Genomic DNA, 57671 nt, shown 5'->3' on the forward strand with positions numbered 1-57671 from the left:
ACTATTCAGACCACGCATTACAACGCCTAGACAGCGATAACAATATTCACTACCACCATGGCGTTAACAACCCAAGAAAAGAAGCCTATGAAATCCCCTTGCTGATTTGGTACAGTCAAAGCGCCAGTAAACCAAGTATCAGCCCAGAAAATTTACAGTCTCCCTATTCTACTGCGAATAATTATTGGCTAATCAGTGATTGGCTTAATATACAACAAGGTTCACAGCAAGCTTGCTTATCACCTTTACGTGAATGTTATCAACCCAATAAAAATATTCAGGTAATCGATGGCAATCGAAATATTTTATCCATTAGCCAATTACCTTCTGAGACGATAGATCCACAATAAAACTCGATATTTTGCGAATATTTGCCCATAGTTAACAAATATGAATCCTGCTTACCTATCGAGGTTTTAATGTTCGATTTAGTTTTTTTACGTGAATTACTGGTGTCTAGTGTTCACGTACTCCAGTTACTTTTAGAAGCAATTTCAGTCATCTGCGTGGTGATTGGGTTAATCAAGACCCTAATCGTGTGGATGAAAACCCAAAAAGCACGTACCGCTCGCTATTGTTTTGGTGATTGGTTAGCGACTGCATTGGAGTTCCAACTCGCTGCGGATATTTTAGCAACGACCGTCGACCCTGATTTAGATAGCCTCATCAAATTAGGTATTATTGCCGTGATCCGAACATTCTTGAACTACTTCTTGGCAAAAGAGTTAGAACACCAGCCACCGCAGAATGAACCTGATCGTCAGTAATTTAGGTACAAAAAAACCTGCATATTGAATTATGCAGGTTTATCGAATACGACTTATCGCTGTGCCGCGCTTATAATAAAATTCTTAGCATACGGCGAAGAGGCTCGGCGGCTCCCCACAATAATTGGTCACCAACCGTAAAGGCAGATAAGTATTCAGGGCCCATATTCAGTTTACGCAAGCGACCAACAGGGGTGCTAAGCGTACCAGTGACTGCCGCTGGAGTTAACTCACGCATAGTGATTTCGCGGTCATTAGGAACCACTTTCACCCAATCATTATGTGATGCAAGCAATTGCTCAACTTCATTCAACGGAACATCTTTTTTCAGCTTCAATGTGAAAGCTTGGCTATGACAGCGCAGCGCACCAATACGTACACATAAACCATCAACTGGAATAATGTTATTACCTGTTGCAAGAATTTTGTTCGTTTCCGCTTGGCCTTTCCATTCTTCACGGCTTTGACCGTTTTCTAATGCTTTATCAATCCATGGGATCAGGCTGCCCGCTAATGGTACACCGAACGCATCCGTTGGCATTGTGCCACTACGAGTGAAATCTGTGACTTTTTTCTCAATATCTAAAATAGCAGAAGCTGGGTCTTGGAGTTCTTTAGCGACCTGAGTATGTAAAGACCCCATTTGTGCCAGAAGCTCACGCATATTACGAGCCCCTGCCCCTGATGCCGCTTGATAAGTTGCAACAGATGCCCATTCCACTAAATTATTAGTGAACAACCCACCTAAAGACATCAACATCAGGCTTACCGTACAGTTACCACCAACAAAGGTCTTAATGCCTTTATTTAACCCATCTTGGATATGTTGGTTATTCACTGGGTCAAGAATAATGATCGCGTCATCTTTCATACGTAATGAAGACGCCGCATCAATCCAGTAACCATTCCAACCAGACTCACGAAGTTTAGGATAAACTTCATTAGTGTAATCACCACCTTGGCAGCTAATAATAATATCCAGCGCTTTTAATGCATCAATATCAAAGGCATCCTGTAAAACACCACGATGACCACCGTAAACAGGTGCTTCGGCACCATGTTGTGATGTGGTAAAGAAAACAGGATGAATCGCATCAAAATCACGTTCTTCTACCATTCTCTGCATCAATACTGAGCCGACCATTCCTCGCCAGCCAACAAACCCTACATTTTTCATTTTTACTCACCCTGTTCGTTTAAATTTTTACCAAGAAATTTCTAGTTTCGACTCCACAAAGTAAATACCGTCATTGTTATCATTCATTCAGTATTCACAAAAATTGAAGCTAGAAATTTTTCGGATGTATTAAACCTGACAAAATATGCATCTATGTGCAAGTGAATTTCATCACTAATAATAAGAAGATTAGTAATCATGCTAATAATCGAGGGAATCAGTGGACAAAAAAACAAATAAAAAAAGCCACGGCAGAGAGCAATAATCTGCAATGGCTAAGCAAATAGAATATAAAGCGATACAGGAAATTTTATAATTATATTTAAATTCAATAGTTAACGTTTTTTCTTACAGCCTTGAACCGCTTTAAAGCGCGGGTTTGTTTTACAAATGACATACACCCGCCCACGACGGCGAACAATTTGGCAATCTGGATGACGGGTTTTTGCCGTTTTTAATGAACTCAGTACTTTCATCTTTATTTACCCTCTGACTGTAAAAAACGACCAAAGCGTTTCTGGAACTGTGCCGTTTTACCTTCCTGAGAAATCATTTTCTGTTTACCGGTATAAAACGGATGTGACTGAGAAGAGACATCAAGCGTGACATATGGAAATATTTCACCCTCATACTCGATTGTTTTTTCAGTTTTTATTGTTGAACCTACTTTAAAATAGGCGTCTGCACTTGTGTCATGGAAAACCACGGTGCGGTATTGTGGATGGATCCCCTGTTTCATAATAACCACCTAAATGTAATGTTATAATATAACAATACATTTTTTTAAAAAGCGATGCAATAACTTTGTCGACAATAATAATGATTATCAATCAAGTAATTGTTTTATATGCATTAATCTCTTAGTTATTAGTCATGTCATTATAGATAATCTTTATTTGATACTGTGTTTGTCTGTTGATTGATAGTTTTATCGAGAAGTATCCCAATCAATAAGGACTCCTATGACATCGATACCCGATAGAACTCAGTGTGCAATTACACACAGACCGAATTCAACAGTACCCGATACCAACCTAGCCTTGGAAAAAATAATATCGATTAAAAATGCTCCGCTACAGAGCACTCCCAATAATATTGGTAACAACATTTCTGTACTACCTAATGACGGCAGAACCAAAGGGGCGTCTTCATTTCATATAATGACGTCCCCCTCCAGCGATGATGTAGATGGCTCACTTTTGGGCAAACATACAGAAAAAAGAATTCCTGGAGATCAATTCCAATTAGCTACTGCTTATTCAAATAAATTTAATATAGGGAAAAAAGAACCGATAACCTATTTTGATAGTGTCACAGTTATTGGTGACAGCTTATCTGACTCTGAAGGAAGGATGCATAAAAAGTCGTGTGGATTACTCACTAATGCTAACCAATACTATGATGGACGGTTCACTAATGGTTTTACATGGCCTGAGTTTCTCACCATGCCAAATACGATGCTAAGCCATTCCGGTAAAGGTAAAGTTACACTCATGAATAAGTCGGAAGGTGGCTCAACTTGTGCACCTTATTTTAAGTCCACACTTCACCCTCAATTTGCCATACTTTCAAATATCGAAAAACAAACAAGACACCTTAAGTTTGATGACAAAAGTTTAAATATTATTTTTCTTGGTGCCAATGACTATATGACCTTTTCGAAAAAAAATGTCAATGTTGTTATCTCTAGTCAAGAAAAAATAATCAAAAAAATGATCAAAAATGGTGCGAAAAATATTCTAGTGATGGGGCTTCCTGATCTATCCCAAACCCCTGCAATAAAAACCAGATCACCGAAAAAACAACGAAAAATACAAAATCTCAGCATAGAGCATAATAATAAGCTTCAGACTATAATTAACCAATTGAAATTAAACAAAAATATTAATATTAATTACTTTAATATTAATAACGTAATGAAAAAGATAACGAGTGTAGTTGGCGACATAAATAAAAACTCACCGGGAGCATATAATATAGAAAAAGCTTTTACTAATGGTTATATTCGCCGTGATAATACCGCCCCATTAGAAATTGACCCCCATTATGTTTTTATCGATGATGTTCATCCTACTCAGGAAGTCCATAACATTATTGCAATGGAATTGCATAATTTTATCTTAGAAAAGTACAACCCACTAAACAACAAAAAATAATGTTTTATTTATCAATCAAGGCTAGTAGGTATCTGCTAACTTTGATTGATAATGCGAGATAAAAGCGTGATTTTCTCACTTTGTTTTATCATGAGAAAATCAATAACTTATTTGACTTGCCTCCAAGCATTGCATGTTTGTCAGCTGTCTGTGGCTAGCTTCATGTGAATATAAAAATAAATATTAAATCAATAATTCTTTCATCAAATAACTTTTGTATAATCAGGTTAATTAGCACTTTCATTTATTATTTATCATATAGATACATGATACATAAATAACTAAAGGATGATGAAAATGTATTACGGCTTTGACATGGGCGGGACAAAAATTGAGCTTGCCGTCTTTGACAACGAATTAAATCAGGTCTGGCAAAAGCGTGTTCCTACCCCCAAAGATGACTACCAAACGCTCTTAAATACGTTTCTCGAACTCACACTCGAAGCAGATGAAAAATTTAATTGCCAAGGAAAAGTTGGTGTTGGCGTCCCCGGTATCGTAAACCATGCTGAAGGAACCGTATTTACAACCAATGTCCCTACTGCACAATACAAACCTTTAATTCATGATCTTGCTAATATATTACAACGCCCAGTAAAAGTGGAAAATGATGCAAATTGCTTTGCATTATCAGAAGCTTGGGACCCTGATTTCAAACGCTACCCTACCGTCCTTGGTTTAATTTTAGGGACTGGTGTGGGCGGTGGGTTTATTATAAATGGCAAAGTTTTATCCGGTAAAAATGGAATCGCTGGAGAAATTGGCCATATGAACCTCAGCGTTCGTGGAGCCAAGCTGTTAGGGGAAAAAGTTCCTGAAATAACTTGCGGCTGTGGCCAAACTGCTTGTTTTGAAACCTACCTATCAGGCCCAGGCTTTGAGCGTATTTATTCCTCATTCACCAATGAAAAACGTTCCGCTATCGAAATTATCGAACAATATAAACAAGGTGATATTCAAGCAAAAGAACATGTTAACCGCTATATGTCATTACTTGCGATGTTTATGGGGCAAATTGTCACTGTTTTTGACCCCGATTTAGTGGTTATTGGCGGAGGTTTGTCACAGTTTGAAGAAATCTATAAACAACTACCAGAAGTGCTTCCACAATACCTTTATGGCATCGCAACACTACCTGCAATTGAAAAAGCACGTTATGGTGACTCTGGAGGTGCACGAGGTGCGGCATTCCTGAACTTGATAGACTAATCTTACTTTTTTGCGCTTCATAGATGCTTTAAACAGTGAAGCGCAAATTTATCACCTTAATCAACTCTATTCTCCCCATTTTGTACTTTAAACCCCCATTCTTTGTTTGAGAATGATTATCATCAACTTAACGATTAATGGTAAAATTCTCTCCTATCAATGCCCTGTTATTATCAATAAGACTTTAGGAATAACTTCACCAAATAAAACTGGATAAACAACCAGTATTATAAGAAACTCCCAAAAAATAAAAGTGCTTATAGACTAGTCTGATACTGCTATTAATTAAAAAATATATTATTAAGTTAAATTATTTTATGGTGATAAATTAAACAAACGTTACTTTTCACGTAAACTCAATAATGTATTAATAATAAAGAGAAAACCCTATGAGTTTGTTTTTCCATAACAGTTTGATGTTCCCAACAATTATCTTTAGTGGTTTGCTAATCATTGTTTTATTTTATTGGTTATGTGCCGCTTTTGGTTTATTGGATATCGACGTATTTAATATTGATACCGAATTTGATGCCGGTATTGATGCAACCGGTTTTGCTGGCTGGTTAACTAAGCTTGGCTTAGCAGGGATCCCTGTCACCATTATTGTCACGTTATTTACTCTTTTTGGCTGGATAATCAGTTATTTCAGCGTACATATCTTTATTCGCTTCATTGATACTGACTTATTACGCTATCTCGTCAGCTTCGCCGTTTTTGCGATCACCCTATTTATCTCTCTTCATTTAACTGCTTTGTGCTTAAAACCTGTGCGCAAAAAACTAATAAGCCTCAATAAACCAAAAACAGTACAACAGCTTATTGGTAAATACGCCACCGTGCGGTCAGGAGCGGTAACTGAACAAAATGGCGAGGCACTATTAGAAGATGGTGGAGCGGGGTTAATTCTACAAATACGCGCCCCATCCTCAGAACAGTTAAAACGCGGTGATCGTGTTGTCATCATTAGCTATGACGCAGCATCGCACAGTTATCAAGTTGTCAGTGAAAATGAATTTCGCCACGGATAACTTCTCTTTTTAAAAATAAATATCTTGCTTGCATAATCGAAATGACGTCATCGTCAGAACCAATGGAGAATCAATATGGACTTGGCTGCACTAATGCCCTTTTTAACAATTATCGGAGGGATCATCCTAGTTATTTTAGGGTTCTTTGGGTTATTCAAAGCCTTCTATATCAAAGTCCCACAAGGTACTGCTTTGATTGTCAATGACATGTCATCACAGCCTAAAGTGCATTTTACAGGGGCATTAGTTTACCCTGTCATCTACAAAAAAGAATTCATGCGTATTTCTTTGCTAACACTTGAAGTTGATCGCCGCGGTAAAGATGGCTTGATTTGTCATGATAACTTACGTGCTGATATCACCGTTGCTTTCTATTTGCGAGTGAATGAAACGACGGAAGACGTGCTGAAAGTTGCAAAAGCTATCGGTGTTGACCGTGCATCAGACCATCAAGCGGTCAGCACGTTATTCAGTGCAAAATTCTCTGAAGCTTTAAAAACAGTAGGTAAGCAACTGGATTTAGCCACTTTATTTGAAAACCGACAAGACTTCCGTGACCGCATTGTTGATGTGATAGGAAAGGACCTTAACGGCTACGCCCTTGAAGATGTGGCGATTGATTATCTAGAACAAACACCTAAATCAGCCTTAGACCCAAATAATATCTTTGACTCCGAAGGTATTCGTAAAATTACTGAAATCACCGCAATTCACAATATTGAGACCAACCAAAAAGAGCGTGACCAAGAGCTCGCAATTCAAAAGAAAAACGTTGAAACCCGCGAAGCAAGTTTAGCTTTAGAGCGCCAACAAGCCGATGCCGAAGCTCGCCAAAAACGTGAAATTGATAATATTCGTGCCCGTGAACAAGCTGAAACTTTACGTGTTCAAGAAGAAGAACGCCTTAAAGCAGAGCAAGCGCGTATTCAAACCCAGCAAGAAATTGAAATCCGTGAAGAAAACCGCATGCGTGAAGTTGAAGTCGCTCAACAAAACCGTACTCGTGCTGTAGCTATCGAAGAAGAGCGAGTGAGCCGCGCACGTGAGCTTGAAATTGTTGCCCGTGAAAGAGAAGTTGAATTACAGCGCATAGAAAAAGAAAAAGCACTCGAAGAAGAACGCAAAAATATCTCCAATGTTATACGTGAACGTGTAGCAGTTGAAAAAACCGTGGCACAGGAAGAGGAACGAATCAAAGAAGTTCGTGAAGTCTCTGAAGCTGAACGTATGCGCCAAGTCACAGTGATTAATGCACAAGCAGAAGCGGAAGAATCGTTAGTTCGCCAAGTGAAAAAAGCCGAAGCCGATGAAGCCAGTGCTAAGCACCGTGCAGAAGAAATAAGCACCATGGCACAAGCAGAATTAGAAGCATCAGCAAAACAAGCTGAAGCCAAAAAACGCTTAGCTGAAGGGGTTGAAGCCGAACATGCGGCATTAGGTTTAGCAGAAGCTCGAGTTCGCCAAGCAACCGCAGAGGCAGAAGAAAAAGAAGGTCTTGTTCTTGCCAACATTACAGCTGAGAAATTGTTAGCGGAAGCACGTGGGCTGAAAGAAAAAGGCTTAACAGAAGCTCAGGTAATGGAAGCCAAAGCCAAAGCAGAACAACAACAAGGATTTGCTGAAGCGAAAATCCTTGAAGAGAAATTAGCCGCTCAAGCTCGTGGTGAAGAACAACAAGCCAATGCCAAAGAAAAACTAGGCTTGGCTGATGCGAAAGTACTGGAAGAAAAACTGGCAGCTCAAGCTCGAGGAGAAGGCCAATTAGGTTCAGCACAAGCAGAAGTTATCCGCCAACGCTTGAAAGCTGAAGCCGATGGTTTAACTGACAAATTTAAATCTATGGATCATCTCAGCGATACCGCTCGCTCTCATGAAGAGTTTCGTATGCGCCTTGAGAAAGAATTTGAACAAGCCATGGCATCTATCGACGCCAATAAAGAAATTGCCCGGGAGCAAGCTGATGTATTGGCTGCAGCGCTTAGCAAAACCAATATTGAAATTGTGGGCGGTGATGGCAGCTTCTTCAACACCTTCTCTAAAGCACTAAGCCTCGGAAAAGCCGTTGATGGTTTTATGGATAAAAGCAGTTTCGCAAAAGAAAATGTTGAAAAACTCATTAATCGTAGCAAAGAAGACAAAAAAGTTGATATTGCCGCATTATTGAAAAACCCCGAAGTTCAAGATCTTATAAACGGTTTTATGGCAGCTAAAGGGGCTAATCAGCCAGCAAAAACGGTTATATCAAAACCGATTCCACCAACGGATGACCAACTGTAAACCTTTAGCACATTGGGGTAGTGAACCTACCCCTATTGTTTTTCATTTTTATTGTCTTAGTTAAGGGAATTCGCTGCGCAATGTCAGATATTCAGGATACGGATCGCGAACAAGAAATACTCGATAGTGCTGTTGCAGAAGGTGGTGCTTATGAAATATTACGCAAACGCCTGACCGACCAAGGGCAACAACTTCATCAAAAAGCCGCTCAACTCAATGAAATGCGGTTGGATGAATTCGGCCAGAGCCAAATGGATATCATTGGCCGCATTCGCATTCGTACTGAAAATAATTGCCAAGCAAGGGACATTGTCCGCGTTGGCGAGTGGCTTTTATTTGGCTATAACGTATTCCTCGGCCTAAAAAAAGAAACGCACCTCGAAGATGTATTTTCACTATATCGGTTAATTGAAAACGACAATGAGTTTGATGTTGAAGCAGTCCCTTATGAAGATACCTTCTTGAGTGATAATCGCTTTGTTCAAGATTTTACTGAACTCTATACCTATTATAAGAACACACAGTTACTGCAACTTGTTGAACGGGACGGCAAACTTCTTGCTAGTTTTCAAATTGGCGATCGCATCACGGACGTGCGAGTTTTTCGCTGGTCAATCTCCAGCGACAAACGCAAAATTGAGTATATTGATAACCGGGGTGAACGCGATATCGCCCTCCCACCAGCCTATGACTTTGAATGGCAAAAAACCACGCGAGAAGACACCGTTAACGGCCGATACCCTCACATCAATATTCTTGACACCGTATTCATTGAAACTATCGGCGGTGATTTAACCATCAAGTGTGAAAATAACACTGAAGATGGTTTGGGGATTTACCGAGAAGCGGTTCTTGATAAAAACCAATCACTAGACGACGCCCAAATTGAATACGCACAAACTGGCAGTTTAATTATCTTAAAAGTTTTACCTTATCGGGAAGAAACTTGGCGTTATTTAGTTTACAACACGCTATCTCAATCTGTACAACGTATTGATGCTATTGGGCAAGCGTGCGTCCAGTTACCAGAAGATCACGGTATTATTTTCCCTGGCGGCTACTACTTACAAAATGGTGATTATAAAACGTTTGAACAGCCTATGGGTGGAATGCGTTTTCGCCGTTTACGTCGTTCCCCAAATGGAGAGGATGTTCTATATGTTTTCTATTCACCAAATCAAGGTCGTATTGCCCTATTCAATTACAATTTAATTGAACGAACACTTTCAATTCCACTCATTGGGCATGGTTATGCCATGCTGGAAGATGGAAAAATGGTGTTATTTGAGGGCGAAGGGGAAGAAGCGACTCGCGTTCACCCAATGCAAGTTTGGCAGACCCCATTTTACTCAGAAGAGTTTGCCGACAAACAGCCTACTCGTAGCGGTTTTTTAGGCCGTATAGGCAATGCAGACTTAGTTCGTGGTATTTCTGAAATATTGCATGTATCCAAAGAAATAGAAGGCAGCCAAATTTCTATTGCTCGCTACGAACAACTCAGCCAACGAGCAAAAAATTTACTGGATATTTATTACTGGTTTGGTGATGAGCAATGCCTTGGTATTGGTAAATTGCTTAAAGAAATCACTCAAACAAGTGAACTCGTCCTTGATGAATATGAAAAGGTCGAAAGCATACGGCAGCAATCTGCCAAATCAATGAATGAAGCCATCAGCCACCAAAAATCACTGCTTTCATTAACATTGCCTGAAAGTTGGGCTGATATTCAACAATTTGTTGATGGCTTAAATGCCCTGAGTGCTCAACGCGGTCACTTGATTTCACTGCGTGAATTTCGCTATATGGATTTAGAAAGACTTAGCGAAATGGAAAGCGAAATAGAGAAAAATCAACAATATGTATCACAAGAAACCGCTGTTTTTCTTGCTAGTGATAAAGCGTTACAGCCCTTTAAAACACAATTAACTGTTTTCGAAGAACAAATAGAAAAAGCCCAAAACAGTGCCCAGCTAGACATTCCCATGAAAGATATGGAAAAAATGTCTGCTGACTTAGATATGCTTTCAAACCTAATGGCATCACTAAGCTTCAACGATGTTACACAACAAACCCACATTATTGATGCTATTTCGCAAATCTATGCTCAGCTAAACCAATCTCGAGCTCGCTTACAACAAAAACGAAAATCACAAAGCAGTGTGGAAACAGTCGCTCAATTTGGCGCACAATTTCGCCTATTCAGCCAAGGCATAACCAATGCACTGTCTCTTGCCACCGACCCTGAACGTTGTGATGATCAGCTATCAAGATTACTCGTTCAGTTAGAAGAGCTCGAAAGCCAATTTAGCAGCCATGATGAATTTCTTGATGATATCTTAGCTAAGCGTGAAGAATTACTCGAAACCTTTGAGTCTCATAAACAAGTTCTTATTGATGATCGCCAACGCCGCGCACAAAATTTAGTCACTGCTGCAGACCGTCTACTAGACAGCCTGCAACGACGAACAACTCGTTTACAGTCTCAAGATGAACTCAATGCTTTCTTTGCCTCAGACCCTCTGGCGCTTAAAACCCGTGAAATTATTGAAAAATTAAGAGAGATTAACGACAACGTTAAAGCTGATGATATTGACGCACGACTGAAATCTTCTCGGGACCAAGCCATTCGAGTTTTGCGTGATAAAACAGATATTTTTGAAGATGGTGGAAATGTCATTAAGCTCGGTCGTCACCGGTTCAGTGTAAATACCCAAGAGCTCGACCTCACCATTTTACCGAAAAATGAACAACTATGGGTTTATCTCACCGGGACAGATTTCCAAGAACCCATAGAAAATGAACAACTATCACAGCTAAAACCTTATTGGAGCGCCTCATTAGAGTCTGAATCTGATACGGTTTACCGCGCGGAATATCTTGCTTATTCAATTATCTATGCAGCAACAAAACGCCAAGAAGGGCTAAATTTTGATATCCTAAAAAACGCATTAACATCAACGGAAAAACTTGAAAAAATTGTCCGTGATTTTGCGAGCCCACGTTATAAAGAAGGTTATGAAAAAGGTATTCATGACCACGATGCTGTTGCTTTACTGAAAAAACTACTGCCAATCGGTGAAAGTGCTGATCTATTACGGTATAGCCCAACAGCCCGTGCTATCGCAGCTATTTATTGGCAACAAGTTCAAAATGACGATTTTCCTGCACTATGGCCTGAACGTGCAAGAACAGCCATGAATATTCACCAATTATTCCATAATGACAATGCATTACTTGACCTACAAGCCGAAATCGAAGCGGGAATTAGCTTGTTTTTACAAGATAACCCCATTCAATGCCAAGCTTATGAGCAGACTCAAGCCGCCGAATATCTTAGCTTTGCACTTGCAAGAACCCCGATAGAACTCGTCTATAGCAAATATGCAAGAGAATTAGTTTTAGCACTCCAGAGCCGCTTAGAAGAAGCCCATATGTGGGGAGATTTTAATCGCTCACAACAAAATTTAGGGGCTCGCTATGCCCAGCGCTGGTCATTAGTTCAAAACTGGTTACAAGGGCTGTGCTCAACCCCTGAATTTTCTCACCTTGTTCCATACATACCCGGTGCTATTGCCATTATTATCTTAGATAAAGCTGCTTCCGCTCGCTTTAGTGAAGCTGACCTTTACTTTAAAGTTAACGGGTTACTTGGCGAACATGCGACCATTGAAAACCAAACTCTATCACTGAGTTTAGATAACTACTTCAGCCGTATGCGAGGGCAACGGAAACGTTTTATCCCCGAATTTCGTCAGTATCAAGCACTGCGCCAACAGATTGTTACTGAAGAGCGTAGCCGTTTAAAACTGCATGAATATAAAGCAAAACCACTAAGTTCTTTTGTACGTAATAAACTGATAAACGATGTCTATTTGCCTATCATAGGCGATAACATGGCAAAACAAATTGGGGCTTTAGGGGAAGGTAAACGCACTGACCTCATGGGGCTACTCTTAATGATCTCACCACCAGGGTACGGTAAAACTACCTTAATGGAATATGCCGCAGACCGTTTAGGGCTAATTTTTATGAAGGTCAACGGCCCTGCTCTTGGTCATGATGTGCTTTCTCTAGACCCTGAACAAGCGCCTAATGCAACGGCAAGACAAGAGCTAGAAAAACTCAATTTAGCTTTAGAAATGGGTAATAATGTGATGTTATACGTTGATGATATTCAGCACACTCACCCTGAGTTTTTGCAAAAATTTATTTCCTTATGTGATGGAACAAGACGTATTGAAGGCGTTTGGAAAGGCAAAACCAAAACTTATGATATGCGGGGTAAAAAATTCTGTGTCGTTATGGCAGGTAACCCCTATACCGAGTCAGGGGAAGTTTTCCGAATCCCTGATATGCTTGCAAACCGCGCTGATATTTATAACCTTGGTGAGGTATTAGGTGGTATGGATGAAGCATTTGCCCTGAGCTATATCGAAAACAGCCTGACATCAAACCCAGTATTAGCCCCTCTTGCATTACGAGACCTGAACGACCTGTACTTATTTGTTGATAAAGCGATGGGTAAATCTGTCTCTACCAACACTTTAAGTTACCCGTACTCTGATGCAGAAATTAATGAAATCACATCGGTAATCAGTAAATTAATCAAGTTACGAGATGTTGTATTGAAAGTGAATCAACACTATATCGCCAGTGCAGCACAATCCGATAAGTACCGGACAGAACCCGCATTTCGCTTGCAAGGTAGTTACCGTAATATGAATAAGCTCAGCGAAAAAGTCTCTTCCGTTATGAATAATGATGAACTTGAAAGATTACTAGATGACCACTACTTGGGTGAGGCACAGCTGCTCACAACCGGCGCAGAAGAAAACTTACTCAAACTCGCTGAGTTACGAGGAACACTTACCGAAAAAGATGCAGCACGTTGGCAACAAATTAAGAAAGACTTTATGCGTAATAAATCTTTAGGTGGTGATAATACAGATATTGGTGATCGGGTTGTTGGTCAGTTAGCGTCGCTTGTTGAAAGTGTACAAGCGCTGGGTAACCACTAATGAAATATTTACAAGGGCATCCTCGCATTAAGCTATTAGTCTGCATTGTCGCAATTTTTATTGCGGTACAGCTTATTAATAGCTTAATGGCTGGGGGGTTAACTTCATTCGGGATTATACCTCGCACTATGACCGGGCTCATCGGTATATTCTTTGCCCCATTTATCCATGGTAATTGGGGGCACTTATTCAGTAATTTACCGCCATTTATCATACTAAGTGCCCTATTACTGCACCGTACTATTAAGGCATATTTGCTTGCATCACTATTTATTATTGTTGTTGGGGGTTTTGCTGTTTGGTTATTAGGTCGTAATGCTATTCATATCGGTGCCAGTGGTTGGGTTTTTGGTTTATGGGGCTTACTCATCGCCCAAGGTTTTTTCCGCCGAAGCTGGGTTGATATAGCTATCGCGTTATTAGTGCTATTCTATTTTGGCACAATGGCTAGCGGCTTATTACCGACTCACTTGTACATCTCAACTGAATCCCATATAGCAGGGGCTATTGCTGGGGTCATCTATGCATGGCTAAGTCATCGTTTCCATCAAAAAACCCATAATCTCTCACCTTAAATAGTATCCCAACACAGTTGTGACTCATTTTTTGTAATTTATCTAAATTTATGTATCCTTTTTTGTGATCATGATTCATATATTAACAATTAACCATAAATTAACCGCTTATTAACAATATAATAATGCTAGTCTCAAAAAATAATAACAACATGGGACTCAATAAATGAAAAAACATCTCATTTCAATCGCTATTGCTTTTAGTTTAAGCTCGCTATCGCTCTCATCATTTTCTCAGTCAACTCAAATTAAAATTGAACGAGATAACTACGGCGTTCCTCACATCTATGCCAGTGATACTTATAGCCTTTTCTATGGATACGGCTATGCAGTGGCACAAGACCGATTATTCCAAATGGAAATGGCTAAACGCAGTACTCAAGGTACGGTTTCCGAAGTATTAGGTAAAGATTACATTTCTTTTGATAAAGAAATCAGAAATAACTATTGGCCTGATTCCATCCACAAACAAATCACGCAACTACCCTCTAAAGAACAAGATATTTTAAGAGGTTATGCAGATGGCATGAATGCATGGATTAAACAAATCAATGCTAAACCTGATGACTTAATGCCTAAACAGTTTATTGATTATGATTTTTTACCATCCCAATGGACAAGTTTTGATGTTGCGATGATTATGGTCGGTACAATGGCAAACCGCTTTTCTGATATGAATAGTGAAATTGATAATCTGGCATTACTCACTGCGCTTAAAGATAAGTATGGTGAACAAATGGGAGTAGAGTTCTTTAACCAAATTAATTGGCTTAATAATCCCAATGCACCCACAACAATATCATCAGAAGAATTTACCTATTCAGACTCACAAAAAACAAAAAATATAACGCAGTTGAATCAAATTAGTGATTACCGACTTACTGCTCCAATGTTTGAACGCACGGCAAAAGATGCAACGGGAAAATTAATTGCGCTTTCTTCTCAGGAAAATAATGCGCTAATCGCTCAGCAATATGAGCAAGGTGGTGCTAATGGGCTAGCTGGGTACCCAACCACCAGCAATGTTTGGCTTGTTGGAAAAGCAAAAGCTTCTAGCGCAGAAGCTATTTTACTTAATGGTCCACAATTTGGTTGGTTTAACCCAGCATATACATACGGTATAGGTTTACATGGAGCAGGGTTTAATCTTGTTGGAAATACACCGTTTGCTTATCCCGCTATTTTATTCGGTCATAACGGGCAAATTTCTTGGGGCTCTACGGCTGGTTTTGGTGACGGCGTTGATATTTTTGCAGAACAGGTTTCACCTAAAGACCCAAATAGCTACCTCCACCAAGGGCAGTGGAAACAAATGCTATCGCGCCAAGAGACATTGAATATAAAAGGTGAAAAACCCATACTTTTTGAAGTATACCGCACTGTGCATGGTAATGTGGTCAAGCGAGATAATACAACTCACACCGCATACAGCAAAGCTCGCGCATGGGACGGCAAAGAGCTTACATCCTTAATGGCTTGGGTGAAGCAAGGGCAAGCGCAAAACTGGCAGCAATGGCTAGACCAAGCACAAAACCAAGCACTGACAATCAATTGGTATTATGCGGATAAAGGCGGAAACATTGGCTATGTCCATACCGGGCACTACCCCGAGCGCCAAATAAACCATGATCCTCGTTTACCCGTATCAGGCACGGGAGAATGGGACTGGAAAGGGACGCAACCCTTTACAAATAACCCGAAAGTCTATAATCCCAAATCCGGCTACATCGCCAACTGGAATAACTCCCCAGCTAAAAATTATCCCGCTAGCGACTTGTTTGCCTTCTTATGGGGAAGTGCAGACAGGGTGACAGAAATCGATAGCCGCATTGAGGCTTATGATAAGTTAACGGCTGATGATATGTGGACGATTTTGCAGCAAACTAGCCGTGTCGACCTCAATCATCGCTTGTTTACACCTTTTTTAACTCAAGCAACACAAGGTTTGCCGTCAACTGACAATGCGGTCAAATTAGTGTCCATTCTCCAGCAATGGGATGGTATAAACCAGTTATCAAGTGATGGAAAACACTATATTCACCCAGGGTCTGCTATTCTCGATATCTGGCTAAAAGAAATGCTTAAAGCCACCCTAGGCCAAACCGTCCCTGCACCATTTGATAAATGGTATCTAGCGAGTGGTTATGAAACGACACAAGAAGGCCCTACTGGGTCATTAAATATCAGTACAGGTGCAAAATTACTGTATGAATCACTTTTAGAAGATAAATCTCCAATACCTCAGTCTATCGATTTATTTTCAGGACAACCGCGGAATGATGTTATTAAAAAGGCATTGAATACTACTTACCAAAAAATGATAGCAAAATATGGTGATACCCCAGCCAATTGGCAAACACCAGCCACGGCATTAACCTTCCGTGAAAATAATTTTTTTGGTATACCACAAGCCTTACCTCAAGAAAATTTTCATCAAAATGAATATCACAACCGGGGAACTGAGAACGACCTAATCGTATTTACCGAAAAAGGAGTGAATGCATGGGATATTGTTGCTCCAGGGCAAAGTGGCTTTATTTCCCCGCAAGGAAAACCGTCACCTCACTACCAAGACCAACTCTCATTATACCAACAGTTTGGTAAAAAGCCGCTATGGCTTGATAGCGAAGAGCTGGCACCACATGTTGAGTCAACTGAAACACTAATAATTGAGAGATAATACTATTATTAAGCTAAATACCAAGGTGTCTCGGTATTTAGCTTTTAACCTTCACACGATACACACAACGTCCAGCACCATTTAATAAGTACTGTTCGCGCTCAATGCTACCATCATCACCCACAATCTCACTGAACAACGCCAATTCCGAACGACAAAAGTTTTGGCAAGCGGTGGCTGCTGCACAAATTGGACAATGGTTTTCGATAAACAACCAACTGTCATCATCTTGTTCAACCTTCGCCATATACCCTTCTTCGCTACGCACTTCAGCCAGCTCTTCAAGCCGCTCAGCTAATGGTAAATTTTTACAACGGGCAAAATATTTTTCTCGGCTTTCCATTTCCCTTTGGCTAATCAGCTTTTCTAGCCCTTCATCACCAAAAATAGTTTGAACAGAATTAATTAATTGAAGAGCAAGTTGCGCATGAGTATCAGGAAAACGTTGATGCCCTAATTCCGTTAACACCCAATTTTGCCGAGGGCGCCCTGCCCCTGTTTGTGATAAGCACTGCGCACCTTCAACTAGCCCCAACGAAGTGAGTTTTTGAATGTGTTGCCTTGCAGCTTCCCCAGTCATATTTAAGTCATTTGCGATCACTGCGGTAGAAATTGGTCCTTTAGTTTTGATACAAAATAGAACCTTATCCACAGCCTGCGTTAGATTTAAATTATCAAAGTAATTACTTGCATTAATCATTATGCGACTCTATTATCCAAGCGATTACTTGCATAATACATCTTTTTCTACTATTCCGTCTAGCGGGTCTCTCTATGAGCAATGAAACATCAACCGTATCTCAAGCCAAGTGGGCTGATTTACTTAGTGGCACCAATGCATTACTCACTATCGCCTTAACTGGTGGTGTTGCGCTACACGCTATCAATATTTATATCGTAACAACCATATTGCCTAGTGTTGTTAATGATATTGGCGGTCTTGAATATTATGCATGGAATACCACTTTATTTGTGGCAACATCAATTGTCGGTTCAGCCCTTTCCAGTAAAGTATTAGACAGCTTTGGACCTAAATTTTCTTATTTATTCGCACTCATTCTCTTTTCTTTAGGGTCTATTTGGTGTGCAGCTTCCCCATCAATGCTAGTGTTGCTGGGAGGCAGGGCATTACAAGGACTGGGTGGCGGTATTTTATTTGCTCTGAGCTACGCATTAATTCGCATTGTTTTTACTGAAAACTTATGGTCCCGAGCCATGGGTGTCGTTTCGGGTATGTGGGGAATAGCAACACTCTGTGGCCCTGCAATTGGAGGTATTTTTGCTGAAAGTGGCCATTGGCGTTGGGCATTTTGGGCTTTACTACCTGTCGCTATTTTTCTAGCGCTCATTGTCATCAATCAACTCCCCAAAAAACAATCCCAGGCACCAAAAACTAACAAAATCCCATTCTTAGCGATTTCTTTGTTAGTGATATCCGTTCTTGCTATTTCAATTGGAAGTTTGTCTGACAGCTTATTCATGAACCTTATTGGTTTATTAATTGGCCTAGCCATACTGCTGACGATTGCCTTACTCGATGGCAAAAATGAAAAACGTTTATTACCGACGGGAGCCTATTCACTCAAAAGTCCACTTGGCGTCATATTTTTAACCATGTGTTTGTTAGTTGGAGGCATGACAACAGAAATTTATGTCCCTTATTTCTTACAAACCATCCATCTGTTTTCTCCGCTCACAGCAGGTTATTTAACCGCAATAATGGCTGCGGGTTGGACTCTTGGGGCACTCTTTAGTGCCAATAAAACAGGTGCTATTGTTATCCGAATTATTCGAACAGGCCCGGTCATCATATTTATTTCTTTAATTGCGCTTGCTGTTCTAACTCATAATCAACAACTTATCGAATCATGGCCATTATTCGTTATTTATCTCATCGCCATGGCAGGGGTTGGTCTAGGAATTGGTGTGTGTTGGCCACATCTGGTATTACGTGTTTTTAAGAATGCGCCAGAGGGAGAGGAAAACCTTGCGTCATCTTCTATTATTACCATTCAATTGTATGCAACTGCGCTATCTGCGGCCTTAGTAGGAGTCGTCGTCAATAATAGCGGGCTAATTAACCCTGGGGGGATCGCGGGGGCACAGCAAGCTTCAATCTGGTTATTCGCCCTATTTGCAATTAGCCCATTACTAGCAACGGTATTAATCCGCAAAATAAAATAAAGAGCAAAAGGGAGTAAAAGCTCCCTTTTTGCGGGAAAATCAACCTAATTAATTTACTAATGCTTTTTTGGAACGTAACAAATAAGGCAGAACAATAATACTGATCAGCAGAACAAAAATAGTTGCTACCATCACCCCTAAGAAAGCATGGTCAAAGGCAATATTTGCCTGATTTATCAATGCTGATGCAGTATTTACTGGCAGTGATTCAGAAACTAATAAAGCCTCATCAATACTGTCATAAACTTTATCGCTGACAGTCATGTCTTCAGGTAATGAGAGTTTTAACGTATAGATAGCACTCATTAACCCCCCCATAAAGGTGACACCTAAGACACTGCCAATTTCATAAGCAATTTCTTCAATTGATGCTGCCATACCCGCTTTTTCATCAGGGGCGTTTAACATCACTGTCGTTGATGCTGTCGTGAATATCGCACCAAGACCAAAACCAATAAGAAAAAGAAATGAAAGCAGTAAGATACCCGTAGATGTTTGATAAACGACAGCCAATCCCACAACACCAATTAGCGTACAACTAAACCCTAAAATGGTAAGTTTAATCTCACCCAACTTATGTAAGAACATACCAGCTAAAGGTGCTGCAAATACTGACGCTAAGGGTATCGGGATGATGTACAACGCAGCTTGAAATGGGGTATAGCCCAATACCAGTTGTAAACGTTGGCTTAGTAATAATTCGACACCAACAATAACCACAATGGATAAAATCGCCATCATCAACCCTGCATTGAATTTAGGGTGCTTTAATAGCGTAAAATCAATCATTGGTGATGTTGATTTCACTTGTCGATTTCTAAATGCCACCAAAAAGAAAACCCCAATAACACCTGAAACCAATACCGCCGGCCAGTCGGTATAAGGTTTACCGAGCTCTTTCAACGCATAAATAACCCCAATTAAACCAATTAACACTAGAATGGAACCTAAAATATCGATTTTTTTATCGCTGTTACCACCACATTTGGGGATTAAATAACAAGCGAACGGAATAACCAATAAAACGACGGGTACATTAATTAAAAAAACAGAGCCCCACCAAAAGTGGTTAAGTAAGATACCGCCGATCAAAGGGCCTATTGCCGCCCCACCTGAAGCAACTGCCGACCATATTCCAATTGCTAACGCCCTTTCTTTCGGGTCTAAAAAAACATGCCTTACAATCGCAAGGGTGGCAGGCATACTTACTGCGGCACCTACAGCCAAAAAGCCACGAGACAAAATCAAACTTGTTGCTGTTGGTGAAAATGCAGCACACAACGAGGCTAAACCAAATAACGGCAGCCCCAACAAAAACATTTGTTTGTGACCGACTTTATCACTTAGCATCCCCGCTGCAGGTAATAACCCAGCGACAACCAGTGGGTACGCATTCATTATCCACAGTTTTTCAGATGACGTAGCGCCTAAATCATGGGTTAATTTAGGTAATGCGGTATACAGTACAGTGACATCAATAACGATAAGAAACAGTACACTTGAAACTAATAGAAGCACTATCCAGCGCTTATAATCGGTTAACATAAAATTCTCTCAATGAGTTTATTTGATCATGATTTCTGTGCTGATCGTGCTACAATATAAATCCATACGTACGTATTGAAAAGAGGTTTTTCTAAATGGGACGTCAACGAATTATCGATCGTGAGAAAGTATTAGAAGCCGCCGAAGAAATTGTCATTAACCAAGGCGCAACGGCACTCACTATCGATGCTGTCGCCAAAGCGATGGGGATATCTAAAGGTGGGGTTCAATATTGTTTCGGCAATAAAGAAGCGCTTATTGATGCGATGTTCGAACGTTGGGGCCAGTCCTATGATGAAATTTTCAATCAAACAATTGAACAAGATAACTCCCCTGAAGGGAAAATTTTTGCGCATATGCAAGCGACCCACCAGCACGACAAAGTCTCGATGGCAAAAGGCGCTTCCTTAATGGCATCCTTATTACAAACCCCTGAATATCTGGAAAGTACGCGTATTTGGTATCGTGAACGGCTTGCGAGACTAGATACTTCAACAGAAAAAGGCAAACAAGCAAGAATTGTTTTTCTAGCCACTGAAGGCGCTTTTATGTTGCGTTATATGGGATTTATGGAAATTGATGATAATGAGTGGCAATCTATATTTAGTGATTTGGAAAATTTACTAAAAAATCATTCATAGCATCATTTTTTTAAATAAATAATCTCCTAATTCAATATTATTGGATAAAAAATCCAATGGAGATTATCATGAGAAAAATAATTACCACTATAATTCAAAATCATAAATATTATTATCAACCTCAGAAACCGAATAAAAATTTCATAACAGACAACATAAAAAGTATAAAATCAAAAAACAATGATGAATTAAAATTCCATCAATCTAGCCATAAAAAAGAATATAAATTTAATGTTGATGTTCCTTATATTACATCAAAAGAAAAAAAAACCGATCCTATAATTGAAAAACAAAAACCGATAACTCCTGTAAATACAACCAAACTAGAAGATATCAAAAACATCGATTCTTTCGTTAGAAGGATAAGGGAGAAAAATATCTATTTTGAAGCAAAAGATAATAATGATTATGTTTATCAAGGATCTTTAAACTCAGTAGGAAATGAAAAAACCTCAGATTTATATCTAAATATAACTAATTCATTAGGTCATGGAACTTATGGAACAGCCTACCGTGTTGGAAATTTTGTTATTAAAGTCCCTTTTTATGATGTCTATAAAATTAGCCCTTACAGCAAGGTAAAGCGCTGCTCCTCTATACTCAATGAATTAAACGAAAATATTAATTTTTCAAGAGCTATAACTCTGAATAAGGGAAAAGATGTTTTAATCACGAAATATATCGCTGGAAAAAATATTAAAGGTAATAGTGCTTATGATTTTGTTAAACAAAAAGGACGCATCATGTTTGATTATAATTCTAATGGCAATGTTAAAATGGATAATAATAGAAAGAAATATGTTATTGATGCTGACTTCGTAGCACAAGCAACAGAATTAAAAAAATATCCGTCATTAGAAACCTTAATGATCCGTGAAATTTATACAAATATTTATATTGAAAAACCACTTGAAGCTAACGAAATAAAACCCCTGTATTATTCTGAAATAGAAAATCTTTTACCAAAATTGGAAAAAAAGTGAAATAGCATCCTTACTAACGATACCATTTCACAACACAGGGTCATTTTTCTTACAGGGAAAATGACCCTATAACTAAATCATTGTGGGAAGGCATAAATTATGTCTTAATGATTCAAGAAAATCTCCTTATCATCGTCAGTTATAATTTGTTTTAACGATTTATGAATACCACCATCATCTGTTTGCAAGATAAATACAAATAAAACCTGACAAAGTACCGATTGAGGGCAATGACGAGGCCGATATTTTGAATAGATCGACCATCCATTAGCTAAATATCTTTCATGCATTCGCTTCATTGCATCAACAACAGAGTTCGCAGCTTGCCCTTTGTTGATTTTAGTCGATTTTTTTTGGTGATATATAAAAGCATCGGTAACTGTTTTAGATATAATATAGAAAACTTGCCCTACAGATAAGTTTTCTAATAAACAGGTGATGTTTTTCGTGGTTTTTTCACCAATTTGAAAAGATGTGAAATTATATTCATTCATTTCATGGTTTAAATAAAAAAAACACTCAAATAGATTATTTTTTTTACATAGTTCAATTAGTGATTTTTTATTTTCTTGTAAGTAATATAAATCAGATAATTTCCTCTCCAATAAATCAATAATCGATGATAAGTTATCTGTTTCTTTAACAATAACTTCCCAGCACATAAACTCATCATTAAAATAAACATAATCACCACTAACACTTAAATATTTTAAATTAGTAACTGTACTTATTGCTATCACACCAGAAGCATAAAGCTGTTCTATAATTAATAAATCAAAATTATAACTAGGTGTTAATTTCTCATGTTTCAGATTGTTAAGACTATCTAAATAAATTAGGTTTTCATCCGCACAATACCGTATAAGTGAAAGTAAAAAAACACTATTTTCAAAAGAAAGATCATTAATACTTAATGCATTTTCTTTTTTACAAAATAATAAGTCATTAATGTATTCAATTTTTTCCTGCCTTTCTTTTTCATTCTCTATACGAATACAATCAATACAAACATGTTCAAGACCGTTTAAATGTGAAAAGTGGCTTCTATCTCGTAGACATTCTATTTCACCACATGAAACACATTTTAGTTTTAAACTATAGGCTTTACAGCTTTTAGCAACAATAGTTTTTATTTCCTTAGATTTTAATTGTGTTTTTTCTTCTATCTTAATCATTGAATATGAAAATCGACCATTTCCCTCAACCTGCCAATATAATTGACATAAAAATTCATATTCCTTATCAATAACATCGATAAATATATTTTCCATATGTTTATTTCCTTATTTTTTTATTATGTTATATTAAAAAAAACAAAAAATAGAAATTATATTATGACAAAAAAAATAAAAAGGCTTATTATGATTAAATAATGAACATTTTATTAATCAATTGACCAATTCTAAATAAGGTTAACACTTTCCCAATCCACAATTGGAGAATGTTAGAAACTGCTCACTAAAACACAGTCAACACGATTATTCCCTTGCCTTTAAATTTCAGGTTGTTGACCAAGTTGAAAAAAGCAAACAAACCTATAAATAAGCCCAAGGCTACTACAGTATACAAGGATGCTCCGCTACTTTAAGTCAATAGATATTGATGATAACAAATGGCAAGAAGCATTCCGTGACATGTTACATCTTCTAGATTTCACCTTTCTTGTTAATTATTTGAATAACATATTTATTTCTCTCACTTACAATTGAGAATAAAAAAAAGAATAATTATCATTTACTATTCTTTTATGTGATGCTAACGTTATTAAAATCATCTTTCAAATATTCTTATCTATATCCTCCCTTTAGTGAATATAGATTACAGATGCCGTTAATTGATTCATTTTCGTAGCTTAAGAGGCTGATCATGATAAGTAACCCTATAAAGAAAGTAGCTTTTAACATTAATGAAAAACACTCTAATAATAATGCTCTTAGACGTTTAATTCATTGTTTATTTGCTGAGAATCTTATTGATAAAAAGCAAGTTTATTGGGATATAGACCATTGTGGGTATATTTATAAATTTAAGAAAACCCCTTATAAGATTCTTTTTAAGAACATGGAAATATATCCGGTAGATACATTCTTTAATTATGGTGGTATTTATTTAATTAACAACAACAATAAAAAAGAAATTATTCAAACAATATATTATCTTCTAGAAAAATTAGAGGAAGAGTTAAATATAACCTTTAATAATAACAATATTAATAAATTAAAATCAGATATTGAAAACAGTATTAATAATGATATTAACGCTCGCAATTATCGTACCGAATGGTCAGTACTGATTAATACTCAAATGGCAAAATACAATACCAACTATCTGACTGATTGGGTTACCGGACAATATAGTATACGTGATGCGGCTTTATTTCTTGATCAATGGGGCTCATTGGAAGGCCATCCCTATTATCCTACATGGAAAAGTAGGCCAAACATGAGCTTAGAAGATGTTGCAGCTTTATCTCCTGAGTTTAATGCAACGGTAAATTTGACAGTTATGGCGCTACGCCAAGATATGGCCTATGTTGAGTCACTACCTCATGTGGAAAGCATTCATGATTGGTTCCTTCAACGATTCCCTATCGTTGGCCGGCAATGGGTCAAATGGCTTAAACAACAAGGGAAAAATCCATACCAATGGCTGCCTCTTCCCGTTCATGACTGGCATTTAAATCATTGGGTAAAACAACAAGCAACATCACTGATTGACGAAGAAATTTTACTCATTGATGGCCCTCAATTAGAAACAAAACCCACAATGTCATTCAGGACAATGTTACCAACAGATGCAATTAACACCGCATTTATAAAGTTACCTATCGCCGTTTGGATGACCAGTGAAATGCGTAGCTTACAAGCTAAGTCTATCCATATGGGACCTAGAATAAGTCAGCTAATAGATGACATTTTAAACCACGAACATTATTTTAATGGAAAAATGGAGTCTCTGCGTGAAGATGTAGGTATCCATTACCACCATGCAGTAGAACAAGATGATTCAGCAGGACGCTTTATTTCTGTCGTATTTCGTTGCACCAACGCTTATGAAAAAAACGATCACTTACTGCCAATAACTGTGGCAACTCTATTTACTGATTTACCATATCAACCACGACCAATATTTACTGAATTGATTGAAAAATCAGGTTTAACACCTCAACAATGGTTTAACCAATATGCGACTGTAATTCTAACACCTTGTATTTCGATGTTTTTACTTTATGGAGTTGCTCTGGAAGCCCATCAACAAAACACTCAAGTGCTCTTCACTGTTCAAGGTATTCCTGAGAAATTTTTAATACGTGATTATGGTGATGGTCGAATATTTTTACCTTTATTGAATCAGCGGGGTTATCAGCTGCAAGCTTATCGTTGGCCTGGCATCTTACCTACTATTTTTGAAGAAGATATAGAACCCGTTAGAACATTTCTAATCAGTGCCTGTTTAGTCTGCCATTTACACGAACTTGCCGTACACCTAACTCGATTTTATCGATTGACTGATCACCAGCTTTGGTTAGAACTAAAAACAGTTGTTCATGATGTTTTTAAACAGCTCCAACCACGAGTTGATGATAATTTATGGCGACATGAATACCAAATGTTTATGAATGAACCTTGGCAAACTCGTTCGCTACTTAGTATGCATATTCAGCAATATACTAATTATCGAATACAACATGGGTTAACAAATCCTTTTCTATTATTTCAAAAATAACAAATAGAAATCCATTAACCAAGAAGGCGAGTGTAATACTATTCCCTTCATTTTATTAAAAATCAATTGAATGATAATTTAAATATGAAAAATAATTTAATAGAAAATAAAACTAAACACACAGATAAGAATATAAACATATTCTCTACATGGTTATATATTGTTATTGGGATATCTTGCACAATAACAGCACATGCTCAAACTAATGAGCAAAAAAATAAAGATAGTATTCTAGTTACCACAACAAGTAATAATAATCAGCAACCTAATAACTTTTCATCTAGAATAATGCAAGCAGGATTAATAGGTGATAAGGATATTATGGATATTCCATTTAATATCTCAAATTATAATTCGGCTTATATGCAGTCGCAACAAGCACAGCAAATTTCAGATATTTTATCTCACGATACCTCAATACAAATTAGTAGCTCGAAAGGAGGTCTTCTTGATTCCTTATATATTCGAGGATTTCCTATTACTGAAGGCAATATCAGTGAGTTTGCATTAAATGGAATTTATGGTGTATCTCCTAATTTTCAACTTTTAACGGATTATGCCGAGCGTGTTGATATTTTAAAAGGACCCGCTTCACTGCTATATGGTATGTCTCCTGAAGGTGGAGTTGGTGGAGTTATTAATGTCGTAACTAAACGTGCAAGTGCCCAACCGATTACACAATTAACCGCTCAGTACCTTAGCGACTCACTATTAGGTGGCAGACTAGATATGGGCCGCCTATATGATCTAGATAATAACCAATACTTTGGTATTCGTGTTAACGGTAGCTACACCAATGGTGATACAGCCGTCGATCATCAAACACGCAGGCAAAGTGTTGGTGCAATTGCGTTAGATTATTCTAATGAACGCTTTCGCTCATCTTTAGATTTAATAATTCAAAACCAAAATATGAATGCTACGAATCGACCATTTTATTTAGGTCCTGATGGTGTTGTCCCTTCGGCCCCGAGTGGGAAAATCAATTTAGCCAGCCCTTGGACATGGTGGAAATCTAATGATGATTCCGCATTACTACATATGGAATATGACATATTAAGCAATACATCGCTATTTATGGATATAGGAGGAGCACTTACTCGTATAGATCGAGTTAATGAGCAAATCTATACAATCCTTAACAATCAAGGCGATATTTCAACCTATATCATGAATTTCCAAACTAAAACTCAACGTTATTCAGTTGGTACTGGGGTTAAAAGTGAATTCATGACGGGTAGAGTATCACATCAACTTGCATTGCAGTGGAATCAATATTTTGATCGCTACCGTATTGGCACTACAGCAGGAACACCTTATACAACCAATTTATTTAATCCTACTTATATTGATAAACAGATCCCTGCTTACGCTAAAATAACTAAACGTTCTGAAAATACACTATCAGGAGTTTCTTTCGTCGATACTATCGGCTTCTTGAATGATTCTTTTATGGTGACTCCAGGCCTTCGCTATCAAAATGTAAAGTCTGACAATTTTACTTTGGGTAAGCTTTCAACTCGTTATGACGAGTCCGCAATCACCCCTCTCGTTAGTGTATTGTTTAAACCTGTAGATAATATTTCTCTATACGCTAATTATGTCGAAGGGCTAAGTAAAGGAAGCACCGCACCAGTTAATGCAAAAAATAGTGGCGAAATGATGAAACCATTTCGTTCAAAACAGTATGAGTTAGGGGTTAAATATGAACAACCATCTGCAATAACCACTTTAAGCCTATTCCAAATTAGTAAACCAAGTGGATCATTAGATCCTAACAGTTTGATTTACTCAGCAAATGATGAACAAAGAAACCGAGGAGTCGAACTAAGTATATCAGGCAAACCTTTTGAACCACTTCGTTTAACGGGTGGTGTTACCTATATTCAAGCCGAGTTGACTAAAACTGCTTCAGGGAAAAACAAAGGGCATGAACCCATCGGTGTATCTCCTTGGGTGGCTAATATTGGAGCCGAATATGATATTCCTTCAGTCTCTGGTTTAAGTATTAATGGCAATGTTAATTATCATACCCGCCAATATGTGAACAAAGAAAATACCCACTCAATTCCTTCATGGACAACCGTTGATGTCGGTTCTGCTTATAAAACAACTGTTTCCAATACCCCTGTAACATTGAGGCTAAACATCAATAATATTTTAAATGAACACTATTGGTCTGGCGTTGCTTCGTACAGCACCTTCGCTCAAGGCTCACCAAGAACTGTAATGGGATCAATTGCTGTGGACTTTTAAGAGGTGAAAATCATGGTGGATCAATCTAACTTAGTCAATATATCAACTGTTGTTCATTTATCAGCTAAAACAATAGCCCCAACAGAGCTTCCTCCTATTATGGATCCTCAGATTCATCAACTGTGTTTTTCTAATAATGAACAGCTTGTCGGATTGATTAAGCGGTATGGTTCACCATTGAACTTAGTTTTTCCTCATACGATGAAACAGAACATCCAAAAACTGAAGGCTGTTTTTCAAGAAAACAACGTGAATGGATGTATTTTATATGGTGTGAAAGTTAATCAATCAAACGTCCTGCTCAGAACAGCTATCGAAGAAAATATTGGAGTTGATGTTTCAAGCCTTCATGAATGGAGAGATGCCAACCAATATGGCATTTCACCTGAAAAAATTTGCGCTACTGGCCCTGCCAAAACAGATGATTTTCTCTGGCAACTGATATTACATAACTCACTAATTGTCGTAGACTCACTTGAAGAATTACAAGATATTCTACATTTATTAGAATTTCAATCACTTAAAGCAAGAGTACTACTGCGATATCAACCGCATTCAAGCCATTCACGATTCGGCATGAAATACCCGGCTTTTGTTAATGCACTTAAATTAGTGAAACAACATGATAAATTACAATGGCAAGGGATCCACTTCCATTTAGGTGGCTATACACTAGCCTCACGGGTACAAGCTTTTCACGAAATATTACCGCTGATTGAATTATCACAACAATTAGGGCTTAACATCCAAACTATCGATATCGGAGGTGGGCTACCTATTCAATATGTCCCAACAGAACATTATCAAGCTTGGGTTAATAATCAATCCACTGAAACTTATCAAAATCACCGTATTCCAGCAGATTTTTATCCTTATGGTAGTGAACAGTCTGCAGAACAATGGCTTAGCACATTACTCACAAGCAAATGTACCGATAATGAAACAATCGCCCAATATATTAATAAGCTAAATGTCACATTAGCGATAGAACCTGGGCGTAGCCTTGTTGATCAAAGCGCCATCACTCTATTTCGAGTTGTACGTACCTGCCAGCAATCCGAACACCCTATTATATTTGTCGAAGGCAGTAGCTTCAGCGTCTGCGAAACGTGGTTTAACTCTGAATTTTTAATCGACCCTTTTCATATTGTTACCAAACAATCAAAACAGCAACCTATCCGAGCATGGATAGCAGGACATAGCTGTTTAGAAGATGATGTGATTACTCACAGACTTATTTTATTTAACAAACTTCCCCAAGCAGGTGACTTATTAGGATTCGTTAATACCGCGGGATATCAAATGGATTTACTTGAGAGTCAATTTCATCGGCACCCAATACCTTGCCGATTATATGTACAGGAAAACAATGTTGGGCAGTTTATCTTTTTCAAAGACACTAAATAGGTAAGCTTATGATCTACAACAAAATCACTGATTTGATAGGTAATACACCCATTTTACGTATTGCAGTTCCCCATAAAAAAAGTGCCTTATTTTTAAAAATAGAAAAGAACAACCCTGGTGGAAGTATGAAGGACAGAATGGCACGCAATATGGTTATTGCAGGGCTAAAATCGGGGAAAATTAAGCCTAAAAGTACCATTATAGAATCATCATCAGGCAATACTGGGATTGGCCTTGCGCTTGCTGCTATTGAATTTGATTTACATTTTATTGCCGTTGTTGATCATCACGCTGCTCCTGACAAAATAGCGATAATGAAAGCACTAGGTGCTGAAATCCGTTATGTCATTGGTGATTATCAGGAAGACGAAGTAGCGGTTGTCGAACGTCAGCGCCTTGCTAGTGAATTAGCCTCCCAACTTCCCAATGCAACGTTTATGAATCAATCAGACAATGCAGCAAACTCAGGTGGTTATGCTGCATTAGTTTGTGAACTAATAGAACAAATTGGCAGAATTGATGCATATATAGCCTGTGTTGGCACTGGCGGCTCAATGACTGGTGTTTCTCAAGGCCTAAAGTCCCATAATCCACAAACTATCACTGTTGCCGTTGAACCTGAAGGGTCCATTATTTTTGGATATCCAGGAAAACCTTATTATCAATCAGGTACAGGCACTCCTGAAGGGGACGAAGTTGGATTAGTACTGGACTACAGCTGTATTGACCATAATACACAAGTTTCAGATATTCAAGCATTTGAAACTGCGCGATATATTGCTAGCCAATACGGTTTGTTAATAGGAGGCTCTACCGGAGGAATTGTCTATAAAGCCTTAGAGTATATTAATAACGATACTATTCACGGCAATATCGTTGTTATCGTAGCTGATGGCGGTGAAAAATATCTTAATACCGTATTTAATGAGCAGTGGCTTAGCTCTCGTAATTTGACCTCACCTGATATATCTCATCAACTTAATCATTGGCTTACTAATACTGTTTCTTTAGAGAAAGCTAGCTAAGGAGGAAGTCATGTCGGAAGAAAAACATCTTAATGTTGTGATTTGCGGAGGAGGTCAAACGGGTCACCTTGCTGTAGCTTTATTTAGTCAATATCTAAATATAAAAACATCACTACTGACCCAAAATGCAACAACGGTTGAACGCCATCAACAGCAAAACAATATTCTGTCTGTTCATTACAATAATGGTGAGATAATAAACCATTCTGTTGGATTAATAACCAATTCACCACAACTGGTGATACCTGAAGCTGACATAGTCATTCTTACTGTCCCTTCCCATCATCAAGCAAGTTGGTTACGTTTTATTTCTGCTTATCTATCTTCTTCTAAAACTGTTTTTATCGGTGCTATTCCTGGAATTAATGGTTTTGACTGGCTTGCTGAACAGTTCTTTAAAAACAATCCTAATATCGTGATTTGGGGAATGAAAGATGTTCCTCATATAGCATGGGGATTAGAACCTGGGACTAAAGTCTGTTTCGGTGGAGAAAAGTCGGCACTTTTTATTGCTTTTCATCGTCGAGAAAATGAATCCAATAAAAAGCAGCTTCATAAATTGTTATCAAGGCTATATTCCGCACCTATTAGTATTCTCGATAACTATTTGGAAATTACCCTAACACCAGCAAACCCTATAATGCATAGCTCGGTAATCTACGGGCTAATCGGCCCATACGCTCAATGGCATAATGACTATTTTGAGTCACCTATCTGCTGGTGGAATGATTGTACCGAGCTTAGCGCCTATTATTTACAGCGTTGTGATGAAGAACGACTCTCTATTTGCCGACACTTAATAGACAACTTAGGTATTCCTTTAGTCACAGTAAAGTCCTTAATTGATGAATTACGCGAAGTTCATCCTAAACAAATTAGTAATACAAAAACCCTTTGGTCAATACTTCGTACCAATGAGGCTTACCATGGTATCCAATTACCATTAATAAAACATAAGCAAAGTGGCTGGTCTTTTAATAAACAACATCGAGTATTTCAGGAAGATATTGTTTATGGGCTAAGTTTACTCGTTCATTTAGGTGAGCATCTCAATATTCCACTCCCTTATACGAATGAAATATACACTTGGTGCATGGGGTATCTAGGACTAGACCCTAACATTCCGCATCCTGCCTTCAGCGAGCTAAATCTAACTCAATATCAGGTAAGTTAACCGTGAATTTACTGAAAAGCCATCTGATTATTGGTTTCTTATTTTGTATCCAAATTGTTTCAATGGGAGCGATGGAAATGAGTGGGCCATTTTGGCCTATTCATTTACAACATAATAGCTCGGGTTGGCTACAGTCTTTTTCTTTGACAATGGTTTATGTCGCCCCTATGACTGGTGTCATGTTAACCAGTACATTTTGGGGAAGAATGGGTGATCGAATGGGTAATAAAGCAATGATGATCCGTGCATTGCTTGGCTTAGCAATTACCCAAATTTTATTATCATTTTGTAACGACCCTTGGCTAATTTTATTACTGAGAACTGTGCAAGGAGCTTGCGCAGGGTATATTGCTCCAGCTCAAGCTTATGGCGTTTCAGTCACCGATCCTAAAAAGCGAACACAGCTTTTTGCCTTCCTACAAGTATCTACAAATATCGGATCTTTACTGGGGGCACTTTGTGGTGGGTTAATCTTAGATTATCTCAATTTCTTTTGGATCAATATAATTGCGGGGCTACTCTGTGGTGTTTGCGCAGTCACTGTATTTGTTTTCTTACCTTCAGATAAAAAACATCATCTAGTGATACAAGCAAAAAAAACATCTAACAACAAAAAAAAGTATCGCCCTCAACAAGTTGTGAAACACCTTATGTTATTAATGGGGCTTTTATTAATGAGCAGAATGCTCACCCTCCCCAGTTTTTCATTATACCTCAACCATTCCTACTCAATAGATTTCTGGGTTATTGGGTTAATTTATGGTCTACAAGCAATGGGGGTTATTCTATCTGCTCAGTTATGGGCTAAATGGTTTGAACACCAATCAATAACTGTTTCATTGGTTCGCTTAAAATGGATTATCTTCACCTGTGTCATTGTTGTTATCTGTCTTGCATTAACCCCTATAATTTTTTGGTTTGCCTCACTGTACTTGCTTTGGGGAGTTTTACTTGGTGCAACAACGCCAATACTCACGGCATTAATATCTTCAACTACATCCTCTGAACATCAAGGCTATGTACTTGGTTTATCACAAAGTATCAATCAATTCGCTTCTATCGGAGGAATTGCCTTAGGAAGTATATTTATTCTATTTCCTGGAATTGATTGGCTTTTTTATTATGTTTCAGCTGGTTATATCACAAGCCTAATTACAATCATTTTACTGATCAAACATTCATCCAATGAGGAATTATATGAAAGAAAAGCATAAATTATCTATCAAAATAGTATCCCTGTTATTGTTTTCTTTTACTTTGCTATTCTCTACTGCTATTTCAGCAGAGCAGATTGTTGTCACCGACATTCTAGATAGAAAGGTCAAGGTCAACGTTCCAGTGAAAAAAGTCATTTTAGGTGAAGGCCGTATGCTTTACCTAGTCGCCATGCTAGATAAAGAAAACCCTGCAAAACGTATTGTTGCAATGGGGAACGATATGCAAACCTCAGATCCTGCAACATGGCGCCAATATAGTGAGCATTTCCCTGAACTAAAAAAAATTCCAACATTTGGTGGCACAGAAAGACGTTCTTTAAACATAGAGCATGCATTAACTTTACAGCCTGATGTCATCATTATGAATATCGAAGCTAAAACCGCTATTGAAGAGCAAGGTCACGATAAAGCATTACAGAAGGCGGGGATCCCTATTATCTATGTCGATTTTCGCTTTAACCCATCAAAAAATACACCACCAACCATGCGCTTATTCGGTGCTTTATGGGGGAAAGAAAAAACAACTGAGAAATTCATTCAATTTAGAGAAAAACAGCTAAAACGAGTTAGTGATGTACTCACAAAAAATAATCCCCAAAAACCACGCATTTTTATTGAACGCATAGGTGGTTATACCGATGAGTGCTGTCTGACTTTTGGTGATGGTAACTTTGGTCGCTTTGTTTCACTTGCTGGTGGTGACAATATCGGCGCAAACAATGCCCCTAACACCTTCTATATGATGAATCCTGAACAAGTGCTTGCCGCTAACCCTGATAAAGTGATTATTACCAGCGCCAACTTTTCAAAATTCATGCCTGAAGGAGATTGGATAGGCTTAGGCCCAAATGAAAACCTCAATGCGGCTAAAATAAAACTAGAAAAATACTTAAAAAAACCCGCCTATACAGGCAGTAATGCCGTTAAGAACCAACAATTTTATGCTATTTGGCATCAATTCTATAACAGCCCTTATGATTTTATTGCTATACAGCAGCTCGCATATTGGATCCACCCAGAACTATTCGCTGATTTAAATGCAGATAAAACATTTAAAACATTCTATGAAAAATTTTTATCTATTCCTTATGAACCTGGATACTTTGTAAGCTTAGATAATAAGTAATTTTTTGATAAAGGTGATGTTATGACTAACGATACCTACCATATTGAATTGAAACCAATACAATTTTTTTGCTCATCAGAAGAAACAGATGAACAGCATGTTGATTATCTTAGCCACAAAATTGCCTGTGATCGGACTTGGACAACACCAATTACATGTGAAATTCACACTGGTATTATTATGGATGGTAACCACCGCTATCAAGTGGCTAAGCAACTAAAACTATCGCTGTTACCTTGTATCTTGCTGAGTTATCAAGACAATCGAGTCAAAGTTAATTGTCAAAATTCAGACCAACCTTATGATGTGAAAAATATTTTTGAAGTTATTTTATATAAAAATAAGCTATTGCCTTATAAAACTACAAAACATCATTTTTCGCCGTTATTACCAACAATTAATTTTAAATTAAGCCTATTAAAAGGCCTGTAAATAAAAATCCGATTATGCCATTAACAACATAATCGGATTTATTTATATTTCAATCAGCTGAATTACTCAACCGTCACCGACTTCGCCAAGTTACGTGGTTGGTCAACGTCTGTGCCTTTAATCAATGCAACGTGATAAGACAACAGTTGCAGAGGAACAGTGTAGAAAATTGGTGCGATCAGTTCTTCAACATGAGGTAGCGAAACAATTTTCATATTTTCACTGGCTTCAAAGCCTGCATCTTGGTCAGCGAATACATACAGCAAGCCACCACGCGCACGGACTTCCTCAATGTTTGATTTCAGTTTTTCTAACAGCTCATTGTTAGGTGCAACGATGATAACAGGCATATCGGCATCAATTAACGCTAATGGGCCGTGCTTTAACTCACCCGCTGCATATGCTTCTGCGTGAATGTAAGAAATCTCTTTTAATTTCAGAGCCCCTTCAACTGCAATAGGGAATTGATCTCCACGACCTAAGAACAATGCGTGGTGTTTATCTGAGAAATCTTCTGCCAGTGCTTCGATGACTTTATCTTGCGATAACATGCTTTCAATACGAGCCGGTAGCGCATGTAGAGCGTGAGAAATGTTTTCTTCGAGCTCAGGATTAGCACCTTTCAAGCGGCCCATATACGCAACTAACATCAGTAAGACGGTTAACTGTGTGGTAAACGCTTTAGTCGATGCCACACCAATTTCTGCCCCTGCTTTGGTCATTAAAGCAAATTCAGATTCACGTACTAGAGAAGAGCCCGCCACGTTACACACTGCTAAAGAAGTCAGATAACCTAATTCTTTTGATAAACGCAGGGCTGCCAGTGTATCCGCAGTTTCACCTGATTGAGACAACGTAATCATCAGGCTATTTTTACGGTGAGCAGGGTTACGGTAGCGATACTCTGAAGCGATTTCCACATCACAAGGAATACCAGCCAAAGACTCAAACCAATAACGTGCAACCATTCCCGCATTGTAGGATGTCCCGCATGCGACGATTTGGATATGTTCAACTTGAGATAAAATTTCACTTGCACGAGGGCCTAACTCGCTTAAATCGATACCATTGTCTTTGTCAAAACGCCCTTCAAGGGTGTTTTTAATTGCCATTGGTTGTTCGTAAATTTCTTTTTGCATGTAATGGCGATAGACGCCTTTATCGCCTGCATCATATTGAACGTTTGATTCAATTTGCTCGCGATCGACAGCTTCACCACTTTTATCAAAAATACGAACAGTACGACGAGTGACTTCGGCAACATCCCCTTCTTCGAGGTAAATAAAGCGACGAGTCACAGGCAATAATGCTAATTGGTCTGATGCTAAGAAATTTTCACCTACACCTAAACCAATAACCAACGGGCTACCAGAACGTGCAGCAACTAATAATTCAGGAATACGGCTATCCATGATCACGGTACCGTAAGCACCGCGCAATTGTGGGATAACACGTTGAACCACTTCCACCAGCGTGCCACCTTTTTGTTGTTCATGGTGAACAAGGTGAGCAATTACTTCGGTATCAGTTTCTGAACTAAAGATATAACCGAGTTTTTTCAGTTCATCTTTCAGTTCTAAATAGTTTTCAATAATGCCGTTATGAACAACTGCAATATAACCAGAGGTATGCGGATGAGCATTGCGTTCACTTGGAATACCATGAGTCGCCCAACGGGTATGTGCAATCCCCGTTCCACCCGATACTGGGTTTTTCTCCGCTTCTTCAGCTAGCATTTGCACTTTGCCGACTTCACGTAAGCGTTGCAAATGACCTTCGTGATCAACGACAGCCATACCGGCTGAATCATAACCACGATACTCAAGACGACGAAGACCTTCTAACAGAATTTCTGCAATATCACGTTGTGCAACAGCACCTACAATTCCACACATATTTTTTTGATTCCTAGACAAAAGGTTCCTTTCTTGAGAAACCTTCATTTGTCGCAACCTAATTGTTGTACAGCTTTCACTGCTCCCCAGCCTTGTAGAAAATGGGGATATTATTTTTATATTGCTACCTTGAGTAGCTATTTTAATTTTCGCGATTAATTCGCATTTATAATAGGAAAGATATTGCTACCTCTCCTCAATATTTACTTATTTTTTCTTAACTGGGCGTTGCCAGTTTTTAATATGCATTTGTTTTACACGGCTAACGACAAGTTCGTCTTCATTCACATCACGTGTAACCGTCGTGCCAGCGCCTATTGTTGCACCTTTGGCAACAGAAACTGGCGCAACTAACTGAGTATCAGACCCTACAAACACATCATCACCAATAATGGTTTTATGTTTATTGGCACCATCATAATTACAAGTGATGGTACCTGCGCCAATATTCACATTATCACCAATTTGGGCATCCCCGAGGTAACTTAAATGACCCGCTTTAGAACCTAAACCTAAAGAGGCATTTTTCATTTCGACGAAATTACCGACGTGTGCTTTGGCTGCTAATTTAGCACCTGGACGTAAACGCGCAAAAGGGCCAACTGTACATTCGGCTGACAATTCAGAGTTTTCTATCACTGAATATGGGCTGATAACCGAGTTATCACCAATCACACAGTCTTTTAATATACAGCCAGATTGAATATGTACGTTATTCCCTAATGTGACATTACCTTCAATAATCACGTTAGTATCAATAATAATATCGCGCCCATGAGTCAGCGTTCCTCGCAAGTCAAAACGTGCAGGGTCAATTAACATCACACCAGCTAATAACAATTTTTCCGCTTGTTCTTTCTGATAAACCCTTTCTAACGCAGCCAATTGTAGGCGGTTATTCACCCCTTCCATTTCACTTAAATGTTTAGGGTGAACAGTTGCAATTTTATTACCTTCTTTATGTGCTAATGCAATAATATCAGTAATATAATATTCGCCTTGTGCGTTATCGTTGTTCAGTTGTGCCAACCAACGTTTAAAATCTTTGCCACTAGCAACCATAATTCCTGTATTGATTTCTTGGATTTTACGTTGCTCTTCACTGGCATCTTTTTGCTCGATAATACCGACAACTTCATTATTTTCACGAATTATACGGCCATACCCTGTTGGGTTATCTAAGATAACCGTCAGTAAACCAATACCGCCTTGTGGTTTGACTTCAATCAGCCTGTCCAAAGTATCTTTAGCGATTAATGGCACGTCACCATAGAGCATGACAATATCTTCATCATCTTGGAAGCTAGGGGCAGCTTGTTGCATCGCATGGCCCGTACCGAGTTGCTCCGCCTGCAATACCCAATTGAGGTTTTGCTCACCCAGTTTTTCTTTCAGTAAATCACCGCCATGTCCGTATACCAGATGAATATCTGATGCACCAATGGATTTTGCTGTATCTATAACATGCTGAACCATTGGTTTGCCTGCAAGCAAATGCAAAACTTTAGGTAGCTCTGAATACATCCGTGTGCCTTTACCGGCAGCTAAAATCACGACACTTTTTCTTTGCACAGTCATTTTTCCTGAAACTCCAACTTAGGGATGAAAGTAAACCTATTTCCTTTATAAATTACTACATATTTCGCTCAAATAAAAAAGCCAGTTAGACTTAACCAACTGGCTTTTTTTACTATACCGCTATCATTACATTAGCTTTTTAGTTAACTCGATGACTCGAAGTTTCGCTATTGCTTTTGCAAGTTCTGCTGATGCCTGAGCATAATCAACATCGCCGTGAGCTTTACGGACGTGTTCTTCCGCTTTGCGTTTAGATTCCACTGCACGAGCTTCGTCTAAATCTTTACCACGGATCGCTGTATCAGCGAGTACGATAACACCATTTGGTTGTACTTCTAAAATACCGCCGGAGAGGTAAATTAGCTCTTCTTCACCAAACTGTTTGGTAATACGTACCATGCCCGGTTTTATGGCAGTCAGCAGCGGGGTATGCTGTGGGTAAATCCCCAGCTCACCTTCACTACCTGTCACCTGAATTTTCTGTACCATGCCTTCAAACATTTGTTTTTCAGCACTCACTACAGTCAGGTGGTATGTCATTGCAGCTACCATATCAACCTCCTGTCAGCTGGATTAAAGCTTTTTAGCTTTTTCCACAGCTTCTTCAATGGTACCAACCATATAGAACGCTTGTTCTGGCAGGTGGTCGTAATCACCGTTCAGGATCCCACTGAAGCCACGGATAGTGTCTTTCAGAGAAACGAACTTACCTGGTGAACCGGTAAATACTTCAGCAACGAAGAATGGTTGAGACAGGAAGCGCTGGATCTTACGAGCACGAGCAACAACCAGTTTGTCTTCTTCAGACAGTTCATCCATACCCAGGATTGCAATGATATCTTTCAGTTCTTGGTAACGTTGCAGAATAGACTGAACGCCACGAGCAACATCATAGTGCTCTTGACCAACAACCAGTGGGTCAAGTTGACGGCTAGTAGAATCCAGAGGGTCAACCGCAGGGTAAATACCCAGTGATGCGATTTGACGGCTCAGAACTACCGTTGCGTCTAAGTGAGCAAAGGTGGTTGCTGGTGATGGGTCAGTCAAGTCATCCGCAGGAACGTAAACCGCTTGAACGGAAGTGATAGAACCTGTTTGAGTTGAGGTAATACGTTCTTGCAGAACACCCATCTCTTCCGCCAGCGTTGGCTGATAACCTACCGCTGAAGGCATACGGCCTAACAGTGCTGATACTTCAGTACCTGCCAGTGTATAACGATAGATGTTGTCAACGAACAGCAGTACGTCACGACCTTCGTCACGGAATTTTTCAGCCATAGTCAGACCAGTCAACGCAACACGCAGACGGTTTCCTGGTGGCTCGTTCATCTGGCCATAAACCAGTGATACTTTATCCAAAACGTTTGAGTCGGTCATTTCATGATAGAAGTCGTTCCCTTCACGAGTACGCTCACCAACACCTGCGAATACTGAGTAACCTGAGTGCTCAATCGCGATGTTACGGATCAGTTCCATCATGTTTACTGTTTTACCAACACCCGCACCACCGAACAGACCAACTTTACCACCTTTCGCGAATGGACAGATTAAGTCCATTACTTTGATACCGGTTTCCAGCAGTTCTGTTGAGTTAGCTAATTCTTCATAGCTAGGTGCAGCACGGTGAATTGACCAGCGCTCTTCTTCGCCGATATCACCTTTCATATCAATAGGTTGACCCAGAACGTTCATGATACGTCCTAAAGTAGCTTTACCTACTGGTACTTCAATTGGGTGCTCTAAGTTTACAACTTCTAAACCACGGCTCAGGCCATCTGATGTACCCATTGCGATACAACGGACAACACCACCGCCTAACTGTTGCTGAACTTCCAACACCAGTTTTTCTTTACCGTTAACAACCTCAAGAGCGTCGTACACTTTTGGTACGTCATCTTGAGGGAACTCGACGTCCACAACGGCGCCGATTACCTGGATAATCTTTCCAGTAGCCATCTTGAATCCTCTACGTAATTCGTAAACCTAGCTGTTAAACCGCGGAAGCACCCGAAACGATTTCGGTAAGCTCCTGAGTAATGCTGGCCTGACGAGCTTTGTTGTAAACCAACTGTAACTCTTTGATCAGGTTTCCACCATTATCAGTAGCGGCTTTCATCGCTACCATTCGTGCGGCCTGCTCACTAGCCAGGTTTTCAACGACGCCCTGATAAACCTGCGACTCGATATAACGACGTAGCAGGGTATCCAGCAACGCCTTAGGATCGGGTTCGTAAATGTAATCCCAAGACTTCTTCTTCAGTGTTTCATCATCACTTGCAGGCAATGGTAACAATTGAAGAATAGTTGGCTCCTGAGACATTGTATTGATGAACTTATTCGTCACCACATACAGTTTATCCAAACGCCCTTCATCATAGGCTTGTAGCATAGTGTTAACTGGACCAATCAAGTCCGAAAGCGTTGGGTTATCCCCCATTCCGGTAACTTGAGTCACGACATTGCCGCCCACAGACCCGAAGAATGATACCGCTTTAGAACCGATTAAAGCCAAATCAACCTGAACGTTTTTCTCAGACCATGACTTCATATCTGCTAACAGTTTTTTGAACAAGTTAATGTTCAAGCCACCACACAGACCACGGTCTGTTGAAACAACCAGATACCCGACACGCTTAACTTCGCGCTCTTCGAGATATGGGTGTTTATATTCCAGATTACCTAACGCTAGGTGACCAATCACACTGCGCATGGTTTCTGCATAAGGACGGCTGGCCGCCATGCGTTCCTGCGTTTTACGCATTTTGGACGCAGCGACCATTTCCATCGCTTTAGTGATCTTTTGTGTATTTTGTACACTTCCGATCTTGGAACGTATCTCTTTTGCGCCGGCCATTTCTGCTTCTCCTTATTAACCAGACGGCCCTAAGAACTGGGCCGAATAGTATTACCAGGACTGAGTTGCTTTAAATGATTCGAGCAGTTTTTTCAACTTGCCTTCGATATCATCGTTATAGCTACCAGCCGGGCCAATTTCGTTCATAAGGTCAGCATGCTCGCGCTGTGCAAAAGAAACTAAAGCAGCTTCAAACGCACCAATTTTCGCTAACTCAACATCATCCAAGAACCCACGTTCTGCCGCGAACAGAGACAGTGCCTGCTCTGCTACTGACATCGGTGCGTACTGTTTCTGTTTCAGCAGTTCAGTTACTTTCTGACCATGACTTAACTGTTTACGAGTCGCGTCATCGAGGTCGGAAGCAAACTGAGCAAACGCTGCCAGTTCACGATACTGAGCAAGTGCGGTACGGATACCACCAGACAGTTTCTTGATAATTTTAGTCTGAGCAGCACCACCAACACGAGATACTGAAATACCTGGGTTAACCGCTGGACGAATACCAGAGTTAAACAGGTTAGATTCCAGGAAGATCTGACCATCTGTAATCGAAATTACGTTTGTTGGTACGAATGCAGAAACGTCACCAGCTTGGGTTTCAATGATAGGCAGAGCTGTCAATGAACCTGTTTTGCCTTTAACTTCACCTTTAGTAAAGTTTTCTACGTATTCAGCGTTAACGCGAGCAGCACGCTCAAGTAAACGTGAGTGCAGATAGAAAACGTCACCAGGGTAAGCTTCACGTCCTGGTGGACGACGTAGCAACAGTGAAATTTGACGGTATGCCACAGCCTGTTTAGACAGGTCATCGTATACGATCAGTGCATCTTCACCGCGGTCACGGAAATATTCACCCATCGCGCAACCAGCATATGGTGCTAAGTATTGCAGAGCAGCTGATTCAGATGCTGTAGCAACAACAACGATAGTATTTTGCAGCGCGCCGTGCTCTTCCAGTTTACGAACTACGTTAGAAACGGTAGACGCTTTCTGGCCGATAGCCACGTACACACATTTGATGCCTGAGTCGCGTTGGTTGATGATTGCATCGATTGCCAAAGCAGTTTTACCTGTTTGACGGTCACCGATAACAAGCTCACGCTGACCACGACCGATTGGAATCATGGCATCGACTGATTTATAACCAGTTTGAACTGGTTGATCAACAGATTGACGGTCGATAACACCTGGAGCAATAACTTCTACAGGAGAGAAGCCATCGTTATCAACAGGACCTTTACCATCAATTGGTTGACCCAGTGTATTCACAACACGTCCTAGCAGGCCACGGCCTACTGGAACTTCAAGAATACGACCAGTACATTTAACTTTCATGCCTTCTGCCAAGTCGGCATAAGGACCCATGACGACCGCACCAACAGAGTCACGCTCTAAGTTCAGTGCGATAGCGTAACGGTTGCCAGGCAGCGCGATCATTTCACCCTGCATGACTTCGGCTAAACCGTGAATACGAATAATACCGTCATTAACGGATACAATCGTACCTTCATTGTGAGCTTCACTCACAACATCGAACTGAGCAATACGCTGTTTGATCAGTTCGCTGATTTCGGTGGAATTCAGTTGCATATGCTCCAGTCCCCTTAAGACTGCAAGACGTCAGTTAAACGCTCTAAGCGACCGCGGATACTCCCGTCAATAACGAGGTCTCCAGCACGAATGATCACTCCAGCAATAACAGACTTATCAATTTTGCAATTCAGCTTAACTTTGCGTGACAGACGTTTTTCCATCGCTGCAGAAATTTTAGCTGACTGCTGTTCACTCAGTTCGTTGGCAGAAATTACATCAACTTCAATGGTTGATTCCAGAGAATCACGCAATTGGATAAATTGCGTTAACACTTCTGGTAGCGTCGTTAAACGCCCGTTATCCGCCATAACACGAATCAGATTCTGAACATGCTCGTCAATTTCATCTCCACAAACAGAGATAAACGTTTTAGCTAATGTTTCTGGTGCAATAGAACCAGAAAGCAGCTCTCCAACCTGTTCATTGCGCGTCACCTCAGCGGTGAAGGCTAGCATTTCCTGCCATTTAGCAACAGCTTGGTTTTCCACAGCAAAGTCAAAAGCTGCTTTGGCGTAGGGGCGAGCTACAGTAGCAATTTCAGACATGCCCCTCCCTCCTTACAGTTCAGCGACTAGTTTATCAACGATGTCGCTGTTAGCAGCTTCATCCACGGAACGTTCGATGATCTTCTCGGCACCTGCGATAGCAAGCATCGCAACCTGTTTACGTAACTCTTCACGTGCACGTTTGCGCTCAGCATCAATTTCAGCTTGCGCTTGCGCGACGATTTTTGCACGTTCTGCTTCCGCTTCTGCTTTTGCTTCATCAATCATTTGAACGCGCTGTTTATTAGCTTGTTCAATGATGACTTGTGCTTCAGCTTTCGCTTTTTTCAGTCGGTCGGTTGCGTCGGTTTGCGCCAGTTCCAGGTTCTTTTTAGCACGTTCTGCGGAAGATAAACCGTCAGCAATTTCTTTTTGACGTTTTTCAATGGCCGCCATAATCGGTGGCCATACATACTTCATACAGAACCAAACAAACAGGACAAACGCGATAGCCTGGCCGAGGATTGTTGCATTTAGATTCACAGACAATACCTCATATTCATTAGTGAATTAATGTTCTTACAGTGTTCCGTAACGTTAATTAAGCAACAGCGAACATTACATACAAGCCCAGACCAACAGCAATCATCGGAATAGCATCGACCAGACCCATTACGATAAAGAACTGTGTACGCAGCAGAGGAATTAAATCTGGCTGACGAGCAGCACCTTCTAAAAATTTACCACCTAGGATGCCGATACCGATCGCAGCACCGATCGCCGCTAAGCCCATCATCACAGCGGCAGCCATGTACAGCAGATCCATACTCAGGTTTTCCATGACAGTCTCCAGTTTGTTTCAGTTAATACAATTATTGATAAAATTAAATTAGTGTTCTTCAGATGCCATCGACAGATAAACAACCGTCAGAACCATAAAAATAAAGGCTTGTAGCGTAATAATCAGTATGTGGAAGATAGCCCAAGGTAGGCTTAACAACCACTGTGACCACCACGGAAGCAGAGCCGCGATAAGAATAAAGATCAATTCACCTGCATACATGTTACCAAACAGTCGCAGACCGAGTGATACAGGTTTTGACAGCAGGCTTACCCCTTCAAGAATCAAGTTGACTGGAATGAAGACAGGATGGTTAAAAGGCTGCATTGTGAGCTCTTTTGTAAATCCGCCAATTCCTTTCATTTTGATGCTGTAGAAGAGGATTAGGATAAACACACCAATAGCCATCGATAATGTGACACTAACATCTGCGGTTGGTACTGCACGTAATGCAGGTAACCCGAGATAATGCTCAGCAATATACGGAAGGAAATCAATTGGGAGTAAATCCATTAGGTTCATTAAGAATACCCAGACGAACACAGTTAATGCTAAAGGAGCAATAACTTTGCTCTTGCCGTGATACATATCACGGACTGAGTTATCAACGAAACCAATGATCAGTTCTATTGCAGTCTGTAACTTACCGGGTACGCCACTAGTCGCATTGGCTGCAACTCTTCTAAATAGCCACAGGAACAGAGCCCCGAGAACTACCGAGAAAAAAAGCGAGTCAATGTTCAACGTCCAAAATGTTGGACTAGCGTGGGGATCGACCAACTTAAAGGTACTCAGGTCCAACTGAAGGTTTTTCAGATGGTGGCCTATGTAATCCTCTGTAGTCATCACTTCTCCTGATGCAGACATGATGCCTCTTACCCTTTTGTAGTTTAAAAATACTTACCGTTTAAAAACGGCTGGTGCAACAATCTGAACAATTAGCACCGCTAAATAGGTCAAACCCAGTGGTGTTAATGACGCTTTGAACACACCGAAAGCAACAACTAAGACAGCGATAGTTGTAACAACCTTTAGCCCTGCTCCTAATGCTAAGAACCAGGCAATGCGGACAGGTTCATCCTCTCCTTTTGCTTTCTGAAATTGTGCTAGCAGCATAAATACGATATTTGGTAACCAGCATGCTAACCCACCAGCAAGAGCAGAGGCCCCCCATTCTATACTATTTGCACAGAAAGCCCCACTGAGGATCACTAAAGTTATAAACTGAACAGACAACTGCTTTGCAGCGTGTTTGTTGTCATAAAGGGATACAGACATAACTTTTTGTTTACTCCCAGCTCTTCTCAGCCTCAGAAACGCTAAGTGTTGTATAAAACTGCCTTTGCGTAAATGTGTCAAGAGACAAAAACGTGCAAATTATACGGGCAGGCGAAATGAATTCAATCAGTAAGTAGCGAAAAGGTGAATAAATATTTAATTTTTTCGAGTTGGCGCAGAATTGTCGCTGTAATAATTAATAAATAGTTAATGAATTGCTGCATATATTCACATTAATGTGATAAATATCACATTTGACTTTATCCTCTTTATTTATTCTTTCAACTTTACTGACAACAAAAAATAGATTTAATCTGTAAATCAAACAATTAAAGAATTAGTTTTTTAAGTTAAATTTAAACGTGATAAATCAAATATTTCACTGTTAACTATTTACCTAGCTAAATCGATTAAGTAAAAATTGCCAATTAGCCAGCATTTTTTCTATCAACACTTTATTTTTGAAACTTATTCGTTATTTACATGTAAATAACACGTGAAATATAAGTATTTATTCTTTAGCTAAAAATAAAAATAGCCGGTGCTTTTTAACACACCGACTATCGCTCTAAAAGACAAAATATTTTGACAGAAAGCAACTTTATTTTATAGAAACTTTAACTAAATGGCGCTGCTCATCAAGTTCAGGTACTTCAAGCTCTGTAATAGATTCAATCACAAAACCTTCTGGTAGCACCATTTCATCATCACGAATGACACCTTTAAGTGCATAAAAGCGCCCTTCAGATGAAGGTAAATGATGGCACCAACCCAACATATCATTCAGCGAAGCAAATGCGCGGCTAATCACACCATCAAAACCATTTTCAATCCGATATTCTTCAACACGTGATTGAACAGGCTCAATATTAGTTAGCCCTAACTCATGTTGAACCTGTTTTAGAAAGCGTATGCGCTTCCCTAAGCTGTCCAATAAAACAAAATGGGAATCAGGTCGAACAATCGCTAAAGGAACACCAGGCAAACCAGGACCTGTTCCTACATCAATAAATTTTGTTCCGTTGAGTTGACCGTTCACCACTATGCTATCCATGATATGACGGATTAACATCTGCTGTGGGTCACGTACCGATGTCAGGTTATAGGCTTTATTCCATTTCGCTAATAACCCAACATAATCAACTAACTGCTGTTTTTGCTTTTCCGTTAAGTCGATATCGGTTTTTACTAGCAATTGATTAAGTTTCGATAATAAATCCACGTTAAGCGCTCCGGCGTAGCATGCCTTGTTTTTTCAGCCAAACAAGTAAAATAGAGATTGCAGCAGGCGTGATCCCTGAAATTCGTGATGCTTGACCAATAGATGTTGGTTTATGATCGTTTAGTTTCGCCATCACTTCGTTAGACAACCCTTTGACTTGTTTGTAATCAAGGTCAACAGGCAACAAGGTATTTTCATTACGCAGTTGTCTTTCAATTTCTTCTTTTTGACGAGCAATATACCCTTCGTATTTAACTTGGATTTCCACTTGATCCGCAGCTTGAGGATCATCAATACCCGGTGCAAAAAGGTTGAGTGAAGTTAACATTTTATACGTCATTTCTGGGCGACGGAGTAAATCTTCCCCATTTGCTTCTTTAGATAATGGAACGGTTAAAATTCCATCTATTTCTGTGTGGTTATCCGATTTAGGATGAACCCAGATATCTTTTAAGCGCTGACGCTCTTTTTCAATCAATTCGACTTTGTTATTAAAATGCGCCCAGCGAACATCATCAACTAAACCTAACTCTCGGCCTTTTTCTGTCAGACGTAAATCTGCATTGTCTTCACGAAGCATCAAACGGTATTCAGCACGTGAGGTAAACATACGGTAAGGTTCTTTTGTCCCTAAAGTACAAAGGTCGTCAACGAGAACACCAATATAAGCTTGGTCACGACGAGGGAACCAACCTTCTAAACCAAAGGCATGTTGTGCAGCATTAAGGCCGGCTAGTAGTCCTTGAGCCCCTGCTTCTTCATAACCTGTTGTACCGTTAATTTGGCCAGCAAAAAATAAGCCATCAATAAATTTACTTTCAAGCGTTTGTTTTAGATCTCTAGGGTCAAAGAAATCATATTCAATAGCATAACCAGGGCGGATGATCCTTGCATTTTCCATTCCTTTCATGGAATGAACAATTTGCATTTGAACATCAAATGGTAAGCTGGTGGATATCCCGTTAGGGTAAATTTCATTGCTTGTTAAGCCTTCTGGCTCTAAGAAGATCTGATGTGAGTCTTTATCGGCAAAACGCATAACTTTATCTTCGATCGAAGGGCAATAACGTGGGCCGATCCCTTCAATAACCCCTGCATACATAGGGCTACGATCCAAGTTATTTCTGATCACTTCATGGGTTTTTTCATTGGTATAGGTGATATGACAAGGCATCTGCTGTGGATGTTGAACTTGTGAACCTAAAAATGAAAATACCGGCATTGGATCATCACCTAGCTGTTGAGCTAACTGACTGAAATCAATAGTTCTTGCATCAATACGTGGTGGCGTTCCTGTTTTTAAACGATTAACACGTAAAGGCAATTCTCTCAAACGTTGAGAAAGTGAAATTGAAGGGGGATCACCTGCACGACCACCACTGTAATTTTCTAAACCTATATGAATTTTGCCATCAAGGAAAGTACCAACGGTTAATACTACAGCTTTGGCTTTAAATTTTAAGCCCATGCGAGTAATAGCCCCTGTAACTCGATTGTTTTCAACAATTAAGTCTTCTACAGGTTGTTGAAAAATCATCAAATTTGGCTGATTTTCTAAAGCCATTCTAACAGCTTGGCGATAAAGAACACGGTCAGCTTGTGCTCGGGTTGCACGAACTGCAGGCCCTTTGCTGGCATTTAATGTTCTAAATTGAATACCTGCTTTGTCTGTTGCTGTGGCCATTAGACCACCAAGGGCATCAATTTCTCTAACCAGATGCCCCTTACCGATCCCACCGATGGCTGGGTTGCAAGACATCTGGCCCAATGTATCAATATTGTGAGTCAGTAATAGGGTTTGACGCCCCATACGTGCAGCTGCCATTGCTGCTTCAGTACCGGCATGACCACCACCAATTACGATGACGTCAAATTGCTCTGGATAAAACATGTGTGGACCTTAAACGTTAGAAAATGCGGATTGTGCATTTGAGGAGAGAATTCTACTCAAGTTTGAGGAAGAGACCAAGCTTTAGGTTTCTCCCCTATATAATATAAAGATCTTTTTATTTAAAGATCTCTTTATTAGATCTTTTATTAGGATCACTCGTTTCTGTGGATAAGTGGATTTTCACTTTAAAGATCATAAAAGTGTAAAGGATCATATACTGTGAATGATCCGTGATCCATTTGCGTATAAGCTGGGATCAAAAAGGGTACTTATGCACAGGGCATGGGGAACCTAAAACTTATACTCTGGATAACTACGGGTTAATACCGGGATCTTCTCTGAGTTATCCACAGTTGATTGCTGTTATTTTAATCAAATTAGAGTTCGTTTGCCCAAATTTTAACCCATTCCCCTGCGGGATCTTCGGGTATTTCGTGTTGTTGGACATCAATTTCCAAACATTCACCGATCCTTTTAGCCCCTTGCTTGGTTAACAAGTCATCTATTTTATGGATCGCACCACAAAAAGTGTCATATTCAGAGCTACCGATCCCTACCGAGCCAAATTGAACTTGGCTTAGATCAGGAGCACTTTCTTCTATTGAATCAAAAAGAGGTTGAATATTTTCAGGGAGATCACCTGCACCATGTGTTGAGCTCACCACCAGCCATATGCCTTCAAGTGTTAAGTCATCAAGCTCCGGGCCATGCTGAATTTCGGTTTCATGACCGAGTTCTTCTAAAATCTCAGCCATGTGCTCGGCAACATACTCCGCACTGCCCATTGTACTGCCACTTATTAAGGTTACTTTTGTCATGGTGATTCTCTTTCACAATAATAGGGCGCTATTGTACGCTGTGAATGAGCTGGGATCTACCTGTGGATAATGTGGTTATATCATTTTTTTTCTACGGATTGATTGTTCGTAAGATCGGGTTTTGTAAGGAGATCAGTGTTTCTGTGGATTGTATCTCATCAATGGTCTGAATTTTGTTGATAAGTACGTCTTGTAAAGAATCGATAGAACGGCACATTACTTTAATAAAAATGCTGTATTGCCCTGTTGTGTAGTACACCTCGACAACTTCTTCTAAGGCATCTAATTTTTTTAGTGCGGTTGGGTAATCTTTTGCACTTTTTAAAATAATGCCAATAAAGCAACAAACATCGAACCCTAATTGTTTTGGGTTTATATCAATACGTGTGCCTTTAATAATTCCTGCTTGTTTCATTTTTTCGACACGGACATGAATTGTCCCGGGACTAACAGCGAATTTTTTGGCTAATTCAGCATACGGTATGCGTGCATTTGCCATTAATTCGTGAAGTATGTCACGATCGAGATTATCGATTTGATAATTTTCCGGCATTATTCCACCTCTATTTTAACGATTATTCATTTTTATACCTGTTTTTTTATTCAAAATAAACAGTAAAGGCTTTTTTTAATGATGGATATTGAATTTATACCTCATTTTGTTGCTTAATCTATACATCAGCTAATACAGCTAACAAATTATGGGAATAAATTATGGACAAGTCATTTATCGAACATCAGCAACAAATTAGTTTTGTGAAATCATATTTCTCACGTTTACTTGAAAAAGAATTAGGGTTAATTGAAGTTCAAGGGCCAATCCTAAGCCGCTTAGGGGATGGTACTCAAGACAACTTATCTGGCAGCGAAAAAGCCGTTCAAGTGAAAGTGAAATCAATTCCAGGTGCAACCTTTGAAGTGGTTCATTCTTTGGCTAAATGGAAACGTAAAACATTAGGTCGTTTCGGTTTTAGTAAAGGCCAAGGTTTATACACGCATATGAAAGCGTTGCGTCCGGACGAGGATCGCTTAACCCCAATCCACTCCGTCTATGTTGATCAGTGGGATTGGGAAAAAGTGATGGCAGATGAGGAACGTACACTTCCTTATCTGAAGCAGACAGTGGGTAAAATCTATAAGGCAATAAAAGAAACAGAAGCTGCCGTAAGTAAAGAATTTGGGTTGGCACCGTTCCTGCCTGACCAAATCCACTTTATTCACAGTGAAGAGTTGTTACAGCGCTACCCTGATTTAGATGCGAAAGGGCGTGAACGCGCAATCGCAAAAGAATTAGGCGCAGTATTCTTAATTGGTATCGGTGGTAAGCTATCTAGCGGTGAATCACATGATGTTCGTGCGCCAGACTACGATGACTGGACAACAAAAAATGAAGACGGTTTTTGTGGTTTGAACGGCGACATCATTGTGTGGAACCCTGTTTTACAGGACGCATTTGAGCTTTCTTCAATGGGAATTCGCGTAAGTCCTGAGTGTTTAACTCGTCAATTAAGTTTAACTGGCGATGAAAAACGTATGGAATTAGAGTGGCACCAAGCGTTAGTGAAAGGTGAAATGCCACAAACTATCGGTGGTGGTATTGGCCAGTCTCGCTTAGTTATGCTACTTCTTCAACGCCAACACATTGGCCAAGTGCAATGTGGTGTATGGGGTGCTGAAATGCAAGAATCCGTTGAAGGTATGCTGTAATTAGCGGCTAAAGCGGCGTAACAGCCTGCTTTTTAACCCAGTATCAAAACGCCAAATATGGTCAAAGATCTTCATGATACTGGGTTTCCCATAATTTGATACAGATACCGCATGGAAGCGGTATTTACCTTTCTTCTGCATAATCTTTATTTTCTGAATTAACTCATCCGGTAAACGCTGAGCAACAAAATCAGAAATCACCACGGCATCTGCATCAATCCACTGTTTTGATTCCAATTTTATTGCGGTTTCTTGCAAACAAGCCGCAAGGTCAGTCCCACCTTTAAATGTTTGATGTAAAAAACGAATACATTGCTCTAAGCCATCAATAGAAAGTAAATCGTAATGCACAATTTCTGTGGAAAATAACATCACATGGCATGAGCGGTTATCCGCCAGCGCAATTTTCATTAGCGCGAGGCAAAATGCTTTGGCGCAGCGTTCATTTAAACCGCCCATCGAACCCGATGTATCAATACATACAACAAATGGCCCTCTTGGCTGTTCTTCATTATGGTGGTGGGTAATAGGGCGCAGAACTTTTCTTTCTTGCCAGCTATCTCCTTGTAACCGATAAGTTAGAAGCTGTTTTTCGAGTAATTTTCGATAGAACTCAAATTCAATATCTTCAAGGCCTAACATAGCGAGTTCTGCAGGTAATAACCGTAAAATATCATCACTCTGATTTAAGCCATTAACTTGCTCAGGAACCGTTTCTGGCACTTTTTCCATGATAGTCATTGGTTCAAGAAAAACACTATCATCAGGAATGGATTGAGCGGATTGGCTACGGCCTAATAATTGGGCTATTTTTTCTAATTCAGGCTGCTGACGTAAAAATTCACTGTATTGGCTTAATAATTGGTCATTATAAGCGGAAGTCATGTTCACACCTTTGGTTAAATCCCACAGCCGGCCAGCAGCACGATCATTTTCGCCAAGAATATCTTCTAAATTACCACTTAGAGCCAGTCGGCGTTGTAATTCTGCCAATAATTGTTCTTTTTCCTGTTCTAGTAGCTCTTTATGTAGTGTTGTAACTTGTAAAATTAAGCTAATACGCCATCTTTGAACAAATAATGATTGTCTTGCACTGCGGTTCTCTATTTTCCCACTCTGTAGCTGATATGCCTCACGGTAAAAAGGGGAATCCAGTTGGTGAAGTTTTGCGATGACATTAGGTAATTGGATAAAAAAGGCATCTGTCGAAATCCCAAGGGACTGACGATAAAGTTCAAATTCTTCTGAAAGTTGTGCGGGAACAAGCGCATCTTGCATACGCTGTTTGAGATCCTTTTTCCAACCCGATAAATCTTTGAGTAAAGCTTTTTTTAATCGAGGATGTTTTTCAAAAAATACCGCCAATTGAGGAGTTGCTAGCAAAGATATAATTATCTCTTCAATTAATTGGCCTTCATTAACCGAAAGCAGCATTTCTAATGTGGCTAAACTCATCATCGCTATTCGGCCACTTTACCCGTGATTTGGTTACGTAATTGGTTTAGCTTTTCAGTGAGCTTTATAAAACTTTGTTCAATATCCGCAAGCCAGTGTGGTTCAATAAATAAGTTGGGCTGCTGTTTTTCAAACTGATAGCGTGCGGCTTGAATCTCACCTTGAATTTTATCTAGCTTGTCTAGCCACTCTTGGTTATTTGTATTTGGCGCAAGTGACGAGGTTTTATCTTGAATATATAAAGTAGATGATTGATGACTTACATCTAATAACTGTATCTGGTTTAAATTATTTACCTCAGCAGCAATGTCTTGCGCAAAACCAATCCCATTTAGATGAGCGGACAGTGTCGTTCCTTTATTTAAGAAGGTTATTAGTGACTTTTTATCAGTTGTTACAAAGGTAACTTTCATATTATGCAGTTGAAGTGGACGATGTAAAAACAGGGTAATTCGACCGTCACTGATATTTTCGGGCAATACGTAAGACGCTTTACGAGCAAACATCGCATTGTTTTTATTGACTTTAAATGCATCTTGGTTGTTTTGGTCTTGGGTCGATGACATCCATTGCTGATAAATTTGCTCTATTTCGCGAGTTAACTTTCTCTGTTGCCAGCCATCTTCTTGTAATAATGACTGCAATAGTTGCGGTAAAGTATTCATCGATTGCATGTCATGCCAGAGACAATCTTTTAATAACACAAGATCTAGAGGAGATACGCTGTTGCGACCATTAAAGAAAGCACTTGCTTGTAATAGGTAAACTGCTTTTTTCCAGCGCCTATCGGAAACATAAAGTTGTTTATCTGTAGCATCTAACTGCTGGCGTAATTGGTAAATAAGTTCAAAACAGTGATCGGGTAGCGTAATTTTAGGAATTTCTTGTTGCCACTGTTGGTACTCTTCATCACTGATTTTTAAATGCTCTGGCATTTGAGATTCATTCAGCGATGATTTTCCTGTTAACAGTGCGCGAAAATTTTGTTTCTCTTGTACTTTATCCAACCAAATACGTACTAGCATTCTGTCAAATAGCGCCTCGAGGCTATTATCTGCATCGGGTAATTCATTTGATGCAGTTACTAATAACCGCATAGGGATGGATTTTTCTTCATCACCATTACGGAACTTGCGCTCATTTACCGCCGTTAATAAGGTATTTAAAATGGCTGGGCCCGCTTTCCATATTTCATCAAGAAATACGACTTCAGCGTCTGGTAAATAACCTTTGGTTAAACGTTCATATCGTCCTTCATCTTTTAGCGCCTGTATTGAAAGAGGACCAAAGATTTCTTCCGGTGTTGAAAATCGCGTCATTAAGTATTCAAAAGCGTTTGCGTGACGAAAAGCATATTTCATTCTTCGTGCAATTAAGCTTTTGGCAATACCTGGAGGGCCTAATAGAAATACGCTTTCACCGCTTAATGTGGCTAATAAGCACAAACGAATAGCTTGCTGGCGTTCATATAAACCGCTTTCAAGGTAATTGCTTAATTGGGCTATTCGTTCAGCAAGCTGCATATTCATTCCTTTTATTGTAGAAGCGTTGATATTAAAACTATCAATTTCTTTTATTACATACTGCGACCTATTTTTCCATTTTTCTTTGATATGCTCCAAGAAATTAGAAAAAACGATTCAGCTATAAGTGATTCAATAAGTTATTGTTTTTAAACTTTCTCAACACGAACGAAACGTTTCGATATTGATCACAAATATTAATCATCAATATTGAGTTGTGACTTATCTTTACTATTATTACATGAGCGAAACGTTTCGCTTACTGGAATGGCGGTGAAAAATGAAAAAGGGTGTTTTACTTAATGCCAACGTTACCTCTGTAATCGCAAGATTAGGTCATACAGACCAAATAACGCTTGCTGATGCAGGTTTACCCATTTATCAAGGAACGGAACGTATTGATTTAGCCATTACGCAAGGTTTACCAGATTTCATGTCAGTTTTAAGTGTCATCACCCAAGAGATGCAAGTTGAAAAAGCCATTCTAGCAGAGGAAATCAGCACCATTAACCCACAAATGGAAGCCGCTATTTTGGCTCATTTACAACAGTTAGAAGTCACTCAAAACAATACGATTGAAATTATTTATTGCAGTCATGAACGTTTTAAACAACTCACTCATGACAGTAAAGCAGTGATCCGAACAGGGGAATGTTCACCGTTCGCTAACGTTATTCTTTGTTCTGGTGTGACTTTCTGAGGTGACTATGCAACCTTTATTAGAACTTATCGGGATTGATAAATCATTTCCAGGGGTAAAAGCCCTCAGTGGTGCGACATTGAATGTCTATCCAGGGAAAGTCATGGCGCTGGTGGGGGAAAATGGGGCTGGCAAATCAACCATGATGAAAGTGCTGACAGGTATTTATAAAAAAGATGCCGGGCAAATCCGCTATTTAGGCAAAGAAGTGGCGTTTAATGGGCCCAAAAGTTCCCAAGAGGCGGGTATTGGGATTATCCACCAAGAACTCAACCTGATCCCTGAATTAACCATCGCTGAAAATATTTTTCTAGGCCGAGAGTATGTTAATGCATTTGGCAAAATTAACTGGAAAAAAATGTTCAGTGAGTCTGACAAACTGCTTAAACGGCTTAACCTTGATTATGATAGCCATCAAACTATTGCAGAGCTTTCTATCGGCGAACAACAAATGGTCGAAATCGCCAAAGTCCTTAGCTTCCAATCACAAGTGATTATCATGGATGAACCCACTGATGCGCTAACGGATACGGAAACAGAATCCTTATTTAGAGTTATCGAAGACTTAAAAGCTCAAGGCTGTGGCATTGTTTATATTTCTCATCGTTTAAAAGAAATTTTTGAAATTTGCGACGATGTAACGGTGTTTCGCGATGGCCAGTTTATTGGTGAGAAACCCGTGAGTGAATTAGAAGAAGAAAAACTCATTGAAATGATGGTTGGTCGTAAACTTGAAGACCAATATCCAAGGGTTGAGGTAGAAACTGGAGAAATTAGGCTGCAGCTTGAAGATGTATCTGGACCTGGTGTAACAAATGCCAATTTCACCCTAAAGAGTGGGGAAATTTTAGGTGTATCTGGTTTGATGGGCGCGGGGCGTACAGAGTTGATGAAAATCATCTACGGCGCGGCGACAAAAAAATCAGGTACGATAAAACTGGAAGGCAAACCCGTAACACTGAAAACACCACAAGATGGCTTAAACAGTGGCATTGTTTATATTTCAGAAGACCGTAAACGTGATGGATTAGTATTAGGCATGTCAGTGAAAGAAAATATGTCATTGACGGCATTACGTTATTTTAGTCGTGCGGGGGGAAGTCTCAAGCATGGTGAAGAGCAGCAAACCGTTAGCGATTTCATACGATTATTCAATATTAAAACCCCGTCTATGGACCAAATAATTGGTAATCTTTCTGGTGGAAACCAGCAAAAAGTTGCCATTGCGCGCGGTTTGATGACAAGACCAAAAGTACTGATCCTCGATGAGCCAACTCGTGGTGTAGACGTTGGTGCTAAAAAAGAAATCTATCAACTAATTAACCAGTTTAAAAAAGAAGGGCTGAGTATCATTTTAGTTTCTTCAGAAATGCCTGAAGTAATAGGAATGAGTGACCGCATTTTGGTGATGCACGAAGGTCATATCAGCGGCGAATTTTCAGCCAAAGACGCGACTCAGGAAGCCTTAATGGCTGCCGCAGTGGGTAAAAATTATGGCTCAGTTCAGGAGTTATCAGTATGAGTTCAACTACCGCATCATCAAAACGCTGGTTCAGCAAAGCATGGCTGATGGAGCAAAAATCATTAATCGCACTATTAGTTTTGATTGCAATCGTATCAACATTAAGCCCGAATTTTTTTACGGTTAATAACCTATTCAATATCTTACAACAAACCTCCGTCAACGCCATTATGGCGGTTGGGATGACATTAGTTATCTTAACGTCAGGAATCGACCTTTCTGTTGGGTCCTTATTGGCCTTAACGGGAGCGGTTGCGGCCTCAATGGTTGGAGCGGAAGTTAACGCATTAGTGGCTGTTGCGGGAGCACTAGCACTTGGTGCTGCTATCGGTGCATGTACAGGAGTGATTGTTGCAAAAGGAAAAGTCCAAGCTTTCATTGCGACTTTAGTCATGATGCTACTACTGCGTGGTGTGACACGAGTTTACACAGACGGCAGCCCTATCAATACAGGATTTAGTGATAACGCAGACTTATTTGGTTGGTTTGGTATTGGCCGCCCATTTGGTATTCCTACCCCAGTCTGGTTAATGATCATCGTTTTTGCTGCGGCATGGTATATGTTGCACCATACTCGCCTTGGTCGTTACATCTACGCACTTGGTGGGAATGAAGCGGCTACCCGTCTTTCTGGTATTAATGTCGACCGCATTAAAATAGTGGTTTATGCCTTATGTGGACTGCTAGCGGCATTGGCGAGTGTCATTGAAGTTGCACGTTTATCATCGGCTCAGCCAATGGCAGGTAATGGGTATGAACTTGATGCTATTGCTGCGGTTGTACTTGGTGGTACCAGTCTTGCTGGTGGTAAAGGGCGCATAGTTGGAACATTGATTGGTGCGCTGATCCTTGGTTTCTTAAACAATGGATTAAACTTATTAGGTATTTCGTCAAACTACCAGATGATTGTTAAAGCTGTCGTCATCTTACTCGCTGTACTTGTTGATAATAAAAAGTAACCCTACAGGAAAATTATTATGAAACTGAACAAACTAGCAACGTTATTATCTGCAGTTGCACTGAGTGCAACCGTTAGTGTCAATGCGATGGCGAAAGATAGCATTGCACTCGTAATTTCTACATTGAATAACCCATTCTTTGTGACGATGAAAGATAGCGCACAAAAAGAAGCGGATAAATTGGGTTATGAGCTGATTGTTTTAGATTCCCAAGACAACCCAGCCAAAGAGTTAGCCAACGTTCAAGATTTAACCGTTCGCGGTACAAAATTAATGTTAATTAACCCAACGGATTCAGATGCGGTGGGTAACTCAATATTAATGGCTAATAAAGCAAATATACCTGTCATCACTTTGGATAGAGCAGCTAACAAAGGTGAAGTTGTCAGCCATGTGGCATCAGATAACCGCATGGGCGGGAAAATGGCTGCCGACTATATTGCACAAAAAACAGGCAATGAAGCGAAAGTGATTCAATTAGAAGGTATTTCAGGTACATCAGCAGCGCGTGAGCGCGGTGAAGGTTTTAGTACTGGAGCAAAAGAGCACAAATTCAATTTACTGGCGAGCCAACCTGCTGATTTCGATAGAACAAAAGGCTTGAACGTAATGCAAAACTTGTTAACGGCACATCCCGCTGTTCAAGCGGTATTTGCTCAAAATGATGAAATGGCATTAGGGGCATTAAGAGCTTTACAAACCGCAGGCCGTACTGATGTTCTGGTTGTCGGTTTTGATGGAACA

Annotated in this window: 48 protein-coding genes (2 of these 48 running past the window's edge); 25 read left to right on the forward strand and 23 right to left on the reverse strand. The window is 39.6% G+C overall.

The window, feature by feature from the left end; all coding sequences use genetic code 11:
• Both PR834_RS12465 and PR834_RS12470 read left to right on the forward strand, forming a co-directional pair.
• Positions 1–350 carry the end of a phosphoethanolamine transferase gene (locus PR834_RS12465; protein ID WP_110592765.1) on the forward strand. 1234 nt of this gene lie to the left of the window's left edge, so 350 of the gene's 1584 nt are visible here — the last part of the coding sequence; its start codon lies beyond the left edge, outside the window; it ends in the stop codon at positions 348–350.
• A gap of 69 nt (positions 351–419) precedes the next feature.
• Positions 420–767 (forward strand): DUF1622 domain-containing protein, encoded by a 348-nt coding sequence (locus PR834_RS12470; protein ID WP_140172680.1) that lies wholly within the window; start codon positions 420–422, stop codon positions 765–767.
• Positions 768–837: 70 nt separating this feature from the next.
• Here PR834_RS12470 and asd read toward each other — a convergent pair whose 3' ends face one another.
• From asd to PR834_RS12485, 3 genes are all read right to left on the reverse strand, one after another.
• The gene (asd, locus tag PR834_RS12475) at positions 838–1944 is read right to left on the reverse strand and encodes an aspartate-semialdehyde dehydrogenase (protein WP_004906258.1); all 1107 of its coding nucleotides are present in this window, start codon (positions 1942–1944) and stop codon (positions 838–840) included.
• Between the two features lie 335 nt (positions 1945–2279).
• Complete coding sequence (gene ykgO / locus PR834_RS12480) at positions 2280–2420, reverse strand: type B 50S ribosomal protein L36 (RefSeq protein ID WP_004906260.1); 141 nt, start codon at positions 2418–2420, stop codon at positions 2280–2282.
• Positions 2421–2422: 2 nt separating this feature from the next.
• A complete protein-coding gene (locus PR834_RS12485; RefSeq protein ID WP_004906261.1) occupies positions 2423–2683 on the reverse strand; it encodes a type B 50S ribosomal protein L31 in 261 nt (86 codons plus the stop codon).
• A 223-nt stretch (positions 2684–2906) separates the two neighbouring features.
• Between PR834_RS12485 and PR834_RS12490 the strand changes: the two genes are divergently transcribed.
• The 7 genes from PR834_RS12490 to PR834_RS12520 all read left to right on the forward strand — a co-directional run bounded on the left by PR834_RS12490 (position 2907) and on the right by PR834_RS12520 (position 16887).
• On the forward strand, positions 2907–4100 hold the full coding sequence (locus PR834_RS12490) for an SGNH/GDSL hydrolase family protein (RefSeq protein WP_262961030.1): 1194 nt from the start codon (positions 2907–2909) through the stop codon (positions 4098–4100).
• Positions 4101–4397: 297 nt separating this feature from the next.
• Positions 4398–5309 (forward strand): N-acetylglucosamine kinase, encoded by a 912-nt coding sequence (gene nagK / locus PR834_RS12495; protein WP_094962017.1) that lies wholly within the window; start codon positions 4398–4400, stop codon positions 5307–5309.
• Between the two features lie 389 nt (positions 5310–5698).
• Entirely contained in the window at positions 5699–6337 is a 639-nt protein-coding gene (locus tag PR834_RS12500) for an OB-fold-containig protein (RefSeq protein WP_094961988.1), read from the forward strand.
• 75 nt (positions 6338–6412) lie between these two features.
• A complete protein-coding gene (locus tag PR834_RS12505) occupies positions 6413–8614 on the forward strand; it encodes a flotillin family protein (protein WP_094961989.1) in 2202 nt (733 codons plus the stop codon).
• A gap of 80 nt (positions 8615–8694) precedes the next feature.
• Positions 8695–13632, forward strand: coding sequence for a DNA repair ATPase (locus tag PR834_RS12510; RefSeq protein ID WP_272536685.1), 4938 nt, complete (start codon positions 8695–8697; stop codon positions 13630–13632).
• Entirely contained in the window at positions 13632–14207 is a 576-nt protein-coding gene (locus PR834_RS12515) for a rhomboid family intramembrane serine protease (protein ID WP_096863656.1), read from the forward strand. Before PR834_RS12510 ends, PR834_RS12515 begins: the two co-directional genes overlap by 1 nt.
• A gap of 166 nt (positions 14208–14373) precedes the next feature.
• Entirely contained in the window at positions 14374–16887 is a 2514-nt protein-coding gene (locus PR834_RS12520; protein WP_272536686.1) for a penicillin G acylase, read from the forward strand.
• Positions 16888–16924: 37 nt separating this feature from the next.
• Here PR834_RS12520 and PR834_RS12525 read toward each other — a convergent pair whose 3' ends face one another.
• Entirely contained in the window at positions 16925–17587 is a 663-nt protein-coding gene (locus tag PR834_RS12525; RefSeq protein ID WP_096863658.1) for a helix-turn-helix transcriptional regulator, read from the reverse strand.
• A gap of 74 nt (positions 17588–17661) precedes the next feature.
• Between PR834_RS12525 and PR834_RS12530 the strand changes: the two genes are divergently transcribed.
• Positions 17662–19071, forward strand: coding sequence for an MFS transporter (locus tag PR834_RS12530; RefSeq protein WP_153673999.1), 1410 nt, complete (start codon positions 17662–17664; stop codon positions 19069–19071).
• Positions 19072–19119: 48 nt separating this feature from the next.
• Here the strand turns inward: PR834_RS12530 and PR834_RS12535 are convergent, their stop codons facing one another.
• Positions 19120–20616, reverse strand: coding sequence for an MFS transporter (locus PR834_RS12535; protein ID WP_110592760.1), 1497 nt, complete (start codon positions 20614–20616; stop codon positions 19120–19122).
• A gap of 95 nt (positions 20617–20711) precedes the next feature.
• Between PR834_RS12535 and PR834_RS12540 the strand changes: the two genes are divergently transcribed.
• Together PR834_RS12540 and PR834_RS12545 are read left to right on the forward strand one after the other, a co-directional pair.
• Positions 20712–21257, forward strand: a complete 546-nt coding sequence (locus PR834_RS12540) for a TetR/AcrR family transcriptional regulator (protein WP_272536687.1) — start codon at positions 20712–20714, stop codon at positions 21255–21257.
• A 68-nt stretch (positions 21258–21325) separates the two neighbouring features.
• Entirely contained in the window at positions 21326–22240 is a 915-nt protein-coding gene (locus PR834_RS12545) for a hypothetical protein (RefSeq protein ID WP_272536688.1), read from the forward strand.
• A gap of 104 nt (positions 22241–22344) precedes the next feature.
• On the opposite strand, the gene PR834_RS12550 is transcribed toward PR834_RS12545, so the two are convergent.
• On the reverse strand, positions 22345–23511 hold the full coding sequence (locus PR834_RS12550; RefSeq protein WP_272536689.1) for a hypothetical protein: 1167 nt from the start codon (positions 23509–23511) through the stop codon (positions 22345–22347).
• Positions 23512–24301: 790 nt separating this feature from the next.
• Here PR834_RS12550 and PR834_RS12555 point away from each other — a divergent pair.
• The 8 genes from PR834_RS12555 to PR834_RS12590 all read left to right on the forward strand — a co-directional run bounded on the left by PR834_RS12555 (position 24302) and on the right by PR834_RS12590 (position 34603).
• On the forward strand, positions 24302–25966 hold the full coding sequence (locus PR834_RS12555) for an IucA/IucC family protein (protein WP_272536690.1): 1665 nt from the start codon (positions 24302–24304) through the stop codon (positions 25964–25966).
• Between the two features lie 321 nt (positions 25967–26287).
• The gene (locus PR834_RS12560; RefSeq protein WP_272536691.1) at positions 26288–28222 is read left to right on the forward strand and encodes a TonB-dependent receptor; all 1935 of its coding nucleotides are present in this window, start codon (positions 26288–26290) and stop codon (positions 28220–28222) included.
• Positions 28223–28234: 12 nt separating this feature from the next.
• Positions 28235–29629, forward strand: a complete 1395-nt coding sequence (locus tag PR834_RS12565; protein WP_272536692.1) for a Y4yA family PLP-dependent enzyme — start codon at positions 28235–28237, stop codon at positions 29627–29629.
• 8 nt (positions 29630–29637) lie between these two features.
• On the forward strand, positions 29638–30654 hold the full coding sequence (locus PR834_RS12570) for a PLP-dependent cysteine synthase family protein (protein ID WP_272536693.1): 1017 nt from the start codon (positions 29638–29640) through the stop codon (positions 30652–30654).
• A gap of 10 nt (positions 30655–30664) precedes the next feature.
• Positions 30665–31828, forward strand: a complete 1164-nt coding sequence (locus tag PR834_RS12575; protein ID WP_272536694.1) for an NAD/NADP octopine/nopaline dehydrogenase family protein — start codon at positions 30665–30667, stop codon at positions 31826–31828.
• 2 nt (positions 31829–31830) lie between these two features.
• Complete coding sequence (locus PR834_RS12580; RefSeq protein WP_272536695.1) at positions 31831–33042, forward strand: MFS transporter; 1212 nt, start codon at positions 31831–31833, stop codon at positions 33040–33042.
• Entirely contained in the window at positions 33026–34171 is a 1146-nt protein-coding gene (locus PR834_RS12585) for an ABC transporter substrate-binding protein (protein ID WP_272536696.1), read from the forward strand. Before PR834_RS12580 ends, PR834_RS12585 begins: the two co-directional genes overlap by 17 nt.
• Before the next feature lie 21 nt (positions 34172–34192).
• Entirely contained in the window at positions 34193–34603 is a 411-nt protein-coding gene (locus tag PR834_RS12590) for a hypothetical protein (protein WP_272525167.1), read from the forward strand.
• A gap of 62 nt (positions 34604–34665) precedes the next feature.
• Here the strand turns inward: PR834_RS12590 and glmS are convergent, their stop codons facing one another.
• From glmS to asnC, 15 genes are all read right to left on the reverse strand, one after another.
• On the reverse strand, positions 34666–36498 hold the full coding sequence (gene glmS, locus PR834_RS12595) for a glutamine--fructose-6-phosphate transaminase (isomerizing) (RefSeq protein ID WP_094962006.1): 1833 nt from the start codon (positions 36496–36498) through the stop codon (positions 34666–34668).
• Positions 36499–36705: 207 nt separating this feature from the next.
• A complete protein-coding gene (glmU, locus tag PR834_RS12600) occupies positions 36706–38076 on the reverse strand; it encodes a bifunctional UDP-N-acetylglucosamine diphosphorylase/glucosamine-1-phosphate N-acetyltransferase GlmU (protein ID WP_094962007.1) in 1371 nt (456 codons plus the stop codon).
• Between the two features lie 126 nt (positions 38077–38202).
• Positions 38203–38628 (reverse strand): F0F1 ATP synthase subunit epsilon, encoded by a 426-nt coding sequence (locus tag PR834_RS12605; protein WP_004906291.1) that lies wholly within the window; start codon positions 38626–38628, stop codon positions 38203–38205.
• A gap of 21 nt (positions 38629–38649) precedes the next feature.
• A complete protein-coding gene (gene atpD, locus PR834_RS12610) occupies positions 38650–40032 on the reverse strand; it encodes a F0F1 ATP synthase subunit beta (RefSeq protein WP_004906293.1) in 1383 nt (460 codons plus the stop codon).
• 34 nt (positions 40033–40066) lie between these two features.
• Entirely contained in the window at positions 40067–40930 is an 864-nt protein-coding gene (atpG, locus tag PR834_RS12615) for a F0F1 ATP synthase subunit gamma (RefSeq protein WP_110731519.1), read from the reverse strand.
• Positions 40931–40981: 51 nt separating this feature from the next.
• The gene (gene atpA / locus PR834_RS12620) at positions 40982–42523 is read right to left on the reverse strand and encodes a F0F1 ATP synthase subunit alpha (RefSeq protein WP_004906297.1); all 1542 of its coding nucleotides are present in this window, start codon (positions 42521–42523) and stop codon (positions 40982–40984) included.
• A gap of 14 nt (positions 42524–42537) precedes the next feature.
• Positions 42538–43071 carry a F0F1 ATP synthase subunit delta gene (atpH, locus tag PR834_RS12625; RefSeq protein ID WP_004906300.1) on the reverse strand — a complete coding sequence of 178 codons (534 nt, stop codon included), beginning with the start codon at positions 43069–43071 and terminating at the stop codon, positions 42538–42540.
• Positions 43072–43083: 12 nt separating this feature from the next.
• Entirely contained in the window at positions 43084–43554 is a 471-nt protein-coding gene (atpF, locus tag PR834_RS12630) for a F0F1 ATP synthase subunit B (protein WP_004906301.1), read from the reverse strand.
• Positions 43555–43612: 58 nt separating this feature from the next.
• Positions 43613–43852, reverse strand: a complete 240-nt coding sequence (gene atpE / locus PR834_RS12635) for a F0F1 ATP synthase subunit C (RefSeq protein ID WP_004093904.1) — start codon at positions 43850–43852, stop codon at positions 43613–43615.
• 48 nt (positions 43853–43900) lie between these two features.
• Positions 43901–44719, reverse strand: a complete 819-nt coding sequence (gene atpB / locus PR834_RS12640; protein WP_004906316.1) for a F0F1 ATP synthase subunit A — start codon at positions 44717–44719, stop codon at positions 43901–43903.
• 33 nt (positions 44720–44752) lie between these two features.
• Positions 44753–45130, reverse strand: a complete 378-nt coding sequence (atpI, locus tag PR834_RS12645) for a F0F1 ATP synthase subunit I (protein ID WP_004906317.1) — start codon at positions 45128–45130, stop codon at positions 44753–44755.
• Between the two features lie 601 nt (positions 45131–45731).
• A complete protein-coding gene (gene rsmG, locus PR834_RS12650; RefSeq protein WP_004906320.1) occupies positions 45732–46352 on the reverse strand; it encodes a 16S rRNA (guanine(527)-N(7))-methyltransferase RsmG in 621 nt (206 codons plus the stop codon).
• A gap of 1 nt (position 46353) precedes the next feature.
• On the reverse strand, positions 46354–48243 hold the full coding sequence (gene mnmG / locus PR834_RS12655; protein WP_196724830.1) for a tRNA uridine-5-carboxymethylaminomethyl(34) synthesis enzyme MnmG: 1890 nt from the start codon (positions 48241–48243) through the stop codon (positions 46354–46356).
• A gap of 377 nt (positions 48244–48620) precedes the next feature.
• Positions 48621–49061: an FMN-binding protein MioC gene (gene mioC / locus PR834_RS12660; protein ID WP_094962009.1), complete on the reverse strand. Its 441-nt coding sequence runs from the start codon at positions 49059–49061 to the stop codon at positions 48621–48623.
• A gap of 91 nt (positions 49062–49152) precedes the next feature.
• Positions 49153–49614, reverse strand: coding sequence for a transcriptional regulator AsnC (gene asnC / locus PR834_RS12665; protein ID WP_004906326.1), 462 nt, complete (start codon positions 49612–49614; stop codon positions 49153–49155).
• A gap of 161 nt (positions 49615–49775) precedes the next feature.
• On the opposite strand from asnC, the gene asnA reads away from it, so the two are divergent.
• Complete coding sequence (gene asnA, locus PR834_RS12670) at positions 49776–50768, forward strand: aspartate--ammonia ligase (protein WP_004906329.1); 993 nt, start codon at positions 49776–49778, stop codon at positions 50766–50768.
• On the opposite strand, the gene viaA is transcribed toward asnA, so the two are convergent.
• Together viaA and ravA are read right to left on the reverse strand one after the other, a co-directional pair.
• On the reverse strand, positions 50769–52226 hold the full coding sequence (viaA, locus tag PR834_RS12675; RefSeq protein ID WP_262961017.1) for an ATPase RavA stimulator ViaA: 1458 nt from the start codon (positions 52224–52226) through the stop codon (positions 50769–50771).
• Between the two features lie 2 nt (positions 52227–52228).
• Positions 52229–53746 carry an ATPase RavA gene (gene ravA / locus PR834_RS12680; protein ID WP_096863683.1) on the reverse strand — a complete coding sequence of 506 codons (1518 nt, stop codon included), beginning with the start codon at positions 53744–53746 and terminating at the stop codon, positions 52229–52231.
• Positions 53747–54026: 280 nt separating this feature from the next.
• On the opposite strand from ravA, the gene rbsD reads away from it, so the two are divergent.
• The 4 genes in view from rbsD to rbsB are tightly spaced (at most 18 nt apart) and all read left to right on the forward strand, a layout consistent with a single transcriptional unit that may run on beyond the window.
• The gene (gene rbsD, locus PR834_RS12685; RefSeq protein ID WP_094962013.1) at positions 54027–54446 is read left to right on the forward strand and encodes a D-ribose pyranase; all 420 of its coding nucleotides are present in this window, start codon (positions 54027–54029) and stop codon (positions 54444–54446) included.
• A gap of 7 nt (positions 54447–54453) precedes the next feature.
• Positions 54454–55968, forward strand: a complete 1515-nt coding sequence (rbsA, locus tag PR834_RS12690) for a ribose ABC transporter ATP-binding protein RbsA (RefSeq protein ID WP_136134552.1) — start codon at positions 54454–54456, stop codon at positions 55966–55968.
• On the forward strand, positions 55965–56927 hold the full coding sequence (rbsC, locus tag PR834_RS12695; RefSeq protein ID WP_004906340.1) for a ribose ABC transporter permease: 963 nt from the start codon (positions 55965–55967) through the stop codon (positions 56925–56927). Before rbsA ends, rbsC begins: the two co-directional genes overlap by 4 nt.
• Before the next feature lie 18 nt (positions 56928–56945).
• Positions 56946–57671 carry the 5' portion of a ribose ABC transporter substrate-binding protein RbsB gene (gene rbsB / locus PR834_RS12700; protein WP_004906343.1) on the forward strand. Its footprint extends 165 nt past the window's final position, so only the first 726 of its 891 coding nucleotides appear in the window; its start codon is at positions 56946–56948; its stop codon lies beyond the right edge, outside the window.

It is taken from the genome of Providencia sp. PROV182, from assembly GCF_028480325.1.
Lineage (GTDB): Bacteria > Pseudomonadota > Gammaproteobacteria > Enterobacterales > Enterobacteriaceae > Providencia > Providencia hangzhouensis.

Bases quoted from the DNA above. Each gene is read 5' to 3' on its own strand.
- atpE (WP_004093904.1), bottom strand. From the start codon at position 43,852: ATGGAAAACCTGAGTATGGATCTGCTGTACATGGCTGCCGCTGTGATG.
- PR834_RS12590 (WP_272525167.1), top strand. From the start codon at position 34,193: ATGACTAACGATACCTACCATATTGAATTGAAACCAATACAATTTTTT.
- PR834_RS12545 (WP_272536688.1), top strand. From the start codon at position 21,326: ATGAGAAAAATAATTACCACTATAATTCAAAATCATAAATATTATTAT.
- atpI (WP_004906317.1), bottom strand. From the start codon at position 45,130: ATGTCTGTATCCCTTTATGACAACAAACACGCTGCAAAGCAGTTGTCT.
- PR834_RS12505 (WP_094961989.1), top strand. From the start codon at position 6,413: ATGGACTTGGCTGCACTAATGCCCTTTTTAACAATTATCGGAGGGATC.
- mnmG (WP_196724830.1), bottom strand. From the start codon at position 48,243: ATGTTTTATCCAGAGCAATTTGACGTCATCGTAATTGGTGGTGGTCAT.
- rbsD (WP_094962013.1), top strand. From the start codon at position 54,027: ATGAAAAAGGGTGTTTTACTTAATGCCAACGTTACCTCTGTAATCGCA.
- viaA (WP_262961017.1), bottom strand. From the start codon at position 52,226: ATGATGAGTTTAGCCACATTAGAAATGCTGCTTTCGGTTAATGAAGGC.
- PR834_RS12520 (WP_272536686.1), top strand. From the start codon at position 14,374: ATGAAAAAACATCTCATTTCAATCGCTATTGCTTTTAGTTTAAGCTCG.
- atpD (WP_004906293.1), bottom strand. From the start codon at position 40,032: ATGGCTACTGGAAAGATTATCCAGGTAATCGGCGCCGTTGTGGACGTC.
- PR834_RS12470 (WP_140172680.1), top strand. From the start codon at position 420: ATGTTCGATTTAGTTTTTTTACGTGAATTACTGGTGTCTAGTGTTCAC.
- asd (WP_004906258.1), bottom strand. From the start codon at position 1,944: ATGAAAAATGTAGGGTTTGTTGGCTGGCGAGGAATGGTCGGCTCAGTA.
- PR834_RS12560 (WP_272536691.1), top strand. From the start codon at position 26,288: ATGGATATTCCATTTAATATCTCAAATTATAATTCGGCTTATATGCAG.
- PR834_RS12510 (WP_272536685.1), top strand. From the start codon at position 8,695: ATGTCAGATATTCAGGATACGGATCGCGAACAAGAAATACTCGATAGT.
- PR834_RS12525 (WP_096863658.1), bottom strand. From the start codon at position 17,587: ATGATTAATGCAAGTAATTACTTTGATAATTTAAATCTAACGCAGGCT.
- PR834_RS12535 (WP_110592760.1), bottom strand. From the start codon at position 20,616: ATGTTAACCGATTATAAGCGCTGGATAGTGCTTCTATTAGTTTCAAGT.
- PR834_RS12540 (WP_272536687.1), top strand. From the start codon at position 20,712: ATGGGACGTCAACGAATTATCGATCGTGAGAAAGTATTAGAAGCCGCC.
- atpH (WP_004906300.1), bottom strand. From the start codon at position 43,071: ATGTCTGAAATTGCTACTGTAGCTCGCCCCTACGCCAAAGCAGCTTTT.
- atpA (WP_004906297.1), bottom strand. From the start codon at position 42,523: ATGCAACTGAATTCCACCGAAATCAGCGAACTGATCAAACAGCGTATT.
- rbsC (WP_004906340.1), top strand. From the start codon at position 55,965: ATGAGTTCAACTACCGCATCATCAAAACGCTGGTTCAGCAAAGCATGG.
- atpB (WP_004906316.1), bottom strand. From the start codon at position 44,719: ATGTCTGCATCAGGAGAAGTGATGACTACAGAGGATTACATAGGCCAC.
- atpG (WP_110731519.1), bottom strand. From the start codon at position 40,930: ATGGCCGGCGCAAAAGAGATACGTTCCAAGATCGGAAGTGTACAAAAT.
- PR834_RS12565 (WP_272536692.1), top strand. From the start codon at position 28,235: ATGGTGGATCAATCTAACTTAGTCAATATATCAACTGTTGTTCATTTA.
- mioC (WP_094962009.1), bottom strand. From the start codon at position 49,061: ATGACAAAAGTAACCTTAATAAGTGGCAGTACAATGGGCAGTGCGGAG.
- PR834_RS12490 (WP_262961030.1), top strand. From the start codon at position 2,907: ATGACATCGATACCCGATAGAACTCAGTGTGCAATTACACACAGACCG.
- PR834_RS12605 (WP_004906291.1), bottom strand. From the start codon at position 38,628: ATGGTAGCTGCAATGACATACCACCTGACTGTAGTGAGTGCTGAAAAA.
- PR834_RS12555 (WP_272536690.1), top strand. From the start codon at position 24,302: ATGGAAATATATCCGGTAGATACATTCTTTAATTATGGTGGTATTTAT.
- PR834_RS12550 (WP_272536689.1), bottom strand. From the start codon at position 23,511: ATGGAAAATATATTTATCGATGTTATTGATAAGGAATATGAATTTTTA.
- rbsA (WP_136134552.1), top strand. From the start codon at position 54,454: ATGCAACCTTTATTAGAACTTATCGGGATTGATAAATCATTTCCAGGG.
- PR834_RS12515 (WP_096863656.1), top strand. From the start codon at position 13,632: ATGAAATATTTACAAGGGCATCCTCGCATTAAGCTATTAGTCTGCATT.
- glmS (WP_094962006.1), bottom strand. From the start codon at position 36,498: ATGTGTGGAATTGTAGGTGCTGTTGCACAACGTGATATTGCAGAAATT.
- PR834_RS12530 (WP_153673999.1), top strand. From the start codon at position 17,662: ATGAGCAATGAAACATCAACCGTATCTCAAGCCAAGTGGGCTGATTTA.
- asnC (WP_004906326.1), bottom strand. From the start codon at position 49,614: ATGCCGGAAAATTATCAAATCGATAATCTCGATCGTGACATACTTCAC.
- nagK (WP_094962017.1), top strand. From the start codon at position 4,398: ATGTATTACGGCTTTGACATGGGCGGGACAAAAATTGAGCTTGCCGTC.
- PR834_RS12585 (WP_272536696.1), top strand. From the start codon at position 33,026: ATGAAAGAAAAGCATAAATTATCTATCAAAATAGTATCCCTGTTATTG.
- glmU (WP_094962007.1), bottom strand. From the start codon at position 38,076: ATGACTGTGCAAAGAAAAAGTGTCGTGATTTTAGCTGCCGGTAAAGGC.
- ravA (WP_096863683.1), bottom strand. From the start codon at position 53,746: ATGCAGCTTGCTGAACGAATAGCCCAATTAAGCAATTACCTTGAAAGC.
- asnA (WP_004906329.1), top strand. From the start codon at position 49,776: ATGGACAAGTCATTTATCGAACATCAGCAACAAATTAGTTTTGTGAAA.
- PR834_RS12500 (WP_094961988.1), top strand. From the start codon at position 5,699: ATGAGTTTGTTTTTCCATAACAGTTTGATGTTCCCAACAATTATCTTT.
- PR834_RS12570 (WP_272536693.1), top strand. From the start codon at position 29,638: ATGATCTACAACAAAATCACTGATTTGATAGGTAATACACCCATTTTA.
- PR834_RS12485 (WP_004906261.1), bottom strand. From the start codon at position 2,683: ATGAAACAGGGGATCCATCCACAATACCGCACCGTGGTTTTCCATGAC.
- PR834_RS12575 (WP_272536694.1), top strand. From the start codon at position 30,665: ATGTCGGAAGAAAAACATCTTAATGTTGTGATTTGCGGAGGAGGTCAA.
- ykgO (WP_004906260.1), bottom strand. From the start codon at position 2,420: ATGAAAGTACTGAGTTCATTAAAAACGGCAAAAACCCGTCATCCAGAT.